Source organism: Burkholderia sp. WP42, from assembly GCF_000745665.1.
GTDB lineage: Bacteria > Pseudomonadota > Gammaproteobacteria > Burkholderiales > Burkholderiaceae > Burkholderia > Burkholderia vietnamiensis.
The window spans coordinates 115,344-173,014 of record NZ_JQJT01000010.1; the positions used below are offsets into that span (position 1 = coordinate 115,344).

General features: G+C 65.6%; 46 protein-coding genes, 1 tRNA gene and 2 riboswitches (1 of these 49 only partly in view). Of the genes, 26 read left to right on the forward strand and 21 right to left on the reverse strand.

What is annotated here, in order from left to right; genetic code table 11:
* The first annotated feature begins 404 nt into the window (after positions 1-404).
* The gene (locus tag EX20_RS05930) at positions 405-758 is read left to right on the forward strand and encodes a hypothetical protein (RefSeq protein ID WP_034192955.1); all 354 of its coding nucleotides are present in this window, start codon (positions 405-407) and stop codon (positions 756-758) included.
* Between the two features lie 130 nt (positions 759-888).
* Positions 889-1,740 carry a hypothetical protein gene (locus tag EX20_RS32755; RefSeq protein WP_231572239.1) on the forward strand — a complete coding sequence of 284 codons (852 nt, stop codon included), beginning with the start codon at positions 889-891 and terminating at the stop codon, positions 1,738-1,740.
* Positions 1,741-2,448: 708 nt separating this feature from the next.
* On the opposite strand, the gene EX20_RS30320 is transcribed toward EX20_RS32755, so the two are convergent.
* From EX20_RS30320 to EX20_RS05950, 3 genes are all read right to left on the reverse strand, one after another.
* A complete protein-coding gene (locus EX20_RS30320) occupies positions 2,449-3,048 on the reverse strand; it encodes a recombinase family protein (RefSeq protein WP_072465431.1) in 600 nt (199 codons plus the stop codon).
* A gap of 248 nt (positions 3,049-3,296) precedes the next feature.
* Positions 3,297-4,097 carry an ImmA/IrrE family metallo-endopeptidase gene (locus EX20_RS29840; protein WP_051974393.1) on the reverse strand — a complete coding sequence of 267 codons (801 nt, stop codon included), beginning with the start codon at positions 4,095-4,097 and terminating at the stop codon, positions 3,297-3,299.
* Positions 4,084-4,422, reverse strand: a complete 339-nt coding sequence (locus EX20_RS05950; protein ID WP_034192958.1) for a helix-turn-helix domain-containing protein — start codon at positions 4,420-4,422, stop codon at positions 4,084-4,086. The genes EX20_RS29840 and EX20_RS05950 overlap by 14 nt, the downstream gene beginning before the upstream one ends.
* 173 nt (positions 4,423-4,595) lie before the next feature.
* On the opposite strand from EX20_RS05950, the gene EX20_RS05955 reads away from it, so the two are divergent.
* The 4 genes from EX20_RS05955 (at position 4,596) to EX20_RS30325 (ending at position 7,715) form a co-directional block, all read left to right on the forward strand.
* Positions 4,596-4,871 (forward strand): multiubiquitin domain-containing protein, encoded by a 276-nt coding sequence (locus EX20_RS05955; protein ID WP_034192959.1) that lies wholly within the window; start codon positions 4,596-4,598, stop codon positions 4,869-4,871.
* Positions 4,846-6,060: a ThiF family adenylyltransferase gene (locus EX20_RS05960; protein WP_034192960.1), complete on the forward strand. Its 1,215-nt coding sequence runs from the start codon at positions 4,846-4,848 to the stop codon at positions 6,058-6,060. The genes EX20_RS05955 and EX20_RS05960 overlap by 26 nt, the downstream gene beginning before the upstream one ends.
* On the forward strand, positions 6,057-6,512 hold the full coding sequence (locus EX20_RS31730) for a ubiquitination-like system serine protease family protein (protein WP_072465432.1): 456 nt from the start codon (positions 6,057-6,059) through the stop codon (positions 6,510-6,512). Before EX20_RS05960 ends, EX20_RS31730 begins: the two co-directional genes overlap by 4 nt.
* 270 nt (positions 6,513-6,782) lie before the next feature.
* The gene (locus tag EX20_RS30325; RefSeq protein ID WP_072465433.1) at positions 6,783-7,715 is read left to right on the forward strand and encodes a replication initiation protein; all 933 of its coding nucleotides are present in this window, start codon (positions 6,783-6,785) and stop codon (positions 7,713-7,715) included.
* A gap of 222 nt (positions 7,716-7,937) precedes the next feature.
* On the opposite strand, the gene EX20_RS05965 is transcribed toward EX20_RS30325, so the two are convergent.
* The 5 genes from EX20_RS05965 to EX20_RS05985 form a co-directional block, all read right to left on the reverse strand.
* Complete coding sequence (locus tag EX20_RS05965) at positions 7,938-10,634, reverse strand: DEAD/DEAH box helicase (protein WP_034192961.1); 2,697 nt, start codon at positions 10,632-10,634, stop codon at positions 7,938-7,940.
* Positions 10,635-10,642: 8 nt separating this feature from the next.
* Positions 10,643-12,178: a site-specific DNA-methyltransferase gene (locus EX20_RS05970; protein ID WP_034192962.1), complete on the reverse strand. Its 1,536-nt coding sequence runs from the start codon at positions 12,176-12,178 to the stop codon at positions 10,643-10,645.
* Between the two features lie 67 nt (positions 12,179-12,245).
* On the reverse strand, positions 12,246-12,842 hold the full coding sequence (locus EX20_RS05975) for a hypothetical protein (RefSeq protein ID WP_231572240.1): 597 nt from the start codon (positions 12,840-12,842) through the stop codon (positions 12,246-12,248).
* 1,258 nt (positions 12,843-14,100) lie between these two features.
* The gene (locus tag EX20_RS05980; protein WP_034192964.1) at positions 14,101-15,129 is read right to left on the reverse strand and encodes a site-specific integrase; all 1,029 of its coding nucleotides are present in this window, start codon (positions 15,127-15,129) and stop codon (positions 14,101-14,103) included.
* 140 nt (positions 15,130-15,269) lie between these two features.
* Positions 15,270-15,345 (reverse strand) — tRNA-Arg (locus tag EX20_RS05985).
* A 258-nt stretch (positions 15,346-15,603) separates the two neighbouring features.
* Here EX20_RS05985 and EX20_RS05990 point away from each other — a divergent pair.
* The 5 genes from EX20_RS05990 (at position 15,604) to rfbG (ending at position 22,027) form a co-directional block, all read left to right on the forward strand.
* Positions 15,604-16,503 (forward strand): c-type cytochrome, encoded by a 900-nt coding sequence (locus EX20_RS05990; protein ID WP_014722208.1) that lies wholly within the window; start codon positions 15,604-15,606, stop codon positions 16,501-16,503.
* A 526-nt stretch (positions 16,504-17,029) separates the two neighbouring features.
* Positions 17,030-18,868 (forward strand): thiamine pyrophosphate-binding protein, encoded by a 1,839-nt coding sequence (locus EX20_RS05995; protein ID WP_226151415.1) that lies wholly within the window; start codon positions 17,030-17,032, stop codon positions 18,866-18,868.
* Positions 18,869-18,926: 58 nt separating this feature from the next.
* Positions 18,927-20,021, forward strand: a complete 1,095-nt coding sequence (locus EX20_RS06000; protein ID WP_034192966.1) for an N-acetylneuraminate synthase family protein — start codon at positions 18,927-18,929, stop codon at positions 20,019-20,021.
* A 162-nt stretch (positions 20,022-20,183) separates the two neighbouring features.
* Positions 20,184-20,954, forward strand: coding sequence for a glucose-1-phosphate cytidylyltransferase (rfbF, locus tag EX20_RS06005; protein WP_034192967.1), 771 nt, complete (start codon positions 20,184-20,186; stop codon positions 20,952-20,954).
* On the forward strand, positions 20,951-22,027 hold the full coding sequence (gene rfbG / locus EX20_RS06010; protein ID WP_034192968.1) for a CDP-glucose 4,6-dehydratase: 1,077 nt from the start codon (positions 20,951-20,953) through the stop codon (positions 22,025-22,027). Before rfbF ends, rfbG begins: the two co-directional genes overlap by 4 nt.
* 12 nt (positions 22,028-22,039) lie before the next feature.
* On the opposite strand, the gene EX20_RS06015 is transcribed toward rfbG, so the two are convergent.
* A complete protein-coding gene (locus EX20_RS06015) occupies positions 22,040-22,978 on the reverse strand; it encodes a class I SAM-dependent methyltransferase (RefSeq protein ID WP_165927444.1) in 939 nt (312 codons plus the stop codon).
* 20 nt (positions 22,979-22,998) lie between these two features.
* Positions 22,999-23,979 (reverse strand): hypothetical protein, encoded by a 981-nt coding sequence (locus EX20_RS32460; protein ID WP_034192969.1) that lies wholly within the window; start codon positions 23,977-23,979, stop codon positions 22,999-23,001.
* A 406-nt stretch (positions 23,980-24,385) separates the two neighbouring features.
* Between EX20_RS32460 and EX20_RS29845 the strand changes: the two genes are divergently transcribed.
* From EX20_RS29845 to EX20_RS06035, 3 genes are all read left to right on the forward strand, one after another.
* Positions 24,386-25,582 (forward strand): FkbM family methyltransferase, encoded by a 1,197-nt coding sequence (locus EX20_RS29845; RefSeq protein WP_051974396.1) that lies wholly within the window; start codon positions 24,386-24,388, stop codon positions 25,580-25,582.
* A 132-nt stretch (positions 25,583-25,714) separates the two neighbouring features.
* Complete coding sequence (rfbH, locus tag EX20_RS06030) at positions 25,715-27,028, forward strand: lipopolysaccharide biosynthesis protein RfbH (protein ID WP_034192970.1); 1,314 nt, start codon at positions 25,715-25,717, stop codon at positions 27,026-27,028.
* Between the two features lie 58 nt (positions 27,029-27,086).
* On the forward strand, positions 27,087-28,082 hold the full coding sequence (locus tag EX20_RS06035; RefSeq protein ID WP_034192971.1) for an NAD-dependent epimerase/dehydratase family protein: 996 nt from the start codon (positions 27,087-27,089) through the stop codon (positions 28,080-28,082).
* Positions 28,083-28,103: 21 nt separating this feature from the next.
* Here the strand turns inward: EX20_RS06035 and EX20_RS06040 are convergent, their stop codons facing one another.
* Positions 28,104-30,191 carry a UvrD-helicase domain-containing protein gene (locus tag EX20_RS06040; protein ID WP_011882856.1) on the reverse strand — a complete coding sequence of 696 codons (2,088 nt, stop codon included), beginning with the start codon at positions 30,189-30,191 and terminating at the stop codon, positions 28,104-28,106.
* Positions 30,192-30,495: 304 nt separating this feature from the next.
* Between EX20_RS06040 and EX20_RS06045 the strand changes: the two genes are divergently transcribed.
* From EX20_RS06045 to EX20_RS06080, 8 genes are all read left to right on the forward strand, one after another.
* On the forward strand, positions 30,496-31,206 hold the full coding sequence (locus tag EX20_RS06045; protein WP_014722207.1) for an SGNH/GDSL hydrolase family protein: 711 nt from the start codon (positions 30,496-30,498) through the stop codon (positions 31,204-31,206).
* Positions 31,207-31,468: 262 nt separating this feature from the next.
* On the forward strand, positions 31,469-32,521 hold the full coding sequence (locus EX20_RS06050; protein ID WP_034192972.1) for an oxidoreductase: 1,053 nt from the start codon (positions 31,469-31,471) through the stop codon (positions 32,519-32,521).
* Positions 32,522-32,747: 226 nt separating this feature from the next.
* Entirely contained in the window at positions 32,748-33,116 is a 369-nt protein-coding gene (locus EX20_RS06055) for a hypothetical protein (RefSeq protein ID WP_011882853.1), read from the forward strand.
* 111 nt (positions 33,117-33,227) lie between these two features.
* A riboswitch (glycine riboswitch) is annotated at positions 33,228-33,330 on the forward strand.
* Positions 33,331-33,363: 33 nt separating this feature from the next.
* Positions 33,364-33,496, forward strand: a riboswitch (glycine riboswitch).
* Positions 33,497-33,581: 85 nt separating this feature from the next.
* Positions 33,582-34,700, forward strand: a complete 1,119-nt coding sequence (gene gcvT / locus EX20_RS06060; protein WP_011882852.1) for a glycine cleavage system aminomethyltransferase GcvT — start codon at positions 33,582-33,584, stop codon at positions 34,698-34,700.
* Positions 34,701-34,823: 123 nt separating this feature from the next.
* Positions 34,824-35,204, forward strand: a complete 381-nt coding sequence (gcvH, locus tag EX20_RS06065) for a glycine cleavage system protein GcvH (RefSeq protein ID WP_011882851.1) — start codon at positions 34,824-34,826, stop codon at positions 35,202-35,204.
* Positions 35,205-35,264: 60 nt separating this feature from the next.
* Positions 35,265-38,192, forward strand: coding sequence for an aminomethyl-transferring glycine dehydrogenase (gene gcvP / locus EX20_RS06070; RefSeq protein ID WP_014722203.1), 2,928 nt, complete (start codon positions 35,265-35,267; stop codon positions 38,190-38,192).
* A gap of 151 nt (positions 38,193-38,343) precedes the next feature.
* Positions 38,344-39,480, forward strand: coding sequence for an alginate lyase family protein (locus EX20_RS06075; RefSeq protein ID WP_011882849.1), 1,137 nt, complete (start codon positions 38,344-38,346; stop codon positions 39,478-39,480).
* Positions 39,481-39,510: 30 nt separating this feature from the next.
* Positions 39,511-40,899 carry an L-serine ammonia-lyase gene (locus tag EX20_RS06080; protein WP_014722202.1) on the forward strand — a complete coding sequence of 463 codons (1,389 nt, stop codon included), beginning with the start codon at positions 39,511-39,513 and terminating at the stop codon, positions 40,897-40,899.
* A 67-nt stretch (positions 40,900-40,966) separates the two neighbouring features.
* On the opposite strand, the gene EX20_RS06085 is transcribed toward EX20_RS06080, so the two are convergent.
* Together EX20_RS06085 and EX20_RS06090 are read right to left on the reverse strand one after the other, a co-directional pair.
* A complete protein-coding gene (locus EX20_RS06085; RefSeq protein WP_034192973.1) occupies positions 40,967-41,368 on the reverse strand; it encodes a type II toxin-antitoxin system VapC family toxin in 402 nt (133 codons plus the stop codon).
* The gene (locus EX20_RS06090; protein ID WP_034192974.1) at positions 41,368-41,610 is read right to left on the reverse strand and encodes an antitoxin; all 243 of its coding nucleotides are present in this window, start codon (positions 41,608-41,610) and stop codon (positions 41,368-41,370) included. The genes EX20_RS06085 and EX20_RS06090 overlap by 1 nt, the downstream gene beginning before the upstream one ends.
* Positions 41,611-41,888: 278 nt before the next feature.
* Here EX20_RS06090 and EX20_RS06095 point away from each other — a divergent pair, with 278 nt between their 5' ends.
* Complete coding sequence (locus EX20_RS06095) at positions 41,889-43,592, forward strand: thiamine pyrophosphate-binding protein (RefSeq protein WP_014722199.1); 1,704 nt, start codon at positions 41,889-41,891, stop codon at positions 43,590-43,592.
* Entirely contained in the window at positions 43,589-44,716 is a 1,128-nt protein-coding gene (locus EX20_RS06100; RefSeq protein ID WP_014722198.1) for a glycosyltransferase family protein, read from the forward strand. Before EX20_RS06095 ends, EX20_RS06100 begins: the two co-directional genes overlap by 4 nt.
* Positions 44,717-44,938: 222 nt before the next feature.
* Here the strand turns inward: EX20_RS06100 and EX20_RS06105 are convergent, their stop codons facing one another.
* The 3 genes from EX20_RS06105 to EX20_RS06115 all read right to left on the reverse strand — a co-directional run bounded on the left by EX20_RS06105 (position 44,939) and on the right by EX20_RS06115 (position 48,687).
* Positions 44,939-45,973: a helix-turn-helix domain-containing protein gene (locus EX20_RS06105; RefSeq protein ID WP_034192975.1), complete on the reverse strand. Its 1,035-nt coding sequence runs from the start codon at positions 45,971-45,973 to the stop codon at positions 44,939-44,941.
* A gap of 205 nt (positions 45,974-46,178) precedes the next feature.
* Complete coding sequence (locus tag EX20_RS06110) at positions 46,179-46,715, reverse strand: hypothetical protein (RefSeq protein WP_034192976.1); 537 nt, start codon at positions 46,713-46,715, stop codon at positions 46,179-46,181.
* Positions 46,716-47,160: 445 nt separating this feature from the next.
* Positions 47,161-48,687 carry an acetaldehyde dehydrogenase ExaC gene (locus tag EX20_RS06115; protein WP_011882841.1) on the reverse strand — a complete coding sequence of 509 codons (1,527 nt, stop codon included), beginning with the start codon at positions 48,685-48,687 and terminating at the stop codon, positions 47,161-47,163.
* Between the two features lie 314 nt (positions 48,688-49,001).
* Between EX20_RS06115 and EX20_RS06120 the strand changes: the two genes are divergently transcribed.
* A complete protein-coding gene (locus EX20_RS06120; protein WP_034192977.1) occupies positions 49,002-49,430 on the forward strand; it encodes a pyridoxamine 5'-phosphate oxidase family protein in 429 nt (142 codons plus the stop codon).
* Positions 49,431-49,470: 40 nt separating this feature from the next.
* On the opposite strand, the gene EX20_RS06125 is transcribed toward EX20_RS06120, so the two are convergent.
* On the reverse strand, positions 49,471-51,075 hold the full coding sequence (locus EX20_RS06125) for an MFS transporter (protein ID WP_011882839.1): 1,605 nt from the start codon (positions 51,073-51,075) through the stop codon (positions 49,471-49,473).
* Positions 51,076-51,221: 146 nt separating this feature from the next.
* Between EX20_RS06125 and EX20_RS06130 the strand changes: the two genes are divergently transcribed.
* Complete coding sequence (locus EX20_RS06130) at positions 51,222-52,106, forward strand: LysR family transcriptional regulator (RefSeq protein WP_014722193.1); 885 nt, start codon at positions 51,222-51,224, stop codon at positions 52,104-52,106.
* A 54-nt stretch (positions 52,107-52,160) separates the two neighbouring features.
* On the opposite strand, the gene eutC is transcribed toward EX20_RS06130, so the two are convergent.
* From eutC to EX20_RS06150, 4 genes are all read right to left on the reverse strand, one after another.
* Positions 52,161-52,952 (reverse strand): ethanolamine ammonia-lyase subunit EutC, encoded by a 792-nt coding sequence (eutC, locus tag EX20_RS06135; RefSeq protein WP_011882837.1) that lies wholly within the window; start codon positions 52,950-52,952, stop codon positions 52,161-52,163.
* A complete protein-coding gene (locus tag EX20_RS06140) occupies positions 52,949-54,346 on the reverse strand; it encodes an ethanolamine ammonia-lyase subunit EutB (RefSeq protein ID WP_034192978.1) in 1,398 nt (465 codons plus the stop codon). Before EX20_RS06140 ends, eutC begins: the two co-directional genes overlap by 4 nt.
* Positions 54,347-54,548: 202 nt before the next feature.
* Positions 54,549-55,961 carry an ethanolamine permease gene (eat, locus tag EX20_RS06145; protein ID WP_011882835.1) on the reverse strand — a complete coding sequence of 471 codons (1,413 nt, stop codon included), beginning with the start codon at positions 55,959-55,961 and terminating at the stop codon, positions 54,549-54,551.
* Positions 55,962-56,261: 300 nt separating this feature from the next.
* Positions 56,262-57,671: the 3' portion of a mechanosensitive ion channel gene (locus EX20_RS06150; protein WP_034192979.1), read on the reverse strand. It continues 54 nt past the right edge of the window; the window shows 1,410 of its 1,464 coding nt (coding positions 55-1,464); its start codon lies beyond the right edge, outside the window; the stop codon is at positions 56,262-56,264.

The window sequence follows — 57,671 nt, forward strand, 5'->3', positions numbered from 1 at the left end:
ATCATTTCACGCTATACGAGAGCGTTTCACTCGCACGAATAATGTAAAAAAAATCTTTCCTGATAATACAAATTATCAGGAAAGAAGGGAATTGAAATGGATGATGGATTGGCAGGTAGCCATCTACCTTTCTACCAAGGTAGATGGCTACCCATCTACTAAGGAAGCCAGGTAAAGCTGACGAATGTAGAGCGTTGAATAAGGTCAATGTAGCCGCAGACAGGTTCCGTGGAGAGGACTAACATCGCCAACCTCGCGTTAGGTTTCACGGCTACAATCGGGAATTCAACGACCCGTAGTGTACTTACACTAACCGTGCGAGCCGGCGTGTAGCAACATGTCATCGCAGCATTGAGATAGGTAGCGTCTGGTCGCGAGACCGCTGCGACACCAAGGAGTGTGGAATGATGAATCGCCCCGTACCCGATGATTTCCCGCGAGAGCCGGCCGTCGGCGCTGTAACCGGGGCGCAACCGAAACTTTTGGTGCGCGAAGTTGACGGCCGCTATCTGACCGGGCTCACGGACGACGAGTTGTGGGTACGCTACGACGCCTGCGAAGACCTGGCCGCCCAGCTGTCCGAATACGCATCGCAAAAGGTTGCGACGTCCGGTCTGACGCCCGACGCGGCGCTGAGTCGGGCGGAGAAAGGGCTGCGATTGAAAGTCGCCGCTGGGGACTGGGACTTCTCACAGCGTGAGGTAGATTGGGTCGTAAAGCGCACGCGGCAGCTGCTTCTCGCCCCGAACCATGACTAGCGGTCTTCGCCCACCTCAAAGTACTAAGCTGCAGGAAAAGTTCCTCGGCCTATGGCGACGCGCGCTTACTCTCTCGAACTTGAATGACCTCAACTCCGGGACTGTCGCAGCCTGGGCACAGCAGGCCGGGTTGAACGTGCTCGAAGTTGCTGAACGCGACGTTGGTTTATTTCGGACCACGCCAGCGGTTGTGCTAACTACTGAGGGAGGGGTGGCCTATTTCCCAAAAATCTCGGCTACGAGCGACTTAGGATGGCTCGCGAACAGGCGAGCATGCGAACGCGTGGCAGCGCTTTGGGAAAAGGTAGAGTGGTTCGCTCCGCTTTGGGTGCCACAAGGCCGAATTAACGAGTTGCTCAAAGACGTCGAACACCGCTCGAAGGAAGAGGCGATAAGGCTTTTCGACTACCACACGTCCACTATCTACGCTCTTTCATTCCAGGCGGTTTGTATTGCGCAGCTGATTCCAAAGTCACGAAGTCTTGCGGACTTCGCTCCCGTTGCTCGAGAAGCGTACCTAGCCTTTTACGCAGGTTACAGGGCTTCGAGCATCGCGGCGCTTATGCCTGTTATGGAGGGGGCACTCAGGCGAATTTCGGAAGACTCAGGAAAGTTGCCTGTTCCCGACCAGATTGACCGCATTATTGACCGAGCATGCGCTCTGGCTAGCCGCTTGCATTTCAATGGCAACTGGGTGCCTCGCGAATATCGTACTAGCGAGTATCTGTACGGGCAGGACGAGCGGGTATTTGTGTTCGAAACATTTCGCCAGTGGCTGAAGGGTACATTTTTCAGACAGACTGGAGAGTATGACGGCATCACGTGGTTGAATCGTCATCTGTTCGCGCACGGCACCTCCACGGACTGGCAAAACAGCGCAAATTTCTGCCGGCTCGTTGTCGCGCTTGCCACGCTTGGTGTCATCGAATCATGGCACGATGAATCCAACGCCCATACTGTTTCCGGAGATGACCGAGGATAGCCGTCTACTTTGGCAGCAGGCTCAACTGCAAGCGCAGGCCCAAATGATTATAAAGTCTGTAGAGCAGAAGAACTATCAAGCTCATGGCCGACTTGTTCCACCTATGCCAACGGACGATGGCGTTACTTTGCGAAAGGCCCATCTGACACACGAGTGCATGAGCGACTTGGTCCGCCCACTGAGGGATGCTGGCTGGAGTATCGATGTAGGTGAGCCAGATGCGCGCGCCCTTTATATGAGGGTTGCCGCGAGAAGCGAGGACGAATTGTTGCGTGTGGCGCTGCTTTATAGCTGTGCGACTGACAACAAACTCTATCGAGAGCTTGAGCAAGAGTCCGATGTAATCCTCTACCTCGGGCCGCCCTACCAACAGAGCGCATATGCTTACGGCATTAATATCCATGTGGGGCCGGTTACTGCTTGGCAGCCACCTCCCCCTCGCAATCGGAAGAGAACACTTTAGTGTCAAATGTCGGCACAAAATTGATGCTTGCCCTACGTTGGTTCCGGTTGGCCTGATTGGTTTCGTTGCGAAGCGTAAATGAAAACACCGTACGTCCCTCATCTCTTTGGCGCCGATGCTTTCGCTAAGGTGGCTGGCGGTTCGGACTGGGCCACGGCCGGCGTCGCCTCATCCATTGCCTAGCCCCAAGACGAAGTCTGGGTTTAGTACGACGGCGTCGAGTACCTATCGACCAAGCCACCAATCTACCTATCTACCAACGTAGATGCCGAACCGGGACCGACCTTCGACCGGTTGGCTGCCCACACGTTATAGAGCGTCGAACGCGACACGTTGAAATGGCGCGCAATCTCGGCAATCGACATGACGCGACCGGACATCATCGCCAGTACAGCCTGCCGCTGTTTTGCATCGAGCACCTCAGGCCGCCCACCTTTTCTACCTCTGGCACGCGCAGCTTCGAGACCGGCCAACGTGCGTTCCCGGATAAGTTCGCGCTCGAACTCTGCAAGCGCCGCGAAGAAATGAAATACGAGCTTGCCTGCCGGGCCCGAGGTATCGATAGACTCTTTCAGCGACCGGAATTTGACGCCCCGACCTTCGAGGTCGTTGACGATGCGCGTCAGGTCGTGGAGGTTGCGTCCCAGTCGGTCCAGTCGCCACACGACGAGCGTGTCACCGTTTCGCAGCGCCTTCAGGCAATGCTGAAGCTCTGGCCGGTCGGCAGACTTGCCGCTCGCCTTGTCTTCGTAGATGCTGACCGCGCCAGCAGCGTTGAGCGCATCGCGCTGCAAGTCAAGGGTCTGCTCGAACGTGCTGACGCGCGCATATCCAATAATTGACATCGATACCCCGTTTGTAGACGTAGATTGTTGAAGCGGTTGTTGTGCATCTACAGTCGTATAACGCGGCCTCGGCACCATGTTCGCCGGTACGTCGAAAAATCCGTCGTTTCCTGGACTAGCTGGGGCTGTGTTGATAGCGCCTCATTGCGCGTGGAAAGGCAGCGCAGACACTGATAGTTGCCTCGGCGCAGGCGCGGCTCGCTGGCCTATCTCCGCGGCGTCGGGAACAGCGGGCAAACCGCGTTAGGTTACTCGGGCTCGTAGGTTAGCAGCGTTACCTTGTGCCCATGGTCCTGCACCAAAGTCTGCTCGTACATTGTCTCGGGCTGACGAACGCCACCTTTCGCCTCCGCGAGCCACCAATGGGCTTCAATTTCGTGCCATTCCTCTGGGTCGCTAATGGAGTTACGGCTGGGGCTCTGAGCAGGTAACCGGTCACCCTTTCGGACACTCAGCCATTCCGTAAAGTACTCGCTGCGAATCGAGTAGCGCACGATGTTGTCCTTGGAGAAGACAACTGCGCAGGCATAGTCATTGAGTTCGACCACTCGGCGAGCAGTCATCTCAAAACTGGTTGCGAAATCGTCCCGCAGCTTGAGCATGTGGGCGAGCTCAGGCTCCTTGAGTTGGCGGAGTATGCGCCTGACCAACGGTTCGGGCGCCAGTAATTCCGCGGCAAATTGATTCGCTTGGATTTCCCAATCCTTTTTGCTGCGCGAACTAATGTCCTCTGCTGTGCACTGAAAGGAGGCCTGTCGATGCCATGGAAGCAAAAAATGCCCAAGCTCGTGGCCGATTGTGAATCGCTGGCGCGGGCGAGGGCTGAGTGAGCTGAAAAAAATGGCTCCCTCAGATTTGGTCGCGTTGGTCAGAAGCGCGCCTTCGAACCCGACGCTGTCGAATGCCTCAATCTTCGAGATTCCAGCCAAGCGCGCCAGTTCCTCAATAGGCACCGGGATTGGCAACTGCGGATTCTGTCTAAGGATTTCCGCGACAAGTTGCTCAGGCCGGACGAGGTCGGCAAGTTCAATCAGGTCAAGCTGGACCATCTACCGGCGCCTTTTTGTTTTTGAAAAGCTGCAGTGTTTGCTTCAACACAGCCTGCTCATCTTCCGATAGAGACTTGAAGTCGCGGAAAAATTGTTGCGCCTCGACATCCTCGAGAGAGGATTCACCGTTCGTGCCCGCTAGATACGACACCGGCACAGAGAAATGCTCAGCAAGCTTGCGAAGTAGCTCCAGGGAAGGGTTACCACTGCTTCCCTTCTCCATTTGCCATATGTGCGTCTTAGAGACGCCCGCCGCATTGGCAACGTCCTGCAATGATTCACCCTTGCGCAGGCGCAGCTCTGCCAGTTTGGCACCGAGGGACATGTGTGCTCCTTACTAGCGGATTACTTCTCAGGGTCCATATTCTACGCCAAGAACGATGCGTATCACAATAGTTGACGAAACCGCACCGTCAACTTAATATGACGGTGCGTTCGCGGTGAGCGCGCCCGAGAGCGTCCCGCCCGTCGGGCACTTTCCCAAAAGGGCAATAAGCTATGAACTCTGAGCACTCCGCACCACAATCAGCCGGCGAATCCGGCAAGGAAAAGACGTACAGCATCGTCATCAACGGTCAGCAAGAGACCGTTTCCGACCATCACCTGACGTATGAGCAGGTGGTCCGCCTCGCCTTCCCGGCAGGGCCGTTCGACATCCTCTACTCCGTCAGCTATGCGAACCCGCACGGCCATGACGGCACGCTGGCGCCGGGCCAGAAAACGGTGGTTAAAGACGGGATGAGCTTCAATGTCATCAAAACCAATCGCTCCTGATTCGGGCCTGCAGCAGCTTGTCGACGCCGGCTACGAGGTCGAAGTGCGCCAGCAGCATTTGTTGGTGCACCGCGTGCCCTATGTAACAGCCGACAGGCAAGTTAAGCTGGGCACGATGGTATGCCTCTATCTTCAAAGCGGTGGCAGTGTGCTGCCGCCCAATACAGGCGGCGACACACACCAGGTGTGGTGGGCGGGCGAGTACCCCTGCTTCGCTGATGGCTCGCCAATGTCGCAGCTTGAAAACGAGCACACTCGCCAAGAGCTCTTTCCCGGCTGCACCATTGACCACCGATTCTCCAACAAGCCCTTTGGCGTCGACGCCTATCCAGACCACTACCAAAAGGTCACGCACTACGCGAACCTGATTCAGGCTCAGGCGCGCGTGTTGGAGCCTTTGGCCACTGCGCAGACGGGTCGCCTCACCATCGCAGAGGATGGAACATCGGTTTTCCGGTACGCGGATACTGCTTCGGCCAGGGCGGAAATCATGACGACGTCCGCGCGTCTGGCACTGGGAAAGGTAGCTATCGTAGGCTTGGGCGGCACGGGGTCCTACGTGCTTGACCAGCTCGCCAAGACGCCCATCTACGAGATTCATCTATTCGATGGCGACCTCTACCTGCAGCACAACGCCTTTCGGTCGCCCGGCGCCGCTACCGCGGAGGAAATCGACGCAAAGCAGCCGAAGACGCAATACTTCCAGGCCAAATATGACGCCATGCACCGGGGTGTGAAAAGCCATCCGTACTATCTGGACGCGTCGAACATCAGCGAGCTCCAAGGTTTCAACTTCGTGTTCGTTTGCGTGGACAAGGGCGACGCGCGCAAACTCATCTTCAACTACCTCCTGGCGCAGGGCATCGCCTTCATTGATGTTGGGATGAATTTGCAACTGGTGAAGCAGTCCATGAAATTGCTGGGTAGCTGCCGGGTGACCATCGCAACTCCTGAGAAGCGCGACCACCTTGAGCAGTGCGTTCCGATGGACGATGGCGACGAGGATGTCCTATATCGGCAGAACATTCAGGTGGCGGATATGAACGCCCTGAACGCTCAGCTCGCAGTCATGCGGTGGAAACAGTACTGCGGTTTTTATCAGGCAGATTTCGACGCACACAACATGCTCTTCTCCGTGAACATGACCTCGCTCGCAAGGCAAGTCACCACCGCCGAGACGCAGCCATGAAGGTGGACGCCGTCGAACCGCGATACGTAGAGTTTGTCCCGAAGGTGCTCGAGCCAGGGGTCTTGTATATCAGTGAAAAGTACAAGACCGCATCGCATCTTTGTGCTTGTGGGTGCGGGGAGAAAGTGGTGACGCCTCTCTCGCCTGTGGAATGGCAATTGCGAAATGACGGTGGGTTCGTGAGCCTTCACCCGTCCATAGGCAACTGGAACTACGCGTGCCGGTCGCACTACTGGATTCGTCGTAATCGCATCGCCTGGTCCGGGGGCATGACCCAGCAGCAGATTGCGCGTGTTCAGGCACGCGACCGTGCGGACAAGGCCCGATATGTTGCAGCCCTCAATAGGGAGAAGGATGAAGCCGCGCGGACAGAAAACGTAACAATTAAGACGTCGAGTTCGCTTATCCAGCGGCTGTGGACGGCATTGCAACGCTGGTGGAGAGGTAACTGACGCGTTTCCTCCTACGTTGCCACTTCGTATCTCAGTCGCTTGATGGACGAGCATGGTCGAGGCGCGCCTATACTCAACGAGCACCAAATGAAGCGCCCCGGCTGGAACCGGGGCGCGGTGCACACAAGGCGCGTCGTTACACAATGCTCAATTGAGTATAGACGCGGAAATCATCATCCCGCCGCGCTCAGCATGCGGAGGACAAATTTCGTAGCAGCATGAGGGCATAAGTAGTTAGCTGCTGGTGTGGCACACCCGTAATGGTGTGTCTTGTCCTCGTCTGCCCTCCAAAACCTGATAGAAGAATATGCACCCCACAGACCGTGGTGCGGCATCGAAAAAAACGCAGCAAAAGTCCGGCCACTTTCGACAGCGCTGACTCTGCCGTACATGCAAATGAGCAACCCAGCGCTCGCATGCTGGCTCATCTTTGACATCGACCGTCCCGGCGCTACCACCGCGTGGACCGACGCTGATTTGCCGCCGCCGACCTACGTTGCGACCAATCCTGAAAACGGACATGCTCATTTGGGCTACGCGCTTGCCGCGCCGGTGTGCGTGACCGACGCAGCCAGAAAACACCCCCAGCGCTATCTAGCTGCGATTGAGCACGCTTACATGACGCGCTTGCGGGCCGACGCAGCGTTCAATGGACCTCTCGCGAAAAATCCGTTAAGCGACCGCTGGAAGCTCTGGGAGCCAGCGAACTGCCCGATGTATGAGCTTGGCCTGCTGGCCGATTACGTTGACTTGCCGGCGTCGCTGCCACGCCGTCCGAAGCCCGAAGGCTACAGCCGTAACTGCGACCTGTTCGAGGTGCTACTGGCGTGGGCTGTCCGGGCCATTCGAGGTTACTGGGGACCGGGCGGCGAAAACCGGTGGCGTGAGGTATGTATCCAGCAGGCGCTGGCCCTCAATACGTTCCCGGTGCCGCTAGGCGTGAGCGAAGTGATGGGTATCGGCCGCAGCATCAGTCGGTGGACATGGAGGAATACGACGCCCGCAGGGTTTCGAGCCGTTCAGGCGGAACGGGGCCGGCGCGGTGGCGTTGCCTCCGGCGCAGTACGCCGTGCAGCGACGGAAGAACAGCGTTCCGCCGCTATTGTTCTGGCGCAGCAAGGACTGTCGAATCGCGCCATAGCCGCGCAGCTTGGCGTGTCTCATCCAACAATCGCAGCCTGGTTGCGCTCGGGCTCCGAGTGACGCGCCGGGTGGTAAGTGAAGCCATATCAGGTAGCAGCGCCAATGAGCGCGTATCTGCTGGGCATAGCACGACGGCGGACCGGGCTAAGCCGTGTCGGCATTTGGCTTGGCCCTTCCTTCCGGTATGCGGAGAACGATGACCTCGTGAAATCATTGATGAGTGTCAGGCATAACTCCCCTCACATCAGGACACCATGGAGAGTGATGTGATGCTTGCGGCCGCTAACCCGCGAGCTTGTCCGCAAGCTGCTTGAACACGTCGCGGCCGGCATCATCCTTCTCCTCGGCGAAGAGGAACAGGCAACGGCCGTCACTGGATGCTTCCCAGCGATGCCCGACCTGCTTCTTCTCCTTGGAGTCGTCGTTCGTCTTGTACGGTTCGCCTTTGTACTCGACAACGAGGATGCGACCGTCGACGAGCTCCGCAACGAAGTCCGGATAGAAATAGTCGGTCGCTGTGGGCAGCCAGAAAGAGAACTGCGGCTGACGTTCGATATTGCGGACCCAGTACTTCACCTTCGGATGCGCATCGATGACCTGTGCACAGCGGAACTCTTCGGCAATCTGCCCGGCGTTCGTCTTCTCCCGAAGGTCATGAATGACCGGGTAGAAGTGCTTGCTGAATTCGTAGCTGCCTTGATAAAGGTTCTTGGCCGGATACTTGCCAGGGTCAAAGGTGAAGCTGTACCGGGTAATGTCCTCCAGACTGGGCACCGTCATTTCGAATAGGCGTCCCTGGAATCCTTTCTTTACAGCCTGCCGACGCAGTCGTCCGACCTCGCTCTTGATGGCATCTGCCAGTTGGAAGCGCGCCCGGACCAGGGCGGTCAGGCTAAAGCCCTTGGCGTGGATGAGATGGGTAATCATCTTGACCAGATACGCTTGCAGGTCGAGCTGTGAGACGTCCGGCTGCCGGACCTGCACATCGAGCCATCGCACCAAATCGTGCTCGCTCACATGGCTCGTAACCTCGTTGAGCTTCAACTGCTGGGCGTCGATATGCTTGTAGCTAACCTTCGCACCGTTGACGTCAATCTCGAAGGAGTTGACCAGCTCGTGGATGGCAAAGTTTTCCAACTGGATGGGCGTGTCCAGCAGGCTCCAGTCCCCGAGTTGCGCCAGCGTGTCTTTCTCGACCACTTCGAGATAGCCGTCCAGCTCCAGGCATAGCTGAGGAATGGGAGCGAAGCTCAAGCCCAACTGGGCGGGTGCCTTCATCGCCTGCCGCATGGCGCGATGGTCAGCAAACTGCTGTGCCACCTTTTCTTTGACCTTGGGCGGCAGGGGCGCGGTCACGAAGGTTTCTGCCTGCTTTAACGTCTCGCTGTCTACGTTGCCCTTGAGCACCAGCGTTGCACCCTGCGACGTAGGATGTACCTGAACCGCGGCCTTCAATTCTTCCGGCCAGTTCTTGGTATCGGGCAGCGTGGGCAGCTCGATATGACAATCCGGCAGCGCTATGCCCCCTGCCACGACATTGCCAGGGGCGCCGCCGGAACCGCCAGTCAGCGGGAGTGACTGCTGAGGCACGATGATGCTGGCCGTATCCAGTCGCTCGAACCCCATGTTTTGAACCAGGCGGTCTCGAAGGTTGCTGGCAGCTTCCGCAAAGTTGGTCGCCACAATATGGGCGTATGCCTTGTTTAGGGGTGCCTGGTTCCGGTCCTTCGCATAGGGCATACGCAGGACTCGGCCTAGCAACTGCTCAACGTCCTTGGCGGAGTTGACCGACTGCAGGCTGGCCAGCACGTATGCGAAGGAGCAGTCCCATCCTTCCTTCAACGCCTCCACGGTGATGACATATCGCACCGGGCACGCGGGGTCGAACAGATTTACGCCGTCCAGCTCTTTCTGCGAGCCCGTGGCGATGGCAATCTGCTCGGCGGGAATGTGTTCCTGTTCGATGAGGTGCTGCTTGACCACATCCACCGTGGCTTCACCGCCCTTGGGCATGGCTTGTATCAGGGCAATCGGACGGACGTAGTCCGATTCTTTCTGCGCGACGATGTCCAACCGGTCCCGCGTCAAAATTGCATCGCGCAGACATTCGCGCCAGCCTTCCGGGTGCTCGGCCAGGACGATGGGCAGCTTAATCATCTGCTCGGCGCGCAGCTCCTGGGCGGAGACGTGGTACAGCACGTTGTTGCCCGCGACTGGCGTCGCGGTCAGTTCGACTACGCAACTGGGGTTCAGGCGCCCCAAGGTCTTGAAGAAGCGGTCGGTTCGGTTGTTATGGGCCTCGTCGACGATGACAACCGGCCGATGCAGATTGAGCCAGTTTGCGACCGACCACTTTACCCGGCCGATGTCCTTCTCAGTCAGGAACGGCTGGTTTTCCAGGTCCGCGGCGGTGACCTTCTCCAGCCCCGCAGCCACAGCCGGAGGCAAGTCCCGGAAATGCTCCTGCAGTTCCTCGAAGAATGCGTAGACGTTGCGTTTGCTCGTATCCGTCACGTTCAGGGCCTGGATGGTCGCCACGATAATGATGCAGGCCCTTCCGACATCGCCAGTGCCAACGGTCTGCAGGTTCTCCAGTTCTGCGACCCTGAGATTCTCACCCACGTAATGCGCGAGAGCCTGCCGGTACGGATGCTGGACATTGGACAGAGCTTCGAGCGTCTGGGTTCGAATCGTATCGGATGGCGTTAGCCACAGGGCAACCGGAAAATCACTATCCATGAGAGCCCGGCCGACGGGTACGACGGCATGCGCGGCCATGAGGGTTTTGCCACCCCCGGTGGGAACGCGGAGGCACGCACATGGAATCCCCGGGAACAGGTCGTGGTAAGGCACGCCGGTCACACTCTGAGCGGCCATGGCCTCCTGCCACGCCTCAGTGGTGGCAACAGAGCGGCTACGCTTTACGAAATCGACCAGCGCATCGAGCGCATCTTCCTGGTATTTTTTCAGCTTCAACATGGTCGGGTTCAGCGCATGGAGATGTCGTAAGGAATCTGCCGGAACGTGATTTCTTCGGCAGCCAGGCGAGCCGGACCGACTCGTGAGGTTTCACCGTACACGACAATCGGCATCGGAGATGGGCAGAGTGTCCTGATATGGGCGAGGACGGCACTATTCAGCACATTGCCGCCGGCGGGCCGTCGGTCGCCCAGGATGCCGTTGTACAGCAGAAAATAGGCTTTGCCGTCATGCACTCCTAAGAGCGGGCTATCGAATGGCTGCTCTCCAGCGGTACCTGTTTCCAGATGCCAGATGTAGGCGGCTAGCGTGCTGAACTTCACGTTTGCATTGAGCCGACCATGCTCATCGAAAGCGCTTTCGCCCAAGGTGTAGAACGCGAATCCACCGCCACCTTTCCACCGTACGGATTCGCTGATGCCACCCTGCTCACCGCCAATGACTTTTTCCAAGCGAGGGATGCAATGAGTCCTAGCGTGCTCGCCCATTTCAATGCCGATATACCGGCGCCCCATCTTGTGCGCGACGGCTGCGGTCGTACCGGAGCCGAGGAATGAGTCGAGGACCAAATCCCCCGGATTGCTGGCAATGTGCAAAATCCTCGACATCAGCCGCTCCGGTTTTGGCGTACCGAAACTGAAGTCGGCGCCGAACAAGACGTTGCTTTCCTTTTTCGCTTCGTCGGTGTGCCCGACCTCTTCGTGCGGCCACCAAGTCCAAGGAACAAGCCCCTCGACCTCAGAAAGAAAGCGGATGACGCTGGGCTGCGCATTACCGTCTTTGCCCCAGTAAATTCGACCTTGGTCAAGCAGCTTCTGGAATTCCGGCTCAATCATTGACCAGCAACGTCCTTCGGGCGGCTTATGCTCCCGCCCGTTGGGTGCAGTGATGGTATACATCTGGTTAGGTCGAAATCCCTGTGCCGTCATAGGCAAACCCCGCCAGCGCTTTGCCGGGTCGGTCTCCTTCGGATTGTCAGGGTTACGGTATATTTTTGCTTGGGCCTCATCGAGCGGAATACGATTGCGCGATTCCTTAAACTTCTCTGGCGATTTAGCATAGACCACGAGGTAGTCATGGACATCGCCAATCGCCTCCCGGTTCTCACGGGAGTAACGTTTCTGCCAAACGTTCGACGCAATGAAGTTCTTTCGTCCAAAAACCTCATCCATCAACACCTTCAGGTAGTGCGCTTCGCTGTCGTCAATCGTCACCCAGATGCTGCCATCCTCTGCCAGCAAATCCCTGAGCAGCATGAGGCGCGGGTACATCATGGACAACCACTGGCTGTGCTCAAGTCGGTCGTCGTAGTGCTCGAAGGCGCTCTGTGTGTTGTAGGGCGGGTCAATGAAGATGCACTTGACCCGACCAGCGTAAAACGGCAGTAGAGCCTTCAGGGCCAGCAAATTGTCGCCCTGAATGATGAGGTTGTCGCCGGCAACCGACGTATCCCCGTAGATGGCTTCGCGCTTGAGCAGATGGTAGGGCACCTCGCGAGCGGTGTCCTTCGCTTGATTCTTATTTACCCAGTCGAGAAACGGCATGAGGCTGGCAGTTGGAAGAGATACAGGTTCGCTATTGTATCTTTCCGGCGGCCGAGCCTCTCTCCTATCAGCGACTAGCGGGCAGCATCAGACGTTCTCCGTGGCAGACCTTCTGCACGAAGAAAAGCTGCGGCAGTTCCCCCGGATAGCCCCGTCTCTGGGCTTCCTGGAAGAGCGACCACGACTGGGCGCGCACGCCGTGAAATCCCGGTTGCCGACTGATGCGCCCCAGTGTCTCGGCCAGCGCAGCGTAGTGCCGCTGGCTGGCCTGAAAAACCACAAGCGCATGCAGTTCCGCCATCTCGTCCTTCGTCCGCCGCCAGGTCCAGGCGGCCCGCCCACGCGCCGGATGGCGGACCAGCTCGTATCCCAGCCACGTCAGTCGCGGTGAATCGTCAACCATGTGCAGGGCCTCGCCATCCAAACCGCTGCCATCGGTCGCCAGCAACAGCCACTCGACGCGGTCGGCCATGTCCGGCCAGTACATCACGAGCACAGCATTGGCGACTCCCTTGCTTTTCCGCGTGAGCCGCTGTGCCGGCGTGCAGCCGATGCCGTATCGAGCATGGAATTTCTGCGCAAGCGCTTCTGCCTTCGCGACCCGCACGGAGCCACTGATAAACCGATGGTATCCGCGAGGGACGACGTCGAGCACGCGCGACATCGCGGCAGTCTTGCTGTGGGCAATAGGTGTGGATGCTGGCATGGTAGTCAATACGAAACCCGATGCTTCGTATAGCGCGAACCTTGCTGGCGCAATGTGATTCGGCGATGCGCGATGAAACATATTGATGTTCCGTGCAACGCACGGAAGGAATCAGCTATACGAAACCAGGAAACCCATGTTTGCAAGGACAGCACCTCGGCGAAAGCCGCGGCTGCTCGCACGCATGGCGACCTGCCCGCTGTGCCGTCGGACACCGTCCGAGCACATCGGGCAGGCCGCCAACTGCAAACATACACGCCCGAAAGGGCACGCCGGGGCGCCACTCCGGCAGGTTTCAGGCCGCCAAACCTGAAGCCGAGCAAACGCTGTAGCCGCATGCCTCTAATAGGGCTGGTGCGGCTGCGATGGGCGCTGGAGGGTGTAACTCCCTCCTTCGACCCAATCACGCCGGCATATCGTCGGCGAGACGTTGGGCGACACGGAAACGGCGTCGGGCAGGAAATGGCCTGGCGACCTGTTACCTGGTGAAAGCCGGTGCAAGACCGGCTCGGGGGGCGTACCGCAAGGGCGCAACCCGTACCGCACACGTAGGCTGATGAGCGTGCAGCGATGCACGAGGGCCGCAAGGGGAAACCTGGCGCGGCTGGCACCTCGGGAAACCGGGGGCTTCTGGATAGCTCAAGCGTGTAACGGCACCCCCTGATGGGTGCTGTGCGGAGCAGCGCGAAGCCATAGGCGTGAAGCCGTGGTTCGTAGTCGATGAAGCATGACCTGAGTACTTGAGCCGCTATGGAACATCGGGCTGGGGAAACCTGCGGGAAGCCGGAAGGCTAGGGTCAATGCGGAGACAGTGGCGTCATGCTGCGCAGTAGCTGGTAACTAACGTGGGAGCCTCTCTCCGTACCGTGCCGGGTGGCACCGCGCGGGTCGATGGCAGAGAGGGGGAGACTGACTGAGTAGGGCTTGACCGTTGGTGCGATACGACCGAAGCACCTCGGGAGCCATTCAAATGGCGGCACGGCTGGCACCGTGCTCCGAAAGGTTGGAGCGTTTGCGAAGTGTATGGTTGGGCTTGGCGGCCCGTTGCAGTGATGTGCCGTCTCTCCCGCTTGGCAGCGGGAGAGACGAACTCTGGCCTTGGCCGGTCAGATAGCGAGAACAGACTTTATTCGTTGGGAATTTTTAACTCCAAGACCGGGCGTCATGCTCGACGCCCGGTCTCCTATCCAGGTCTCGGAATACGCCACTGGCGGCTTTAACCGGCGACCGCGATGTCCCCGTCACGGTTCGCCTTGGCGGCTGGCTTTCGCACCGCATGCACCAGCTCTTCGTCGGTCGGGTTGTAATACCTCATGGCCATCTGCAGGGTCCTCCATCCGAGAACCTTGGCCAGCGTCGCGGTCTCCATCCGCGGTGCCAGTTGCGACGCGGCTTCGTGCCGCAGGTCGTGAGGGCGCAATCCATCAATGCCAGCGCGCTCGCAGGCCAGCTTGAATGCCTTTCGCAATCCACGAGCGTCGTAGAAAGTCGTCAAACGCCCGGATGCCTGTGGGGAAAGCTCGCGAAGGGCCGCTTCTGCGCGCTCCGACAGCGGCACTGTCCGCGCATCACCGTTTTTTGTCTTGTCGAGCCGAATGATGTGTCTCTCGAGGTCAATCTGTTCCCAGCGCAGATTGACCATCTCGCCGGAGCGCATCCCGGTTTCAATCGCGAGGATGATGCAGAGGCGCAATGCTGGCGTGCGGCTACTGCTGGCCGCTTCCAGCAGCCGGACTTCTTCGTCGCCTTCAAGGCGCCGCTCGCGATGTTGGCCCTTGGCGGGCCATTTGACACCGGCAAGCGGATTTCCGACCGGAATTTCCCACACCTCCCTCGCAGTGGTGAAAACCGCGGAAATGACGACCAACTCACGCCGGACCGTTTCGGAACAACAGGTCTCCAACCTTTCGTCACGATACTTGGCAAAGTCAGTCTTGCGCAGCGTGGAGAGGGGCCGCGCTGCAAGAGCGTGTTTTTTCAGCGCGCGGATACGGACCAACTCCGCTTCCCAGCCACGCTTGTGGGGCGTTTCGTCCCGCTCGTAGCGCTCGAGCAGGTCGCCGAAGGTCGTGCGCTCGAGTGCGGACCGGTCAACAAAATTGCCGTTGGTCATCTCAGCCTCAACGGTAGTCGACCAGTCAAGGGCTGCCTTATGGGACTCGAACGTCTTGGTCTGGGTGGGGTAGCCCTTGCGACGGACCTGGGCCTGGAATTGATACGGACCGCGTTTGATGATGGATGCCATCTCTGTTCCTTGAACATTGGGAACAGGGTATAGCTCGTCAGACCGCTGATATTTGCAGCAGCACTGCAGCAAAAATGCAGCAAGAAATCTGGAAACACCGCGAATCGCGGCTTGAGCTTGACGTAAGCCCTTGATTTTATTGGCGCGCCCGGTAGGAATTGAACCTACAACCCCTGCCTTCGGAGGGCAGTACTCTATCCATTGAGCTACGGGCGCATATGACAGTGACGACGGTGAAACGACCCCGATAAACCAGTCGCCACCGTTGGCAAGACGGCAAGGATACCCGGTTTCCCATGACGCGTCCACCTCGCGCCCGAATCCCCGTCCGGCCAGCTTCCCGTGCGGGTAAACACGCGCCGCCGCGCCGCTCGCCGTGATGTAAACGTTCCGTCTATAATCGTCCGTGCTTCATTGGACTGCCATTTTGCCGTTGCACCGCGCACAATTCCTAATCACGGAGACGAGGCAAGCATGAGCGAAGCACCCCACGAATCTCCCGTCAAAACTCCTGGGCAGCTGATTGCCGTTGTCATCGCGTCATTCGCCATTCCGATCGCCCTGATCGTCCTGTTCGCCAGCTATGCCAACCACGCGTTCCGTTCCGGCGCGGGCACCGACGCGCTCTCCGACCAGCAGGTCGCCGCACGCATCGCGCCGATCGCGCAGGTCGAGGTGAAGGACGCCAACGCGCCTCGCACCTACAAGACAGGCGAGGAAGTCTACAAAGCCGTGTGCGTGACCTGTCACGGCACCGGCGCGGCCGGCGCGCCGAAGTTCGGCAACAAGGACGACTGGGCGCCGCGCATCGCGCAGGGCTACGACACGCTGCTGAAGACCGCGCTGTCGGGCAAGGGCGCAATGCCACCGCGCGGCGGCACGAACCCCGACGACGTCAGCGATTATGAAATCGCCCGCGCGATCGTCTACATGACCAACAACGCAGGAGCGAACTTCGCCGAACCCGCCGCGCCGGCCGCCAACGCTACACCGGCCGCGGGCGGCGCATCGGGTGCAGCAGGCGCATCGGGCGCCGACGCATCGAACGCACAGGCCGCCGCGGCAATGGCCGCGATCGCCGCGATTCCGAAGGCCGGCGACACGCCCGCGGCCGCGCCGACCAGCGCCGACGCCGCGTCGGCCGGCAAGGCGCTGTACACGCAGGTATGCCAGGCCTGTCACGCAGCGGGCGTGCTCGGCGCACCGAAATTCGGCAGCAAGGAGGACTGGGCGCCGCGCCTGAAGGACTCGATGGACACCGTCTACAACTTCGCGCTGCACGGCAAGGGGGCGATGCCGCCGAAGGGTGGCTCGAACGCGTCCGACGCCGACGTGAAGGCGGCCGTCGACTACATGGTCAACGCGGCGAAGTAACAACGCGCCGACGAGCATCGCTTCGGCGTCCGCGTCCGATGCGCTCCAGCCCCGCCCCCTGACCTTCAGGGGGCGGGGCATTTCATTGGAAAACCCGACGCGCGAACGCGCTCGAACCATAGCTCAATGTCCGCAACTGGACACCGCGCGCGAGCCGGTGTGTCCCGTGTGTCGCGTCCGGGTACAGCACGCCGCATCGCTCTTCATGACGCGGCAGCCCCCTCACGTGCGTACCTGTTGCTCCCCATCCTCGCGAACAGGCTTCGACTTCGACGCCTATTAGGCCGCTCCGACGCCGCATCGCCCGCTTCTTCCCCCGACTCGCCCGCCCGTCCTCCCACCGCCGGGCAGAACCACACAGCCGCCGCGTTACCGGCCTATTGCCGAAATAAGCCGTGTTTTGCGGCTCTGCTCGCGGCATAAAAGAAAACGCCCCCATCGGATACTCGGAAGCATGGACAGATGCGCGCCGTCGGCGGCGGACGCTTCACGCGCAGCACATCGTGTCTCGTTCCGGAGTGGGTGCATGAGAAAGATGAGAGTAGCGGAGTATCTTGCGGCGTTTCTGGCAAGCCAGGGGGCTCGCCACGTGTTCACGGTCACCGGCGGCGGCGCCATGTTCCTCAACGATGCACTGGCACACACCGACGGGCTTACGCCGGTCTATTGCCATCACGAGCAGGCCTGCGCAATGGCGGCAGAGGGCTACGCGCGCATCGCAAACACGCCGGGCATCCTCAACGTCACGACGGGCCCCGGCGGTATCAACGCCCTGAACGGCGTATTCGGCGCGTTCACCGACTCGATCCCGCTCATCGTCCTGTCCGGACAGGTGAAGCGCGACACGCACCTCGTGACCACGCCCGTTCCGGGGCTGCGCCAACTCGGCGATCAGGAGGCGGACATCGTAGCGATGGCGCGTCCCGTCTGCAAAGACGCCGTCACCCTCACCGATCCGCTGCAGGCCCGCGCCGTGATCGAACGAGCGTGGGCGCTGTGCCAGCACGGCCGGCCCGGCCCCGTCTGGATCGACATCCCGATCGATGTGCAGTCCGCACAGATCGACGCGGACGCGCTCGAACCCTGGGATCAACGCCTGCCGACGCTGCCCGGCGTGCTCGACGGCGATGCGCTCGATACGGCGGTCGAGCAACTGCTCGCCCGCATCGCGCAATCCCGGCGGCCGCTGTTTCTGCTCGGTACGGGCGCCCGCCTGTCGGGACAGCACGACAACCTCGTGCGCATCGCGGAATGCCTCGGCGTACCGCTTGCGACCGGATGGACCCACGATACCGTCCCGTCCGATCATCCGCTGTTCGCGGGCCGCCCCGGCACCATCGGCACGCGGCAGGGCAACTTCGTGCTGCAAGCCGCCGATCTGGTCGTCGTGTTCGGCAGCCGGCTGAACATCCGGCAAACGGGATACAACTTCACGAGCTTCGCGAAAAACGCGCACATCGTGCAGATCGACGTCGATGAAGCGGAGACCCGCAAGCCGACCCTGCGCCCGCACGAAGCGATCGTCGCCGATCTTCGCGACCTGACGCCTCGACTCCTGCGCGCGGCGCCGCAGCGCGCGACACCGTCGCGGTTCGACGAATGGCGCGCCTGGATCGACCGGACCAAGGCGCGCTACCCGGCGCTGGAGGCCCGACCGCGCCCGTGGAACGGCAAGATCAACCCCTATCTGTTCGTTCAGGCGCTGTTCGAGTTGTCGCGCCCGGGCGACGTGGTCGCGACGGGCAACGCATCGGCCTGCATCATCCCGTTCCAGATCGCGCCGGTCGCGCGCGGCGTCCGGCTGTTCTCGAACTCCGGCAGCGCGTCGATGGGCTACGACCTGCCCGCCGCGATCGGCGCCGCGTTCGCGGCGCCGCAAGGCGGACGCATCTGGGCCATCGCGGGCGACGGCAGCGTGCAGATGAACATCCAGGAGCTGCAGACGATCGCGCACTATCGGTTGCCGATCAAGGTGATCGTGCTGAACAACGCCGGCTATCTGTCGATCCGCTCATCCCAGGCCAACTTCTTCAAGCGCCTGTCGGGCGAAGGCCCGAACAGCGGCGTGACGCTGCCCAATTTCGCAGCGGTCGGCGCAGCGTACGGTCTGCCGTCGGTCCGGCTCGATCAACAGCATTTCCACGATGCGCTGCGCGCGGCGATCGAAGCCCCCGGCCCCGGCCTCATCGAGGTCATGCTCGATCCCGAACAGGGGTTCGAGCCGCGCGTCAGCTCACGCCAGTTGCCCGACGGAACCATCCGCAGCCCCGAACTCGAGGACATGTTCCCGTTCCTTCAGCCCGAAGAGCTCGCGGCCGCGATGCCTGGCGCCGCTCCGTCCGAATCGCCGAGCGCACAGCATTGACGTCGACGGTCGACCCATCGGCAACCGTATTCCCTGATCGAGTCATCCCGGAGTTTTCATGAACTACAAGCAAGAATCCGAGCGCCTGTTCGACGGACTGTTCGTCCTCGAGCTGGCCAACAACCATTGGGGCAATGTCGACCGCGGCCTCCGGATCATCACCGACTTCTCGCGAATCGTGCGCTTCAACAACGTGAAGGCTTCGATCAAGCTGCAGTTCCGCGACGTCGACCGGTTCGTGCATCGGGATTTCCGCGAGCGCTCGGACATCCGCTACATCAAGAAGACGCTCGATACGCAGATGAGCATCGACGACTACAAGACGATGACGGACGCGGTACGCGCCTCGGGATGCATTCCGATGGCCACGCCGTTCGACGAGGAGTCGGTCAGGCTGTGCGCGCGGCTCGGCGTCGAGATCATCAAGATCGCCAGCTCCGACCTGAACGACTGGGTACTGATCGAGGAAATCGCGAAGACGCGCAAGCCGGTCATCGTGTCGACCGGCGGATCGTCGCTCAAGGACGTCGACGACCTGGCGAAGTTCTTCCGCAATCGGCACATCCCGCTCGCCATCAATCATTGCGTCTCGATCTATCCGTCGGAGGACCAGGAGCTCGAAATCAATCAGATCGACTTCCTGCGCGACCGCTATCCGGATCATGTCATCGGCTTCTCGACCCACGAAAAGACCGACTGGACGAGCTCCGTCATGATCGCGTACGCGAAAGGCGCGCGAACCTTCGAGCGCCATATCGACATCGACGCCGACGGCATCCCGGTGTCGCCGTACTGCACGCTGCCCGACCAGGCCGACATCTGGTTCAAGGCGTACCGGAAGGCAGTGGAAATGTGCGGCGCGCCGGGCACGGCCAAGCGCATCCCGCCGCAAAAGGAGATCGCGTATCTCGACGGCCTGGTGCGCGGCGTCTATGCGAAGCGCGATCTCGAGGCCGGCGCCGAGCTGCGCGCAGACGACTACTACCTCGCCATCCCGCTGCAAAAGGGGCAAATGAGCTGTCGGGAGCTGATGAACGGCGAGCGGTTGCTGGAGCCGGTGACCGCGCATGCGCCGATCAAGGTGACGCAGATCGACAGCCCCTACGCTCAGAACGCCGCATTGCGAGAAGCGATCGAGCAGCGCGGGCTGTGAGCGACGGCGGCGCGCCGCGATGGCTCGACTTCGCGATATCGCGCGCGCGCGCCGTCGAATCGCCCGAAATGCACTCGCATCTCGCCTCTTTCCGGCCGACGGTCCATTCGCCATTTTGGTTAGCATGAAATCGTCGACTACATCAATATCCTCGGGTGGTGCATGAAAGCGGTCATTCTTGCCGGCGGGCTGGGAACGCGGCTGATGGAAGAAACGGTGGTCAAGCCGAAGCCGCTGGTGGAGATCGGCGGCAAGCCGATGCTCTGGCACATCATGAAGCTCTACGCCGCGCACGGCATCACGGACTTCATCGTGTGCGGCGGATACAAGAGCTATCTGATCAAGGAGTATTTCGCGAACTACATGCTGCACAACGCGGACGTCACGTTCGACATCGCGGCCGGCGCCATGGACATCCACCATCATCGCGTCGAGCCGTGGCGCGTCACCATCGTCGATACGGGCGAGCGGACGATGACGGGCGGGCGGCTCAAGCGCATCCGCTCATATCTCGGACAAGAAGACTTCTGCATGACGTACGGAGATGGCGTCGGCGACATCGACATCACGCAGCTGATCCGCCATCACCGCGATCACGGGCGCCATGCAACCGTCACCGCCGCCCAGCCGGTCGGCCGGTTCGGCGCGATGAGCGTCGACGGCGACCGCGTCGTCTCGTTCAAGGAAAAACCGCTCGCCGATGGCAGCTGGGTCAATGCTGGCTTCTTCGTGCTCAAGCCCAGCGCGCTCGACTACATCGACGGCGACGTGATGTGGGAGACGGGCCCGATCGAACGCCTTGCCGGCGAAGATCAGCTGCGCGCGCATTTCCATACGGGCTTCTGGCATCCGATGGACACGTTGCGCGACAAGACGGCGCTCGACGAGATGTGGAACAGCGGCAACGCGCCGTGGAAGTGCTGGACAGCATGAGCACGCCGTCCTTCTGGCATGGTCGCCGCGTTTTCGTGACGGGCCACACGGGCTTCAAAGGCGCATGGCTCACGATGTGGCTGAGCAGCCTCGGCGCGCGCGTGACCGGTTACGCGCTGCCGCCGCCGACCACGCCGAGCCTTTACGCGCTGGCCGAAACCGGCCGCCTGCTCGACGCCGAAACGATCGCCGACATCAACGACGCGAAGCAGCTCGCGCAATCGCTGCAATCCGCCGCACCGGAAGTCGTGTTCCACCTCGCGGCGCAGCCTTTGGTGCGCGACAGCTACTCGATGCCCGTCGAAACCTTCGCGACCAACGTGATGGGCACCGCCCATCTGCTGGAAGCGGTCCGCGGTGCGCCATCCGTGCGCGCGGTCATCGTCGTCACGACGGACAAATGCTATGAGAACCGCGAATGGGTGTGGGGCTATCGCGAAACGGACCCGCTGGGCGGTCACGATCCGTACAGCGCGAGCAAGGCCGCCGCGGAGATCCTGACTGCCGCGTGGCGCGCGTCGTTCTTCCGCCCGGGCCCATCGATCGTGACCGCGCGAGCCGGCAACGTGATCGGCGGCGGCGATTTCGCACGCGACCGCCTGCTGCCCGATTTCGTCCGCGCGATCGAGCGCGGTGACGCTCTCGAGATCCGTAATCCGCACGCCGTGCGCCCGTGGCAGTTCGTTCTCGACCCGCTGCAAGGCTACATCGAGCTGGCCGAGCGCGCGTACGGCGCAGAAGCCGGGCTCGATAGCGCATGGAATTTCGGCCCGGACGAGTCCAGCACGTGCACGGTCGGCGAGGTGATCCGCGGTTTCGCCGACGTGTGCGCGCCATGGGCGCCGGCCCGCATTTCGTTCGGCGCAAGCGCGCCGCAACCGCACGAGGCTACGGTGCTGAAGCTGGATACCTCCAAGGCGCGTTCGCAGCTCGTGTGGCGGCCGCGCCTCGGCCTGCGCGAAACGCTGGAGTGGACCGCCGACTGGTATCGAAGCTATCTGTCGGGCGGCGATCTGCGCGCATTGACGCAGACGCAGCTCGACCGTTACATCGCGCGCAGCGCCGAGCGCTGAGCGCCGGGCTCGCTACGCCGCGAGCCTGCACGCGACCTGGAACACCCAGGATTCGCTGCCGCCGTCCTCGACACGCAGACGCCGCAGCACCAGCGTCGACAGGCCGCACTGTTCCAGCAATTTCCTGAGCGACTGCTCGGAATAGAAATTGATGTGCTCGTGCCAGTGGCGCTTCTTCAGATGCGGCTCGGGCAACGCCTCCCGCATCAGCGGTTCGAGCGGAACCTCGACATACAGCACCGAGCCCGCGTCCATCGTGCGCGTGATGTCGGCGAGCACGTCGGCCGGATACGGCACGTGCTCGAGCACGTTGCTGCAGACGACCAGCCCATACTTCTTCGCGAATGCCTCGGCCTTTCCGACCACGGTCGCGCCGTCGATTACCGGCTTCGCGCTAATGTCATAGATGTCGAAAATGTCGCATCGTCCCTTGAACGGCGTATTCCTGCCCGTGTCGCCGCCCCAGTCGAGCAGGCTCAGCGGAAACGCGACGAACGGCGCGAGGAATTGCTCGCACTGTTCGATGTACGAGCTTCCCGCGTTCAGTGCGTCGTTTCTCGACGTATAGCCCGGCTCGTATTGCTCTCGCAACGCGTTGTAGGCCGGCCCGCGATAGTCGTGATACAGATTGCCCAGTTCGTCGTCGGAAAAGCGAATGTCGAGAAACAGGAACCCGCACGCGGTGCAGTGCAGGGATTTGCACACCGAGTAAGCCATCCCGTTCCGAATGGTGCGCAAGCCCCAGCTCTCGTCGATCTCGACCGGATACCAGCCGAACGCGCGATGCGCGACGAACGGCATCAGGATCGCCGGAGACGACTGGATTGCGTCGCTGCCGCAGCACACGCAGCGTGTCGCGATGCGCGGCCTGCTCGCGAGCGGCGGCACGGTGCCTGCCTGCTCGCGGGCGGCCGCCGGACCGTCGCCGCATCCCGTTGTCGGGTCGCTCATGTCGACCGGCCGGGACGCCGTCATGCCGTTGCACCGAGTGCCGCTGCCTGCGCAAGCGGCTGCGCATTCGCGGCAAAGTGACGATCCACCTTCTCGATCATCTCGGCCGCGCCTGCGTCCCATCCGTCGATGTACCCGCGCAAGTTCTCGAAGTACTGCGCGCGAGCTTCTTCGAAGCGGGCATAGAAATCTTCGCCGGCCTCGATGCCCGCGTAGAGCCGCGGAAACTTGCCGGGCTCGGCGCCGTCGATCTCCTCGTCGCGCCACGGCCCGTTGTCCATGAAGGCGGGAATCGCGCCGCAAGCCAGTGCTTCGACATTCAGGTTGCTGCACGCGTCGGCCGTATAGAAGAAGCGGCAGTTGCGCAGCATGATCGCGAGCTGCTCCTTCGAGGCTGGCCATTCCCGCGTAATCAGGACGGTCCCCGGCACGACCTCCGGCGCTCCGTACAGCGCGCCCTTGCCGATGTAGGTGATGTCCATCTGACGATGCTCGGCCGGGTATGTGCCATTGCTGTGAAACAGCGGGTTCACATCTCCGAAGTAGCTGACGTGATGCGGATTGGGATGCATCACCTTCGAATGCGTGAGGATGAAATCGCGCTCGCCGACATTGACCGGTCTCGCCGGGTTGTCCTTGTTCAGGAAGTAGCGGATCACGTTGCGCGCATTCAGCGCGTTGTTCACCATGACCTCCGGGTAGACGACGTAGCACTCGTCGATCCGGCGCTGCGAGAAGTCCTTCAGCATCTTGAGATCGAAGGTGCGCACGGCACGCAGCACCTCGTCGACGATCTGGCGTTCGGCGTCGTTCTTCGGTTCATACGTGTCGTAGTCGATTCCCAGTATCGATTCACGGCCGTCGACGAACTGATACGTGCATACATAGGCCGACCGCCCTGCTTTTTCGATCGCCTGGGCGAGTCGCGCAAGCGCCAGCACGCCATTCGACTTGAAGGTCAGATACAGCGGTGCACAAATGATGAAGTCTGCATTGCCCATGGAAATACCCGGCCGTTCGTTGGAGTCGTGAAATCGCGGGTGCGTCGCATCCGCTCGCATACGCAGTCAAGACTAGCGCATTGCCGCTCGGTCGAAACCTCGAACAGCGGCGGTATCCGGCTGCAATTCGCATGCGGGTTCGCATGCACGGCGCACCGCGCGAATTACGGGTAAAAAACCGCGCTGTTTCCCGCTTAGAGCGGGTCCGTTCGACCAGACAATCGCTCCATCGGTCACGCGAAGCATCCGCGACAACGCAATCCATGCTGCGGGCGGCACTTCGGCACATCGGCCATTTCCACTCCTGCCACTCGCCATGCCAATACCGCAACTCCCCACCGCACTTCCCGCGACGGCGTATTCCCGCGCCGCGTTCGATCCCGCCATCGCCGAACGCGGCACCGGCATGGATCTGGATTTCGGCGCAGCGGGCGCTCCCGAGCCTGGCGACTGGACCGAATTCGTGCGGCAATACAACGCGTTGCCCGATGAGCCGTTGCCGTCGGCTGCCTACGTGTGGGGCGCCGGCGCGTTCGGGCTCGAACTCGTGCGACGGCTCACCGAGGCCGGCACACGTGTTCTGGCCGTCGTCGATCGCAATCCCGCCCTCCATGCGCACGGCGTTGCCGGCCTGCCGTGCCTGTCGCCCGAGGAGCTGTTGTCGCGCACGCCTGCGGCGGTCGCACTGGGCATCCACAACGGCTCCACCGACCTCGCGACACTCGTCACACGACTGCGATCGAGCGGATTCGATGTATGGCTGCCGCAACGATTGTGGCGGGCGGCGGCCCGCGTTGGCCGGAACTGGCCGGCCGCATTCTGGCTGGATGGGTCTTTCTACGGCCAGCAGGATCCGCGCGAGGCGCTCGACGAAGCCCGCGCCGTGCTGGAGTGCTTCGCCGACGAAGCCAGTGCACGCGTTTTCTGGGGCGAACTCTGCGCGCGCGCACTCGACAAGGTGTCGCTTCGCGCTGCCCCCGAAGCGCGGCAATATGCGCCCGCGAGCCTGCCGTCGTGGCCGCAGCCGGTTCGACTGATCGACGCCGGCGCGTATGACGGCGACACCCTGCGAGCGTTCGCGCAATGCGGCTTGAGCATCGAGAAAAGCCTGTGCTTCGAACCGGATCAGGCCAATTTCGCGGCATTGCAGGCCGCGCGCACCAGCGCGCGCGACATGATGTGCTGGCCGCTCGGTCTTTCCGATCGGACCAAATTGCTGCGCTTCCACGCGGGCAACGGCACCGCGAGCCGCACCGGCCACGACGGGGATGCGATCATCCAGTGTGTGTCGCTCGACGAAACGGCGCCGGATTTCCCCGCCACGCTGCTCAAGATGGACATCGAAGGGGCCGAGCTCGACGCGCTGCGCGGCGCCGAAGGATTGATCGCACGCACCGGTTGCGCGATGGCGATCTCCGCGTATCACACGCCCGACCACCTGTGGAAAGTCCCGCTGCTGATGCACCGCCTGGCCCCGCAGCACCCGATGGTGCTGCGCGCACACGCGTACGGCGGTTTCGAGACGGTTGCGTACGCGTTGCCGCCCGAAGCAGCAGACCATCTGCGCACGGTACCGTCTGCAATCCCGCAGGCAGCGGCATAACCGCCGTCGGGTGAACTGCGGTGCCCGGCATCGCGTCTCGGCGCCACGCGCGCATCGTCCGGCGGCCGGCCGAGCGCTCCGGTCCGTAAGACACGGCCGACCACGCAACCCTAACGGTCAGACAAGGATCATATGAATCAGCAAGCGTTACGTCGCGAAATCCTCGCACTGGTCGAACAGTACGCGCAGCTCAGCTGCGCGCCTGCGCCGTTCATACCGGGCGATACGGCGATTCCGCCGTCGGGCAAGGTGATCGGCGCCGCCGAACTGAAGAACATGGTGGAAGCGTCGCTCGACGGCTGGCTGACGACCGGCCGCTTCAATCGCCAGTTCGAGGCGGCGCTCGCTCAGGTACTGGGCGTCAAGCATGTGTTGACGGTCAACTCGGGGTCGTCGGCCAACCTGGTCGCCTTCTCGGCGCTCACGTCGCCTCGCCTCGGCGATCGCGCGATCCGCCCGGGCGACGAAGTGATCGGCGTCGCCGCCGGCTTTCCGACCACGGTCAATCCGATTCTGCAGTTCGGGGCCGTACCGGTGTTCGTCGATGTCGACATTCCGACCTACAACGTCGACCCTGCACTGATCGAAGCCGCGATCACGCCGCGCACGCGCGCGATCATGCTGGCACATACGCTCGGCAACCCGTTCAACCTGGAAGTGGTGACGGCGCTGTGCCGCAAACACGGCTTGTGGCTCATCGAAGACTGCTGCGACGCACTGGGGGCAACCTACCAGGGGCGCAAGGTCGGCACGTTCGGCGACATCGGCACGCTGAGTTTCTACCCCGCGCACCACATCACGATGGGCGAGGGCGGCGCGGTGTTCACCAACAACGATGAACTGCGGCGCATCGCCGAATCGTTTCGCGACTGGGGCCGCGACTGCTATTGCGAGCCGGGACGCGACAACACCTGCAACAAGCGATTCTGCTGGAAACTCGGCGATCTGCCCGAAGGTTACGATCACAAGTACACGTATTCGCACCTCGGCTACAACCTCAAGATCACCGACATGCAGGCCGCCTGCGCGCTCGCGCAGCTCGACCGCCTCGACGATTTCATCGCGCGGCGACGTAGCAATTTCGCGTTCCTGCGCACGCGCCTCGAAACCTGCAGCGAATTCCTGATCCTGCCGGAAGCCACGCCCGACAGCGCTCCGTCGTGGTTCGGCTTTCCCATCACGCTGCGCGACAACGCACCGGTGAGCCGTCGCGACCTGCTCGGCTATCTCGAGCAAAAGAAGATCGGTACCCGACTGCTGTTCGCCGGCAATCTGACGAGGCAACCGTACATGGCCGGGCGGAACTATCGCGTCGCATCGACGCTGAACCGCTCGGACAAGGTCATGAACGACACGTTCTGGATCGGCGTCTACCCCGGCTTGAGCGAATCGATGCTCGACTACGCCGCGACGGCGATCGAGCAATATCTCGGCGTCGCGTTTTGAAGACGGCGCGCGAATCTCGCGCCGCACGTTGCTTTGCTCATAGGAGGCGGCGCCGGTCGTGAACATTTTCTTCTCCGGCGGCACCGGCTTCTTCGGCAAAGCCGTGTTGCGATACCTGACGGCGCTCGACGGCCGCGCACGCGAAGCGCTCGTGTCGCAGATGACCGTATTGAGCCGCGACCCCGATCGATTTCTCGGTCAGCATCCCGAGTTCGCCGCGTTGCCGTGGCTCACCTTTCATCGAGGCGATATCGAGGCGCCCGAGAGCCTGCCGCGCGACGGAGACTTCACGCACGTCCTCCATGCAGCCGCGGATTCGACGAACGTCGGCCATCTCGATCCGTGGCGACGGCATGAGCAGATCACGCTCGGCACGAAGAACATGCTGCAGTTCGCAGCCGATCGCGGGATCCGCCGCTTCCTGTTGACCAGCTCCGGCGGCGTGTACGGTTCCCAGCCAGCGGACCTCGACACCATTCCCGAGACCTATCACGGGATGCCCGACCCGCTGCACGCCGCCAACGCCTACGGCGTCGCCAAGCGGCAGGCGGAACATCTGTGCGCGCTCTATGCCGACCGCTACGGCATCGAGCCGGTCGTCGCGCGTTGCTTCGCGTTCGTCGGCGAGGATCTGCCGCTCGACGTCCATTTCGCGATCGGAAACTTCATCCGCGATGCGCTGTTTCGCGACGAGATCGTCATCAACGGCGACGGCAGCCCGGTTCGCTCGTACATGGACCAGGCCGAACTGGCACGCTGGCTGCTGGCGATATTGCGAAACGGAATGGCCGGCCGCGCGTACAACGTCGGCGGCCACGAGCCCGTCACGCTGCTCGAGGCGGCGCGACTCGTCAGCAGCGTGCTCGGCAACGACAAGCCGGTGCGCGTCCTTCACCGGGCCGGCGGCGACAATCCGATCCGCAATCGCTATCTGCCGGATCTGTCGCGCGCCGAAAGCGAGCTCCGGCTGGTCAACGAAATCGATCTGGCAGACGCGCTGCGCCGCGCCGGCCACGGCATTCGCAGTCGCATCGGTGCCGGCCGCGCATACTGACGCGCGGCGCGACGCCCCGCGTCACTTCTGCAACAACGCCTTCAAACTCGCGAGCCGGTCCTTCGGCGTCATCGGCGCTTCCTCCGGCGTCGGCGGCGGCGCTTCGTCGAGCCCCATCTCGGGGATGAAGCGCGACGGCTCGCACACCACCGTCTCCCGCGCCCGCTTGCGCTTCTTGCACCAGTTCAGATGCAGGCTGCGCTGCGCGCGCGTGATCGCGACGTACATCAGCCGGCGCTCCTCCTCGATCCGTTCGCTGTCGACCGGGCCGTCGTCGTCGCTGCCGCCGCGGTGCGGCATGATCCCTTCCTCGACGCCGACCAGGAACACGTGCGGATACTCGAGCCCCTTCGACGCATGCACCGTCGACAGACGCACCGCGTCCGGGTCCTCGTCCTTGCCTTCGAGCATCGACATCAGCGCGACCGTCTGAATCAGGCCGAGCAGATTCTTGCCGGTGTCCGCCAGCCCGTCCGCGTTGTGGAAGCCCTCGGCCTCGCCGTCCACGGCTTCGGTCTCCGGCTTGGTGCCCTTGCGCTTCAGCCATTCGAGGAATTCGAGCACGTTCTGCCATTTCGACTGCGCCTGCCGCTCGTCGAACGCGTCGTACAGGTACGCCTCGTAGTGAATGGCGTCCATCATGTCGTCGAGCACGACGCTCGCCGGCTCCTTGTCCGCACGCTCGGTCAGGCGCTGGATGAAGTCGCAAAACATCCGCAGCGGCTCGACCTGGCGCGCCGACAGCCGCGCCTCGATCCCGCCCATGTACACGGCCTCGAACAGCGACACCTTCGCCTGCCCCGCGAACGAGCCGAGCGCCTCCAGCGTCGTGTTGCCGATCCCGCGGCGCGGCGTCGTGACCGCGCGGATGAACGCGGGATCGTCGTCGGCGTTCGCGATCAGCCGCAGATACGCGCACAGGTCCTTGATCTCCGCCTTGTCGAAGAACGACTGCCCGCCCGACAGCACGTACGGAATCCGCTCGCGCCGCAGCACCTGCTCGAAGATCCGCGCCTGGAAGTTGCCGCGATACAGGATCGCGTAGTCGCGAAACTGCGCGCGCCGCTCGAACTTGTGCGCGGACAGCCGGAACACGACCGATTCGGCCTCGTGCTCCTCGTCGTTGCACGGCGTGACGGTGATCGAATCGCCCATCCCGTGCTCGGACCACAGCTTCTTCTCGAACAGCTTCGGGTTGTTCGCGATCACGTTGTTCGCGGCGGTCAGGATCCGCACCGTCGACCGGTAGTTCTGCTCGAGCTTGATCACGTGCAGCTTCGGGAAATCCTTGCCGAGCTGCGCGAGGTTCTCGAGCGTCGCGCCGCGCCAGCCGTAGATCGCCTGATCGTCGTCGCCGACCGCCGTGAACGCGGCGCGCGGGCCGGCCAGCAGCTTCAGCAGCTCGTACTGGCACGCGTTGGTGTCCTGGTATTCGTCGATCAGCAGGTAGCGCAGCTTGTTCTGCCAGCGGTCGCGCACCTGCTCGTTGTTCGCGAACAGCTCGGCCGGCAGGCGGATCAGGTCGTCGAAATCGACGGCCTGGTACGCGTGCAGCGTCGCGACGTAGTTGCGGTAGACGAGCGCGGCCTGGTGTTCGTCCTCGTTGGCCGCGATGGTCATCGCCTCCTCGGGCATGATCAGGCCGTTCTTCCACAGCGAGATGGTGCTCTGGATCTTGCGGATCAGCCCCTTGTCGGTGGTGCCGATCTGCTCCTGGATCATGCCGAAACAGTCGTCCGAATCCATGATCGAGAACTGCGGCTTCAGGCCCACGTGCTCGGCTTCCTGACGCAGGATCTGCACGCCGAGCGAGTGGAACGTACACACGGTGAGCTGATTGACGGGCACCTTGCGGCCTTCCTTGCCGGGCGTGGTGAGCGTCTTGCCCTCCAGCAGCTTCGACACGCGCTCGCGCATCTCGGCGGCCGCCTTGTTCGTGAAGGTGACGGCCGCGATGTGGCGCGGCTCGAAGCCTTTCGCTTCGATCAGGTGCGCGATCTTCTGCGTGATCACGCGGGTCTTGCCGCTGCCCGCGCCGGCGAGCACGAGGCAGGGACCGTCGAGGTAGCGCACCGCTTCGTTCTGAGCGGGGTTGAGGCCTGCGGACATGATGGCGGATGATGTTGCGGTTGACGGCGGAACGCCGGGAGGATGCCGCGCGCGCGACGGCTGGAATGCAGGCTCACGCACGGGCAGGACGCGCATGTTAACACGTCGGCGGCCCGCTTTTCGGGAGGCCCGCCGCATGGGGCAGAGCGGGCGGGACGCTCGTTTTCGCGGGTCGGCCGAACGGCTAATCCGGCCCTCTCGTCGCCATTTCGCCGGTCCGATCGGCCACAATGGCTGCACGTCCGGCGCGCTGCTCGGCCCCGCGCCGGGCCGCCCCGCCCCGCCACTTCACCGGATCGACTCCATGGGATACCCGCTTGCCACCGCCGCCCTCGGCCCGCTGCTGTTCCTGCAAGGCCGTCACGTACGCCGCGTCACGCCGCGGCTGCCCGAGGCAGCCGGCCCGCGCGACGGCGTGACCGGCGACGGCCCGCCGCTGCGCGTGCTGGTGGTCGGCGATTCGGCTGCCGCGGGCGTCGGCGTCGCGTCGCAATGCGACGCGCTGTCCGGGCAACTGGCGCGGCGGCTCGCCGCCACGCATCGGGTCCACTGGAAACTGCTCGCACGCACGGGGCTGACCACGCGCGAGCTGATCGACTGGCTCGCGACCGAGCCGGCCGGGCGATTCGACGTCGCGGTGACGTCGCTCGGCGTCAACGACGTGACGGCCGGCGTGCCGCCGGCCCGCTGGCGCGCGCAGCAGGCCGAGCTCGTGCAGCTGCTCGCCACGCGCTTTCAGGTCGCGCACGTGATCCTGTCGGCCGTGCCGCCGATGGAGCGCTTCCCCGCACTGCCTCAGCCGCTCGCGTGGTATCTGGGGCGGCGCGCGAAACGGCTCAACGCGGCGCTGGCCGAATGGGCGGCGCCGCGGCCGAACTGCACGTTCCTGCGCGTCGCGCTGTCGTTCGAGCGCGACCAGATGGCCGCCGACGGCTTCCATCCGGGCGCGGCGGCCTGCGAGGCTTGGGCCGCGCAGGTCGCCGACGCGGTGGCGCGGCAGCGAGCTGCTGCGTGACGGCGCGCGATAGCGGGCGGCCGGTTGCGGCACCGCATCCGCAACAGTGCCGCCCACAAAGGCACGGCGAATGCCTGCCGCGCCGACGCGGTTGCCGCTTGCCGCTTGCCGCTTGCCGTCTGCCGTCTGCCGTCTGCCGTCTGCCGATGGGCATTCTGCCGACCCCGTCGATGCGGGTCGCCGCGCCATGCCAAAATAGCCGGTCGTCCCCGCGCCAACCCGGCGCGCCATCCTTTCGTTTCGTACGCAGCCAGGAATTGCCATGTCGTCATTGCTCAGGATTGGTTTGATGGGTTTCGGTTTCGCCGGCGCGACGTTCCACGCGCCGGTGATCGCCACGAGCGGCCGCACCGAGGTCACCGCGATCGCAACGGGGCAACCCGATCGCGCGCGCGCCGCATATCCGGCCGCGCGCATCGTCCCCGACCTCGAAACGCTGCTGCGGCTGGACGTCATCGACTGCGTGGTGATCGCCACGCCGAACGACACGCACTTCACGCTCGCGCGCCAGGTGCTCGAAGCCGGCCGCCACGTGGTCGTCGACAAGCCGGTCACGCTGACCGCCGACGAAGCGCTCGCGCTCGCCCGGCTCGCCAACGCGCGCAGCCGCCTGTTCGCGCCGTTCCACAACCGCCGCTGGGACGGCGACTTCCTCACCGTGCGCCGGATCGTCGAATCGGGCGAGCTCGGCCGCCTCACCTACTTCACGTCGCACTTCGACCGTTTCCGCCCGACCCCGCGCACTCGCTGGCGCGAGGAGCCGGCCCGCGGCGGCGGCCTGCTGCTCGACCTCGGCCCGCATCTGATCGATCAGGCGCTCGCATTGTTCGGCCTGCCCGAGACGGTCAGCGCGACGGTCAAGACGCGCCGCGACAACGGCACGGCGCCCGACTTCGTACACCTGATGCTCGGCTACCCGGACAAGGACGTCGCGCTGCACGCGAGCGCGCTGTCGGCGATCGAGCCCGCGCGCTTCACGCTGCACGGCACGCGCGGCAGCTACCAGAAGTTCGGGCTCGACACGCAGGAAGACCAGCTGAAGGCCCGCCTCACGCCCGACGACGTCGAATTCGGCGGCGGCAACCCGCCCGGCGTGCTGCGCACGCTCGAAGGCGAGGTCGAGGTCGAGCGGCCGGTGCCGACGCTCGACGGCCAGTACGCGGAGTTCTACCGGGCGCTCGCCGCGGCCGTCCACGACGGCGCGCCGTTCCCCGTCACGCCGCAGGACGCCGTCGACGTGATGACCATCATCGAGCTTGCCGCGCAGAGCGAACACGAAGGCCGCCGCGTACCGTTCGTACGGCGCGTCGTCTGAAAGGCGGTCGGCGCGGGCCCTTGCCGCGCCGGCCGTCGCGGCAAGCTCGATCCGCGGTCCGGCCGCACCGTGCCGCGCGCCCGCGCGGCGGCCGCTCGCGCCGCATCACGGAACAACCCCGCCGAACAAACCGTTACAAATGGTGCGGGAACGAAAGTCAGCGCTGCCCCGGTCTGACGCGTTTCTCAAAAAGTCGATCCGACACCAAACCGTCAGGAGAATTGTGATGCAACGGTTGATTCGCGCAGCGGCATGCTGCGTTCTGGTTTCCGCACTCGCGGCCTGTGTCGTGCAGCCGCAGCGATCGGTCCGGCAGGTTCCGCCGCCGCCGCCGCGCCCGAACCCGCAGGTCGTCGCCAACGAGCGCATGCAGGAAGTGCAGGGCCGGATCGACAATCTGCACCGCCGCATCGACGCGCGCGTGAACGGCGGCTACTATCCACCGCCGTACGGCGCGCAGCTGCACCATCGCCTCGACGTGATCCGCCAGGAGGCGAGCGACATGTCGACGCAGCACAGTGGCGGCCTGTCGGGCGACGAGCAGCGCGTGCTGAACCAGGAACTCGACACGGCCGCACGCGCGATCGGCGAGTGACGCCGGGCGCGCGCGGGCGCCGGCGAGCACGTCGGCGCCCGCGCCGCGCTTGTCGCGAAGCGACATTCTTTTGCTCAAATTGACAACGCCGACCCGCTCGCGTACAGTCGCCCGCACGCGTCGGGAGAGCGCGTGACCGCATAGTCGATACGCCGGTCGCGCCGCCGAAGGGGCACACCCGCAAACTCTCAGGCAAAAGGACCGACCGCGTCGGGGAATCCCGTTCCGCGCATTGCGCGGGCCGCCTTCCCCGCACTCTGGAGAGCGGCAGTAGCCCGCTGCGCACATGCTGCGCGGGCAGGCTGCCCACCGAAGGGGCGCGCGTTTGCCGGCTTGGTCCGCAGCGCAATCTCTCAGGTATCGAGGACAGAGGGGCATGTACCGGATCGCTCGCAGGCCACACGGCCGCGAAGGTCCGCACATGGCCGTTCTGACCCGCGCGCAAGCGCCTTGCCTGAGGCCTCGATGACTGCCCTGAATCACACCCCGCTCAACGCCGCGCACCGCGCGCTCAATGCCCGCATGGTCGACTTCGGCGGCTGGGACATGCCCGTCAACTACGGCTCGCAGATCGAAGAGCACGAAGCCGTGCGCACCGACGCCGGCATGTTCGACGTGTCGCACATGTGCGTCGTCGATTTCACCGGCAGCCGCGTGCGCGCGTTCTTCGAGCATGCGCTCGCGAACAACGTCGGCAAGCTCAAGACGCCCGGCAAGGCGCTCTACTCGTGCCTGCTCAATCCGCAAGGCGGCGTCATCGACGATCTGATCGTCTATTACTTCACCGAAGACTTCTTCCGCGTGGTGGTCAACGCCGGCACGGCCGAGAAGGACATCGCGTGGTTCAACCAGCTCAACGAACAAGGCGGATACGGCCTGACGATCGCGCCGCGCCGCGATTTCGCGATCGTGGCCGTCCAGGGCCCGAACGCCCGTGAAAAAGTCTGGGCCACCGTGCCCGCCGCGCGCGCCGCAACGAGCGAGCTCAAGCCGTTCAACGCCGCGCAGGTCGCCGGCACGCCGTTCGGCGATCTCACCGTCGCGCGCACCGGCTACACCGGCGAAGACGGCTTCGAAGTGATCGTCCCCGCCGTGCACGTCGTCGCGCTCTGGAACGCGCTGCAGCAAAACGGCGTGCGCCCGTGCGGGCTCGGCGCGCGCGACACGCTGCGCCTCGAGGCCGGCATGAACCTGTACGGCCAGGACATGGACGAAACCGTGTCCCCGCTCGACGCCGGCCTCGCATGGACGGTCGATCTCTCCGCCCCGCGCGAATTCGTCGGCCGCCCCGCGCTCGAGCGCGACGGCACGCGCGCCGCGTTCGTCGGCCTGATCCTGCAGAAGGAAAACGGCAAGGCGGGCGGCGTGCTGCGCGCGCACCAGAAAGTCGTCACGCCGCACGGCGAAGGCGAGATCACGAGCGGCACGTTCTCGCCGTCGATGCAGGAGTCGATCGCGTTCGCGCGCGTGCCGGCCGCCGTCCAGCTCGGCGACATCGTCCATGTGCAGATTCGAGACAAGCAACTTCCCGCGCGCGTGGTAAAACTGCCGTTCGTGCGCAACGGCAAGGTCCTCGCTGCGTAACGACCGGGAAGCGGCCACGGCCGCCGCCCGGCAAAGCCGGGAATGGCGCCCGGCGCAACCCCATCCGGCGCACCCCGACGGCGCGCCAGCATAACGAACACATCTTTTATCCAGGAGCATCCGATGAGCAACGTCCCGGCCGATCTGAAGTACACCGACGAACACGAGTGGGTCCGCACCGAGGCAGACGGCACGCTGACGGTCGGCATCACCGATCACGCGCAGAGCACGCTCGGCGACATCGTCTTCCTCGAGCTGCCGCAAGTCGGCAAGTCGGTGAATGCGGGCGACGCGGTGGGCGTCGTCGAATCGGTGAAGGCGGCATCCGACATCTACTCGCCGGTGTCCGGCGAAGTCGTCGCGATCAACGAAGAAGCGACCGATTCGCCGGAAGGCGTGAACGGCGACGCATACGGCGTGTGGCTGTTCAAGCTGAAGCTCGCCGACGGCGCATCGACCGACAAGCTGATCGACGCCGCCGCCTACAGCAAGCTGATCGACTAATTCCCCTACCCGAACCGCGCGCGGCCGGCCAGCCGGCGCGCGCGGGACCAGAGTCACGCCATGAAGCACGAACACCCGGACCGCCTGATGAACCGCACGCCCCTCTCGCTCGCCGCGCTCGAAACGCACGACGCGTTCGCAGAACGCCACATCGGCCCCGATGCCGCCAGCCAGCAGGCCATGCTCGACACGCTCGGCTTCGCGTCGCGCGCCGCCCTGATCGACGCCGTGATCCCCGCGTCGATCCGCCGCGCCGAAGCGCTGCCGCTCGGCCCGTTCGCGCAGCCGAAGAGCGAGGCCGAAGCGCTCGCCGCGCTGCGCGCGCTCGCGGACAAGAACCAGGTGTTCCGCTCGTACATCGGCCAGGGCTATTACGACTCGCACACGCCGGCCGTGATCCTGCGTAACGTGCTCGAAAACCCGGCGTGGTACACGGCGTACACGCCGTACCAGCCCGAAATTTCCCAGGGCCGCCTCGAGGCGCTCCTGAACTTCCAGCAGATGGTCGTCGATCTGACCGGCCTCGCGATCTCGAACGCGTCGCTGCTCGACGAAGCAACGGCCGCCGCCGAAGCGATGACGCTGCTGCAACGCACCGGCAAGCCGAAGTCGAACGTGTTCTACGTGGCCGACGACGTGCTGCCGCAAACCCTCGAAGTAGTCCGCACGCGCGCGCTGCCGATCGGCATCGAAGTGAAGACCGGCCCGGCCGCCGAGGCTGCGCAGGCCGGCGCGTTCGGCGTGCTGCTCCAGTATCCGGGCGTGAACGGCGACGTGCGCGACTACCGCGCGCTCACCGACGCGATCCACGCGGCGGGCGGCCATGTCGTCGTCGCGGCCGACCTGCTCGCGCTGACCGTGCTGACGCCGCCCGGCGAATGGGGCGCGGACGTCGCGGTCGGCAACACGCAGCGCTTCGGCGTGCCGATGGGCTTCGGCGGCCCGCACGCCGCCTACATGGCCGTGCGCGACGAATTCAAGCGCCAGATGCCGGGCCGTCTCGTCGGCGTGACCGTCGACGCGCAGGGCAAGCCCGCGCTGCGCCTCGCGCTGCAGACGCGCGAACAGCACATCCGCCGCGAGAAGGCCACGTCGAACGTGTGTACCGCGCAGGCGCTGCTCGCGATCATGGCGAGCATGTACGCGGTCTATCACGGCCCGCACGGCCTGAAGACGATCGCGCTGCGCGTGAACCGCATCGCCGCATTGCTCGCCGCGGGCGTCAAGCAGCTCGGCTTCACGACCGTCAACGACACCTTCTTCGACACGCTGACGATCGACGCCGGCGCACGCACCGCGCAGCTCCACGCCTTCGCGAACGCGAAGCGCATCAACCTGCGCCGCGTCAGCGACACGCAAGTCGGCGTGTCGGTCGACGAAACGACGACCCGCGACGACCTCGCCGATCTGCTGGCCGTGTTCGCGCAGGCCGCGGGCTGCACCGCGCCGGACGTCGACGCGCTGGACGCGGGCCTGCCCGGCGTCGCCGCGCTGCCGGCCGGCCTCGAGCGCACGAGCGCGTACCTGACGCACCACGTGTTCAACCGCCACCATTCCGAAACCGAGATGCTGCGCTACCTGCGCAGCCTGTCGGACAAGGACCTCGCGCTCGACCGCTCGATGATTCCGCTCGGCTCGTGCACGATGAAGCTGAACGCGACGTCGGAAATGCTGCCGGTCACGTGGCCCGAGTTCGGCCGCATCCATCCGTTCGCGCCGTCCGAGCAGACGGCCGGCTACCGCGAGATGATCGACCAGCTCGAGCAGATGCTCGTCGCTGCCACCGGCTACGCGGCCGTGTCGCTGCAGCCGAACGCCGGCTCGCAGGGCGAATACGCGGGGCTGCTGGTGATCCACGCGTACCACGCGTCGCGCGGCGAAGCGCATCGCGACGTCTGCCTGATCCCGGCGTCCGCGCACGGCACCAACCCGGCGTCCGCGCACATGGCCGGCATGAAGGTCGTGGTCGTCGCGTGCGACGCGCAGGGCAACGTCGACATCGCCGACCTGAAAGCGAAGGCCGAACAGCACGCGAACGACCTCGCGGCGATCATGATCACGTATCCGTCGACGCACGGCGTGTTCGAGCAGAACGTGCGCGAGATCTGCGAGATCGTCCATGCGCACGGCGGCCAGGTGTACGTCGACGGCGCGAACATGAACGCGATGGTCGGCCTCACCGCGCCGGGCCAGTTCGGCGGCGACGTGTCGCACCTGAACCTGCACAAGACCTTCTGCATCCCGCACGGCGGCGGCGGCCCGGGCGTCGGCCCGGTCGCGGTCGGCCCGCACCTCGCGAAGTTCCTGCCGAACCAGCGTTCGACCGGCTACGCGCGCGGCGAAGAGGGGATCGGCGCGGTGTCGGCCGCGCCGTACGGCTCCGCGTCGATCCTGCCGATCTCGTGGATGTACATCGCGATGATGGGCGCGAAGAACCTGACCGCCGCCACCGAGACGGCGATCCTCAACGCGAACTACATCGCGAAGCGCCTCGCGCCGCACTACCCGGTGCTGTATTCGGGCCCGGGCGGACTCGTCGCGCACGAGTGCATTCTCGACCTGCGGCCGATCAAGGAAACCAGCGGCATCACCGTCGACGACGTCGCGAAGCGCCTGATGGACTACGGCTTCCACGCGCCGACGATGAGCTTCCCGGTGCCCGGCACGCTGATGGTCGAGCCGACCGAATCGGAATCGCAGGAAGAACTCGACCGCTTCATCGCCGCGATGATCGCGATCCGCGAGGAAATCCGCGCCGTCGAGGAAGGCCGCGCCGACCGCGAGGACAACCCGCTGCGTCACGCGCCGCATACAGCAGCCGTCGTCACCGCGAACGAGTGGCCGCATGCGTACTCGCGCGAGCAGGCCGCGTATCCGGTCGCATCGCTCGTCACGAACAAGTACTGGCCGCCGGTCGGCCGCGCGGACAACGCATACGGCGACCGCAACCTGTTCTGCTCGTGCGTGCCGATGTCGGAATACGCATAACGCGCGGCGACACCGGCCTCCGATCGTGACCGGACCGCACGCAACCGCTGGTTGCGTGCGGTTTTTGCGTTGTCGGCCGGGCCGTCCGGTGCGCGCTGGACCGCCGATCGGGCTAACATCACACGCGATCCAGCCAATCAAGGAGTTCCGCATGGTGCGTCCGATGTTTCCGGGCCATGGTGCAACGCAGGACCGGCCGGCCACGTGCCGTTCGTTGCCGTTGCTCGTCGCGTCGCTGTCGCTCGTCGTTGCCGGCCTCGGTACGGCCGGCAGCGCGCGCGCGGCCATGAATTTCTGCGCGGCGCCCGCGTTGCAGGCGAGCGAGACGACGCAGGCCGAGCCGGGCGTGCAGGCGCTGATCCGCAGCGTCGACGCGCGCATCGGCGAACAGCCGAAGGCGATGCCGCGCGTGCATACCGAAGGCACGCTGCCGCATGAAGGCATCTACGACCAGAGCAACGACGCGCTGAAGGACATGGAGCTGATGCGCGACGCCGCGCTCGCGTGGCGGGTGACCAATGCGCCGCGCTACCTGCAGCTGGTCGACCGCTTCCTGTCCGCGTGGGTGTCGACCTACGAGCCGAGCTTCAATCCGATCGACGAGACGCGCTTCGACAGCCTGATCATCGCGTACGACATGACCGCCAGCGCGCTGCCGGTGAAGACCCGCAACGCGACCGCGGCGTTCATCGCGAAGCTCGGCGCGGGCTACGTCGCGCAGATCGACGCGCAGAAGCGTCCGCTCACCGGCACCTGGCGCAACAACTGGCAGAGCCACCGGATCAAGCTGATCGCGCTGTCGGCCTTCACGCTCGGCGACCGCCGGATGATGAACGCCGCGCAGCGGCTGTTCGTCGAACACCTCGCCGACAACATCGGCGCGGACGGCAAGACCTGGGACTTCGACGAGCGCGATGCGCTGCACTACACGGTGTACGACCTGCAGCCGCTGGTGACGGCCGCGCTCGCCGCACGCCGCTTCAACCGTAACTGGCTGCGCGAGCGCGGCACGAATGGCGCGACGCTCGCGGCCGCGCTCGACTGGCTCGTGCCGTATGCGCGCGGCGAGAAGACGCACGACGAATTCGTGCATTCGGCGGTGCCATTCGACGCGAAGCGCCGCGAAGCCGGGCTACCGGGCTACACGGGGCAGTGGGACCCGAAAAACGCCACCGAACTCTTTCATCTGGCCGCGCGGCTCGACGGGCGCTATGCCCGCGTCGCGCGGCAGCTCTCCGTCATGCCGCCCGCATGGCTGGCCGCGTGCCTGCCGCTGCAGGCGCGCTAGCACTACTTTCAACGCAAGGCAGGAATCGAAATGGCAGTCAGCGTGTTTGACCTCTTCAAGATCGGCATCGGCCCGTCCAGCTCGCATACGGTCGGCCCGATGCGCGCGGCGCTGATGTTCGTGCAGGGCCTGGAGCGCGACGGGCTGCTCGATGCGACCGCCCACGTGAAGGTCGAGCTGTACGGCTCGCTGGGTGCGACCGGCAAGGGCCACGGCACCGACCGCGGCGTGATGCTCGGGCTGCTCGGCGACGCGCCCGACACCGTCGATCCGGACACCATCGACGCGCGGCTCGAACAGATCCGCACGTCGAAGCAGCTCGCGCTGCTCGGCAGGCATCCGGTGCCGTTCGTGCTGAAGGAGCACATCGCGTTCTACCGGCAGGCGCTGCCGGAGCATCCGAACGGGATGAAACTGCGCGCCGCCGACGCGGCGGGCGCGGTGCTCGCCGAGCGCACCTATCTGTCGGTCGGCGGCGGCTTCGTCGTGACGGCCGGCGCGCCGAACACGAAGGTGCTGAGCGCGGCCGAGCAGATGACGCATCCGTTTCGCACCGGCGCCGAGCTGCTCGCGCTGGCCGAGTCGACCGGCAAGTCGATCGCGCAGCTGATGTGGGAAAACGAGCGCGCGTGGCACACCGAGGAACAGACGCGCGACGGCCTGCTGAAGATCTGGGCGGTGATGCAGTCGTGCGTATCGCGCGGCTGCGGGATCGGCAACCCGAACGCCGACGGCAACCTGCCCGGCCCGTTCCAGGTCAAGCGCCGCGCGCCGCAGCTGTATCGCGCGTTGACCGGCAACCCCGAGCGCGCGCTGCAGGACCCGCTGTCGATGGTCGACTGGATCAACCTGTATGCGATCGCGGTCAACGAGGAGAACGCGGCCGGCGGCCGCGTCGTGACCGCGCCGACCAACGGCGCGGCCGGCATCATTCCCGCGGTGCTGCATTACTACACGCGCTTCACGCCGGGCGCGAACGAACAGGGCGTGATCGACTTCCTGCTGACGGCCGCGGCGATCGGCATCCTGTACAAGCTCAACGCGTCGATTTCCGGCGCGGAAGTGGGCTGTCAGGGCGAAGTGGGCGTCGCGTGCTCGATGGCGGCCGGCGCGCTCGCCGCCGTGCTCGGCGGCACGCCGCGCCAGGTCGAGAACGCGGCCGAGATCGGGATGGAGCACAACCTCGGCCTCACCTGCGACCCGGTCGGCGGGATGGTGCAGATCCCGTGCATCGAGCGCAACGCGATGGCGTCGGTGAAGGCCGTCAACGCGGCGCGCATGGCGCTGCGCGGCGACGGCTCGCACTACGTGTCGCTCGATTCGGTGATCAAGACGATGCGCGAGACGGGCGCCGACATGAAGACGAAGTACAAGGAAACGTCGCGCGGCGGGCTCGCCGTGAACATCGTCGAGTGCTGATGCGCGGCACGGCGGCAAGGCGGCGCGAATCGCCGTCGCGCCTTGCCGCCGCACGCGCCGCCCGGCGCTAATCGTTCAGCCAGTTCTCCAGCCGCAATCCCGGATAGCTCGTGAAATCGCGCTCGTCATTCGTCACCAGCACGACATCGAGCGACACCGCATGAGCGGCGATCAGTTTGTCGAGATGATCCTTCTTCCATGCGCGCGTTGCGTCACGCACGGGCCCATATGCTTGCGCGGCCGCGGCGTCGAACGGCGCGACGGGAATATCCTCGATCAGCGCCGCAAGATGGCGGCGCTCACGCGCGGGCGCCGCGCAAGCGGTGACGCCGTACTCCAGCTCGGCACACGTGATCGCCGACATCACGACGTCGCCCGTGTAGCACTGCGCAAATCGCTTCGCCACTTGCTCGGGCTGGCTCTTCATCAAGTAGATGCACATGTTGGTGTCGAGCATGTAGCGCGGCATCACAACCCCTCGCGTTCGGCCTGCTCGTGGTCGCCACGCCCTTCCGCCATGAAATCGGGCGCGAACTTCGCGAACTTCTTGAGCACCTGCGTCAACGGCCGTCGCGCCGGCCGGATGCGGATCTCGTCGCCGATGCACTCGATCTCGATCTCGAGCTCGATATCGCTGCGCTCATAAGCGAGATCCGCAGGAATTCGCACGGCCTGCGAATTGCCGTTCCGAAATACCCTCGTGGTATGCATGTCGACCTCTCGTCGGATGTACTGAGGATGTACATCATATGACGCCATGCGTGATGTAAATCCCTGTGTGTACATAAGCTCCCTCCATCGTCCGGCCCGATATTCACAGCGCCCACTTTCCACCGGCGCACGCGCCCGCACAAGCCGGCCGTCCGGCCAGTCGAAAGCGGCGCGAACGCCCGGCCGTGCTCCGGTGAACGCCCCTCGTTCCGCCCCTTTTCACCGGGCGGGCAACCGGCGTAAGCTGTACGTCCCGCTACCCAGGGAGACGGCAGCCCATGTCGCATTCCAAGGATCTCGAGCCGAGCACCACCACGGGCGCGCGACTGCTCGTCGATGCGTTGCTCGCCAATCACGTCGAACGCGTGTTCTGCGTGCCGGGCGAGAGCTTCCTCGCCGTGCTCGATGCGCTCGCGGACGACACCGCGCGCATCCAGACGGTCGTCTGCCGGCACGAGGCGGCGGCGGCCAACATGGCCGAGGCGGTCGGCAAGCTGACGAGCCGGCCCGGCATCGCGTTCGTCACGCGCGGGCCGGGAGCGACCCACGCGTCGATCGGCGTGCATACGGCGTTCCAGGATTCGACGCCGATGATCCTGTTCGTCGGCCAGTGCGCGCGCGAACACCTCGATCGCGAAGCGTTCCAGGAAATCGACTATCGCCGCATGTTCGGCCAGATGGCGAAGTGGGTCGCGCAGATCGATGACCCGCGCCGCATTCCCGAATATCTGAGCCACGCGTTCCATGTCGCGACCTCGGGCCGCCCAGGGCCCGTCGTGCTCGCGCTGCCGGAAGACGTGTTGTCCGAAGCATGTGCGCCGCAACCGGCCGTGCCGGCCGCGAAACGCATCGCGGCGTCGCCGTCGGCCGCGCAGCTCGACGAATTGCGCGAACGGCTCGCGCGCGCCGAGCGGCCGTTCGTGATCGTCGGCGGCAGCGGCTGGACACCGGACGCCTGCGCGAACCTGCGAACCTTCGTCGAGCGCTGGCAGTTGCCCGTCGCGTGCGCGTTCCGCTTCCAGGACACGTTCGACAACGCGCATCCGAACTACGCGGGCGACGTCGGTCTCGGCATCAATCCCGCGCTCGGCCGGCGCATTCGCGACGCCGACCTGCTCCTCGTACTCGGCCCGCGGCTCGGCGAAGCGACGACGGCCGGCTACACGCTGCTCGACATCCCGAAGACGCACCAGACGCTGATTCACGTCCACCAGGGCGCCGACGAGCTCGGCCGCGTGTATGCGCCCGATCTGCCGATCGTGGCGGGGATGCCCGAGATCGCCGCGCCGCTCGCCGCGCTGGAGCCGCCGCCGCAACGGCCGTGGGCCGGCACGGTCGCCGATGCGCACCGCGCGTACCGCGAATGGCATGCGCCGCTGCCGATGCCCGGCGACGTCCAGCTCGGCGACGTGATGGTGCAGTTGCGCGAGCGTCTGCCGCACGATGCGATCCTGACCAACGGCGCCGGCAATTACGCGATCTGGCTGCATCGCCACTTCGCGTACCGGCATTTTCGGTCGCAGCTCGCGCCCACCAGCGGCGCAATGGGTTATGGACTGCCGGCCGCGCTCGCCGCGAAGTCGCTTTATCCGACGCGCGCGGTCGTCGCGCTCGCCGGCGACGGCTGCTTCATGATGGCCGGCAACGAGCTCGCGACCGCGATGCAGTACGGGCTGAACATCGTCGTGATCGTCGTCAACAACGGCCATTTCGGCACGATCCGCATGCATCAGGAGCGCAACTATCCGGGACGCGTGCACGGCACGGGCCTGACGAACCCCGATTTCGCCGCATATGCGCGCGCGTTCGGCGCGCATGGCGAGACGGTCGCGCACACCGCCGAGTTCGGGCCGGCATTGGAGCGCGCGCTCGGCTGCGGACTGCCGGCGCTGATCGAGATCCGCATCCCGCAGGACGCCAGCACGCCGGCCGCGACGCTCGAGCAGATCCGCGAGCAGGGCCGTCGCGCGCGCGGCGCATGACCGCGACACCGCTTGCGGCGGGCGCCGGCGCGGGCGTCGGCGTCGCACTGTCGCGCGACGCTGCGCTCGCCTACCCCGGCACGCTGCTCGCGCGCGACGGCACGCTGGTCGCACCGTACGATCTCGAGCACGGCAGCGAATGGGCGGCCGAGTACCTGCCGGCCGCACCTGCGCTGGGCCTGCTGCATGCGGCCCAGCGGCCGTTCCGGCTCGACTACGCGCGTACGGCCGACGTGCACGTGATCAACGGGATGGGCGTCGCGCTCGGCGATTCGGTGATCGGGCTGAGCGCGCTCGCGGCGTTGCGCGCGCGCCATCCGCAGCTGCGCTTCACGGTGTACCGGCCGGCCCGCGCGCCGCGCTACGTCGACGCGCTGTATGCGCTCGCAGCCGACGTCGTCGCCGTGCCGCGCACGCTGCCTTGCGCAGCCGATGCTCTGCCCGCGCACACGCGCTGCATCGATCTCGGCAATCACCTGTACTGGCCGGCGTTCGCGCGCGAGCCGATGATCGACTTCTTCCTCGCCGCGCTCGGCGCGGATCCGGCCACGGTGCCGGCCGCCGACAAGCGCAACCGCTGGCTCGCGAAGCTGCCGCTGCCTGCGCTGCCGCCCGCATGGCGGCGGCCCTACGTGCTGTTCTGTCCGACCGCGAGCACCGCGGTACGCAGCGTGCCGCCGGCGCTGCGTGCCGCGTTCGTCGACATGCTCGCGCAGCGTTACCGGATGCCGGTGGCCGGGTTCGGGCCGGTCGCGCATCCCGCATACGTCGACGTGAGCCGCGACGCGGCCGACACCGCGCACTTCATCGCGTGGATCGCCGGTGCGAGCATGCTGTTCGCGCCCGACACGGCCGCACTGCATATCGCGGACGGCTTCGACGTGCCGACGCTCGGCTGTTTCACGACGATCGCCCCCGAACTGCGCGTGCGCGACTATCCGCACTGCGTGCCGGTGGCGGTGAACGTGCCGGCCGAATTGCACGGACTGCACCGCAGCGAGTGGCCGGACGATCTCGCGGCGGTCGAGGCCGCCTACCGGGCGATCGACTGGACGGCGCTGTCTTGGCCGAGTGCGCGGGACGTGGTGGTCGCGGGGGCGGCTGGGAGTACGGCGGGGAGTTAGGGTCGAAGTGCGGCTGGAGGTACGGCTGGAGGTACGGCTGGAAGGTACGGCTGGAGGTACGGCTGGAGGTACGGCTGGAGGTACGGCTGGAGGTACGGCTGGAGGTACGGCTGGAAGGTACGGCTGGAGGTACGGCGGGAACGACAGCCCCAGAGCGCGCACGCTACGAGCGCGGCGGTCACGCCGACGCCCAAGCGCGCCGCCGCATCCCGCGTCGCCCGGTCAACCGGCCGTCACCATTGCGGCACGATCGCGCAGCGTCTCCGACGGGCGCTTGCCGAACATCCGCCGGTAGTCGGTCGCGAACTGGCTCAGGTGCCAGAAGCCCCACGCGGCCGCGACGTCCTGCACCGAACCGGCCGCGCGCCCGCACAGGTCGCGCCGCGCGCCGTTGAGCCGCAGCGTGCGCAGATAGGTGGCGGGCGCCATCCCGAGCACATCCTGGAAGCAATACTGCAGCGTGCGCCGGCTCACGTGCAGCTGCTCGCACAGCTCCGGCACGCCGACGGGACGAGTACGGTGAGCGAGCACGTACTCGCGCGCCTGCTCGACGATCCAGCGCCGCGTCGACGGCGCACTGCCGACGCCATCGTCGGCCGGCTGCGCGCACGCGTCGAACAGCGCGGCCAGCACGCCGGCCTGCAGGTCGTCGCGCTGCGCATCGGCCAGCGGCCCGCCTGCGGCAGCCGCACCGTCGAGCCGCTGGCCGAGCAGTGCACACAGCCGCGCGAGCCGCGCGTCGCCGACCTGGATCACGCGCTGCGCGAACAGCCGCTCGTCGAGCGCGCGGTGTTCGACTTCCTCCGCGTAACGGCGCAGCACGTCGCCGCGCACGACCACGCCGTAGATCGAAAACTGCGCGGGCGTCAGCAATTCGAATTCGACGTTGCCCGGCCGAAACGCGAGCGCACCGGGCCCGATGCGGCACGCGTCGACCCGCGCGTTGCCATCGTTCGCGAGCGGGATGCCGAACCAGTATGCGTCGCCGCGCACCTCGCAGGCCTGGCGCAGCAGATGGCTGGTCGACTCGCGAAAGAGCTTCATCGTGTCGAGCGGCAGCTCGGTCAGCGTGCCGACGAAGCGGCCGGCCGCGAGCTGGTCGTAGGTTTGCCGCCAGCCGATCAGGTTGCGCGCCTGTTCGTCGGCGTCGTGCGCGACGCTGACGACCGCCTGGCCGGCGAGCGCGTCGTCGCCCTGCGCGCTGCAGCGCGTGTTCTCGGCCGTCGGCTCGGCCGCGCACTCCACTCGTCGTTCCATCGTGTTCTCCTCTGCTGCCCAGGCGCGCGTGCGTCACGCAAGTCCCGTGCCGAACCGCGCGATCGGGCGAGAAGCCCGTCATTGCGCGGCGCACGGCCGGCGCGCGGCTGGCGCGCGCAACACGGGCGCACCCGTAGGCGGCGCGCCGCGCACCGGGCGGGTGCGCGATGCGCGGCGGCGGCCATCGATGCCCCTCGGCGGCCGGCTACGTGCCCGGCCGCAAGCGCACGACGCGCGTGCCGCAATTGCCGTACGCCTGCTGGATCGCCAGCTCGACGATCGGGCTGCCGGCGGCCCAAGGCGCCGCGTCGGCGCCGCCGAGGTCGGTGCGCAACGTCGCGCGGCCGTTGATCCGGTAACGGATGCCGCGCACCAAATCGATGAACAGCAGCCCGATGCCGACCGCCTCGTCCGCGCGCATGGCAATCCGGTTGCCGTCGTCATGGAGCGGCAGCACGAAGCGCAGCGTTTTCGTGTCGACCACGCGCACGACGGGCAGCAGATCGCCGTTCGCGTCGCGCTGGCTCTGCACGATATCGCAGGTCGCCGCGCCGTCGGACGTCGCGCCGACGAACATGAACGGCTGCGTCTCGACGAACTGGCGCACGCCGATGCTCAGGCGCGTCGTGACGACCTCGCTCATCCGTTCGGCATCGTCGGCCACGCCGAAGCGTTGATGTGCATCGAGTTCGCCCGCGTGGAACACAGGGTGATGTGGAAAGGAACGCGGCGGTTCGGCCATGCGGGCTCCGGTAGGCGCGTCGTTATGCGGTACGGGCCGCTCGCGCTCGGGCGCTCGGCGGCGTCGTTGCCGTCGCGCTCGGACGCTGCGGCGATATGCGGCCGACGTCGCGTATCGAACGCGAACCCCGAACCGCGAGAAGCGGAACAATCAGCAGACGATGAAGCACCGGACACGACGGCCGGCGGCGCATGCAGCGTGCGCCACGGCGGCTTGCTGGCCGCAGACTGCACGGCCGGCCAGCGCCGCACGGCCCTTGCGCGCCGCGCGACGTCGCGTGCGGCGTGGTCCAGCCCCGGCACCTCACCGCTGCCGCGGCGATCGGAACAACCCGAACGCCTCGACCGGTACCCGGACCAGCAGACACCGCCGCACGGCGCTCACATGCCGCACGACACCACGTGCGGCACGGTCCCGCCCCGGCGCTTCACCCCTGCCCCAGCGATCAGAAGAACCCGAGCGCCTCGGCCTGGTAGCTGACCAGCAGGCACTTCGTCTGCTGATAGTTGGACAGCGCCATCTTGTGCGTCTCGCGACCGATGCCCGACTGCTTGTAGCCGCCGAACGCCGCATGCGCGGGATACAGGTGATAGCAGTTGGTCCACACGCGGCCGGCCTCGATCTCGCGGCCCATCCGGTATGCACGCGTGCCGTTGCGCGTCCACACGCCCGCGCCGAGCCCGAAGAACGTGTCGTTCGCGAGTTCGATCGCTTCCTGCTCGTCCTTGAACGTCATCACCGACGCGACCGGCCCGAAGATCTCTTCCTGGAACACGCGCATCTTGTTGTTGCCGAGCAGCATCGTCGGCTTCACGTAGTAGCCCGCGCCGAGATCGGCTGCCGGCGCCGTGCGTTCGCCGCCCGTCAGGCATTGCGCGCCTTCGCCGCGGCCGATGTCGATGTACGACAGGATCTTGTCGAGCTGCTGCTGCGACGCCTGCGCGCCGATCATCGTCTGCAGGTCGAGCGGATGGCCGGCCTTGATGCGCTCGACACGCGCGACCGCCTTCTCGATGAAGCGCTCGTAGATCGATTCCTGGATCAGGATCCGCGACGGGCACGTGCACACTTCGCCCTGGTTCAGCGCGAACATCGCGAGGCCTTCGAGCGTCTTGTCGAGGAACGCGTCGTCCTGGTCGAGCACGTCGGCGAAGAAGATGTTCGGGCTCTTGCCGCCCAGTTCGACGGTCGACGGAATCAGGCTCTCGGCGGCGGCGCGCAGGATGTGCTTGCCGACCGGCGTCGAACCGGTGAACGCGATCTTCGCGATGCGCTTGCTGGTCGCGAGCGCCTCACCGGCTTCCTTGCCGAAGCCGTTGACGATGTTGATCGTGCCGGCCGGGAACAGGTCGCCGATCAGCTCCATCAGCACCAGCACCGATGCAGGCGTCTGCTCGGCGGGCTTCATCACCACGCAGCAGCCGGCCGCGAGTGCCGGCGCGAGCTTCCAGGCGGCCATCAGCAGCGGGAAGTTCCACGGGATGATCTGGCCGACCACGCCGAGCGGCTCGTGGAAGTGGTATGCGACGGTGTTGTCGTCGATCTCGGAAATGCCGCCTTCCTGCGCGCGGATGCAGCCGGCGAAGTAGCGGAAGTGGTCGACCGCGAGCGGCAGGTCGGCGGCCATCGTCTCACGCAGCGGCTTGCCGTTGTCGATCGTCTCGGCCACGGCCAGCAGCTTCAGGTTCTTCTCCATCCGGTCGGCGGCGGCGAGCAGCAGGTTCGCACGCTCGGTGACGGACGTCTTGGCCCACTTGCGGCGCGCGGCGTGTGCGGCATCGAGTGCGGCCTCGATGTCCTCCGCGCCCGAGCGCGGCACGCGGCAGAACGGCTTGCCGTTGATCGGCGACACGTTCTCGAAATAGTCGCCCTTCACCGGCGGAACCCACTTGCCGCCGATGTAGTTGTCGTACTGCTGACGATACGGATATTCGACGTCGAGGCCCAGTTGTTTCAGGTCAAACGGGTTCATACATGTCTCCTGTTCATCGTGCTTGTGTGAATGCAGCGCCGGTTGGATCGCGCTGCACGGATTACGCAACATGCGTGCCAAAGCGGGCCGACAAGCAAACCGGAGCGATGCGTGCGGCCGTCCGCCGCGCGCAGTCGTTGCACGCATCGCGCGAGTGTGTCGATTCTGAACAATGCGATGGCACAGCCGCGGCGCGGGTGTTCGGATTTTCCACAGCGCAGCCGCGCCGCCGCATCGGTGTGTAACAGTCGGCGCGTGGCATGTGGCTTGCGTACGGCTCGGTGTTTCGTACGCCCAGACGCGACCACCGAACCATGACCGATGCGGCCCCTCTCAGCGACGATGCCGTCGCCTTCATCCAGGAACAGGCGTTCCTGATCGTCGCGACCGCGAACGCGGCCGGCGACGCCGATTGCTCGTATCGCGGCCGTCAGCCGCGCGCCGACGGCTCGTTCGCGCCGCTGGTCCATGTGGCCGATCGCAGGACGCTGGTGCTGCCCGACTTCGCGGGCAACAACCTGTTCAACACGATCGGCAACCAGCTCGTGAACCCGTCGATCGCGTTGCTGTTCGTCGATTTCGTGCGGCAGACGACGTGGCTCGTGCAGGGGCGCGCGACCGTCGACGAAGATGCCGGAAGCCACGCGCAGCTGTGGCCCGATGCGCGGCGCTACGTGGTCGTCGCGGTGGAGCGCGCGCAGGCACGCGCGGATGCGCGGCTGCCACCGCTGGTGCTGGCGTGACGCGGCGTGGGGCGGGCGTCGTGTCTTCGGATCGGTAGGACTACGCGGCGTTGCGCGCCGCACGCCGCGCCGCCGCATCGCCACGCGCGCGGCTGCCGTCGTCGGCGCCCGTCGTCGCATCCGGCGCCGGCCGCGCGCCGAGAAACGCGAACACCACACCCGCGCACAGCACCGTCACCACCGCGAGCGCGAGCAGCAACCGGTCGAACGCGTGCAAATAACTCGCCAACAGCGTCGCGCGATCGACGCCCGGCAACACGGCCGCCGCGCCGGCGAGATCGCCGGTCGCGAGCCGCGCGGCCGCGCGCAGCGCCGCATCGGATGCGCCGGACGCGCCGCCCGCCGGCACGCGCCGCAGATCGGCGTGCGCAAGCGTCGCCAGCACCGCGCCGGCGATCGCGAGCGCGATGCCCTCGCCCGCCACGCGCGTCGTGCTGAAGATCCCCGTCGCCATCCCCGCGCGCTCCTTCGGCACGACGCTGACCGACAGCCCGTCCATCAACCCCCACGGCATCCCCGCGCCGATGCCGATCGCGAGCATCGGCCCAATCGCGGCCGGCCCGGCGCCGCCGCGCAGCGCCACATCGAGCCACACCAGGCCGGCCGCCGCGAGCAGCAGACCGAGCCCCGAGATCACGCCGGCCGACAGCCAGCGCGTGAGCGTCGCCGCGACCAGCGGCACGATGAGCATCGGCGCGGAGATCGCGAGCATCAGCCAGCCTGCGTCGATTTCGCTGAAGCCGTCGATGCCGATGAAGCGCAGCGGCAGCACGACCAGCAGCACGATGTAGCAGCAGCAGGTCGACACCGGCAGCACCTGCACGCCGACGAAGCGCGGAATCCGGAACAGCGACAGGTCGAGCATCGGCCGCGCGACGCGCGTCTCGATCGCGACGAACGCGCACGCGCCGAGCGCCGCGCCGGCCAGCAGCACGACGACGAGCGGGTCCGTCCAGCCGCGCGCGGGCGCCTCGATCACGCCGAACGTGAACAGCGTCAGCGCGCCGGTGAACGCGACGGTGCCGGGCCAGTCGAGCCCCGTCGCATGCGGATCGCGCGACTCGTGCATGCGCGGCAGCCCGAGCGCCAGCGACAGGACGCCCGCCGCCGCGCCGGTGACGAAGATCGCGCGCCAGCCGTGATGCGCGATCAGCCAGCCCGCGAGCACCGGCCCGAACGCGAGGCCGACGCCGAACGTGGTGCCGAGCAGGCTGAACGCGCGCGTGCGGGCCGCGCCGTCGAACTCCTGCGCGAGCGCGGCCGTGCCGCCCGCGAGCGCCGCGGCCGCCGCGAGCCCCTGCGCGGCGCGCAGCAGGTCGATCGCGAGCATCGACGGCGCGAACGCGAGCGCGACCGACATCAGCGTGAAGCCGCCGACGCCGATCGCGAACACGCGCTTGCGGCCGAACTGGTCGGCCAGCGCGCCCGCCGCCATCAGGCAGCTGCCGAACGCGAGCATGAACGCGTTGGTGATCCAGTTCATCGCGACGGGGCCACCATGCAGGTCGCGGCCGATCGCCGGCGTCGCGACCGCGCCGCCCGAAAACGACAGCGGCAACGCGACGGCCGCCATGCACACGGCCGCCAGCACCCACGCGCGCCGGTGTGCCGCGCCGGTCGAACCGGCTGAAAACGGGTGATCCATCATCGCTCCTCGAAATGACCGCGCGGATGCGCGTCGATAGCGATCGAAGATAAATCGGATTGAATCTGCGAAAAACCGTGCAATGCTCCGCATATATCGGAATAGAATTCCGCAATTCACGATCAACCGCAGCTCGCTCGACCTCGATGGAAAACCTCAATGGCATCGCCGCGTTCGTCCGCGCCGCCGAAGCGCTGAGCTTCGTCGCGGCCGGCCGCGCGCTGGGCATTTCGGCGTCGGCCGTCGGCAAGACGATCGCGCGGCTCGAGCAGTCGCTCGGCGTACGCCTGTTCAACCGCACGACGCGGCGCGTCACGCTGACCGACGAAGGGCGCCATTTCTACGAGCGCTGCCAGCGCATCCTGGAAGATCTTCGCGACGCGGAAGCGACCGTCACGGCGTCCGCGCAGCGCCCGCGCGGCAGGCTGCGCGTGAGCCTGCCCGTGATCGGCTACCGGTTCCTGCTGCCGGTGCTGCCGGCGTTCCGCGAGCGTTATCCGGAAGTGGAGCTCGACCTGGATTTCAACGACCGGATGGTCGACGTCGTCGAAGGCGGCTTCGACGCGGTGATCCGCAGCGGCCCGCTGTCGGATTCGAGCCTGATGTCGCGGCGGCTCGGCCCGTTCGCGTTCGTGCTGTGCGCCACGCCCGCGTATCTCGCGCGGGCCGGCACGCCGCGCGTACCGCACGATCTCGACACGCACGATTGCGTGCGCTACTGCTTTCCGACCACCGGCAAGCTACAGGACTGGGCGCTGGCGGCCGACGACGGCACACCGCTGAAGCTGCGCACCGCGATGACCTGCAACAACATGGAAGCGCTGCGCGGCGCGGTGATGGCCGGCCTCGGCATCGGCTACATGCCCGACTTCCTCGCGCGCGACGCGCTCGACGCCGGCACGCTCGTCACCGTGCTCGACGACTACCGGATCGCACCGGGACAGTTCTCGATCGTGTGGCCGTCGAGCCGGCAGCTGTCGCCGAAGCTGCGCGTGTTCGTCGACTTCCTGTGCGAGCGGCTGTTCAGGTAGCCGAACCGCGCGCCCGCATCGGCCGCCGCGCCGCGCGCCATCGACGGCTCACCGTCACGCGGCGCCGATCCGCTCGGCCTGTTGCGGCGGCAACAGCGCGTCGCTGTCGTCCTTGAGCCCGACCCCCGTGAGCCGCAGCCGGCGCGCCTCGGTCATCAGGTAGTGCAGCTTGTGCGCCGCCGCCGCATGCGGCAGGCCTTCGGGCCGCACGTTCGAGATGCAGTTGCGCTGCGCGTCGTGGCAGCCGACCTTCGGCGCCCACGTCAGGTACACGCCGAGGCTGTCCGGCGAGCTGAGCCCCGGCCGCTCGCCGATCAGCATCGCGACGGCCCGCGCGCGCAGCAGCTCGCCGATCTCGTCGCCGAGCGCGACGCGCGCCTGCGTCGCCACCACCACCGGGCCGAGCCGCCAGCCGTCCGCGTGCAGCCGCGGGCACACGGCCTGCAGCAGCGGCAGCGCCTGCTTCGCGGCCGCGAACGCGGACAGCCCGTCGCCGACCACGAACACCACATCGGGCGCATCGTCGAGCATCGCACCGTAGCCGGCCAGCAGCGCGCGTCCGTCGTCCGACAGCTTGCGGCCGAGATCGGGACGGCGCAGGTAATGCTGGCGATCGACTGCGGCGCTCTGCACGCCGAGCGTCGCGAAGCCGGCCGTGTCGAGCTCGCGACGCAGCGCCTCAGAATCGAGCGGCTGATGCACGGCGTCGCGCGCCTGCGCATGCGACAGGTTGAACGCGAGCAGCGGCGCGGTCGGCAGGCTGCTGCCCGCGCGGCCGAGCGCGATTCGCGCGTTCGTGAACGCCTTCAGCTGCGCCCACGGATTCTTCTCGACGGCGTCGCTCATGCGGAAATCCCCATCCAGTCGTTCGCGCCCGCGAGCAGCGGCACGCGTGCGTTCGCCGCGCGCAGCGCGCCGTGCGCGTCGGCGATCTCCATCGTCTCGAGCCACTCCTCGAACTCCGGCGCGCGGCGCAGGCCGAGCACCTCGCGCACGTACAACTGATCGTGAAACGACGTGCTCTGGTAGTTCAGCATCACGTCGTCCGCGCCGGGAATCCCCATGATGAAGTTGATGCCGGCCGCGCCGAGCAGCGTCAGCAGCGTGTCCATGTCGTCCTGGTCGGCTTCCGCGTGGTTCGTGTAGCAGATGTCGCAGCCCATCGGCACGCCGAGCAGCTTGCCGCAGAAGTGATCCTCGAGGCCCGCGCGGATGATCTGCTTGCCGTCGTACAGGTATTCCGGGCCGATGAAGCCGACCACCGTGTTCACCAGGAACGGATCGAACTTGCGCGCGACCGCATACGCGCGCACTTCGCAGGTCTGCTGGTCGACGCCGAAATGCGCGTTCGCCGACAGCGCGCTGCCCTGGCCCGTCTCGAAGTACATCACGTTGTTGCCGACGGTGCCGCGCGCGAGCGACAACGCGGCGGCGCGCGCCTCGCCGAGCAGCGCGAGCGAGATCCCGAAGCTCGCGTTCGCCTTCTCGGTGCCCGCGATCGACTGGAACACGAGGTCGACCGGCGCGCCCTTGTCGATCGCCGCGATCGTGTTGGTCACGTGCGTGAGCACGCAAGACTGCGTCGGCACGCCGTAGCGCTCGCGGAAGCCGTCGATCATCGCGAGCAGCTTGACGATCGCCGCGAGGCTGTCGGTTGCGGGGTTGATGCCGATCATCGCGTCGCCGCAGCCGTACATCAGCCCGTCGAGCATCGACGCGGCGATGCCCTTCACGTCGTCGGTCGGATGATTCGGCTGCAGCCGCACCGACATCCGGCCGGGCAGCCCGACCGTGTTGCGAAAGCGCGTGACGACGCGGCGCTTTCTCGCCGCCGCGATCAGATCCTGATTGCGCATCAGCTTCGACACGGCCGCGACCATCTCCGGCGTGAGCCCCGCTGCGATGCGTTCGAGCGCGGCGCCGTCGGCCGCCGGCGACAGCAGCCAGTTGCGGAAATCGCCGACGGTCAGATGCGAGATTTCCGCGAAGGCCTGCGCGTCGTGATCGTCGACGATCAGGCGCGTGACTTCGTCCTGTTCGTACGGGATCACCGCCTCGTTCAGGAACGCCTTCAGCGGCACGCTCGCGAGCGCGATCTTCGCGGCCACGCGCTCTTCCTCGCTCGCCGCCGCGACGCCGGCGAGCTGGTCGCCCGAGCGCAGCGGGCTCGCCTTCGCGAGCAGCGTTTTCAGGTCCGCGAACCGGTACGTGCGCGGGCCGATCGTCTCCGTATAGGACATCGTTCGAATCTCCTTGCCAGTGCTTGCGCTGCCTGCCGGGTTTGCCGGGCTCGCCGTGCGTGCACCGCCTGCACGGCTTGCCTTGCTGCCCTGCTTTCCCTGCCTTCCTTCCCACCTCTTCCGCCTGCCGAACGCCGACGGCGCGCCCGTTCCATCGGGCGCGCCGCAGGCCGTCATGCGCCGCCGTTCGGGCGTGCCAACGTCATTCCTCGAGCAGCACGTCGGCCGGCGCGCTCGCGCGCTGCGACCGGGTCGCGATGAAGTAAGCGTAGCCGACCGCCAGGAACGCGATGAACACCATCGCCACCAGCCCGTTGAAGTAGACCATGGTTCCGAGGCACACGAGGGCCGCCACGATCGCGAACGCCGGGAACAACGGGTACATCGGCGCACGGAACGGCCGCGCCATGTTCGGCTGCGAGCGGCGCAGCTTGAACAGCGCCGCCATGCTGACGATATACATCACGATCGCGCCGAACACCGACATCGTCACGATGTTCGCGGTGAGCGTCTGGCCGCCGAACTGGATCAGCTCGTCGCTGTAGATCGCGGCGATCCCGACCACGCCGCCCGCGAGGATCGCGCGATGCGGGGTCTTGAAGCGCGGATGCACCTTGCCGAGCCATTCGGGCAGATAGCCTTCGCGGGCCAGCGCGAAGATCTGGCGCGAATAGCCGAGAATGATCCCGTGGAACGACGCGACCAGCCCGAACAGCCCGAGCCACACCAGCATGTGCATCCAGCCGCTGTTCGCGCCGACGATGTACTTCATCGCCTGCGGCAGCGGATCGTTGATGTTCGCGAGCTTGGTCCAGTCGCCCGCGCCGCCGGCGAACACCATCACGCCGATCGCGAGGACCACGAGCGTCAGGATGCCGGCCACGTAGGCGATCGGGATCGAGCGCTTCGGGTTCTTCGCTTCCTCGGCGGCCATCGCGACACCTTCGATCGCGAGGAAGAACCAGATCGCGAACGGAATCGCCGCGAACATGCCGTGGAACGCGCCCATGCTGAAGTGATCGGCGCCGGCCCAGCCGCCCTTCATGAAGTTGCTCCACGCGAAGCCCGGCGACACGACGCCCATGAACACCAGCAGCTCGAAGATCGCGAACAGCGTGACGACCAGCTCGAACGTCGCGGCGATCTGCACGCCGACGATGTTCAGCGCCATGAACACCAGATACGCGCCCATCGCCGCGTGCTTCGGCTCGAGCCCCGGAAACTGCACGTGCAGGTATGCGCCGATCGCCAGCGCGATGGCGGGCGGCGCGAACACGAATTCGACGAGCGTCGCGGCGCCGGCGAGATAGCCGCCGGTCGGGCCGAACGCGCGGCGCGCATACGCGAACGGGCCGCCCGCGTGCGGGATCGACGTGGTCAGCTCGGTGAAGCTGAAGATGAAGGTGGTGTACATCGCCGCGACGAACAGCGCGGTGATGACGAAGCCCAGCGTGCCGGCGCTCGCCCAGCCGTAGCTCCAGCCGAAGTACTCGCCGGAGATCACGAGGCCGACCGCGATGCCCCACAGTTGCCAGGTGCCGAGCGTTTGCTGCAGCGCGGGCTGGCCGGACGACTTGACGCCGGCTGCGGGCCGGCCATTCGACTCTGCTTTCATCGGATTCTCCTGAAGGGCGCCGGCCTGCCTGCCCGCGCGACTGAGAATCGATGCTAGAGAGTCATAAAACGACGTGTTATCGAAATTCGGCAAAGATGGCGGCTGACGTTTCGCTGACGGAAACGCCGGGCGCGTGGTGCGGGCCGTCATGCAGGCGCGCTGGGCGCGCGCGGAGCGCGCCGGAGCGGGGTGTGGTGGCTCGGGCGGTGTGGACGCCTTGCGCGGTGGGGGTGGCTCGCGCGGCGTTGGTAGTCCGCGCGGCGTGGGTGACTCACGCGGCGCGGACGCCCCGGGGCGGCGTTACTGACCGCCGCCGCGCTGGTTGAACCAGCGGTCGAGCAGCTTGCCGGCCGCTTCGCGGCCGCCGAGACCGAACGACAGCGCGACCGCCACCGCGATCGCGCCGAGCACGAGCCCGAACGCGAGCTGCACGATCTCGTTGGCGATGCCCATCGCGCGCAGCCCCATCGCGAACACGAGGCCGAGGATCGCGAACTGCGCGATCCGTGCGAACAATACGCTGTGCTCACGGTCGGCCTGCTCGATCACGCGCCGTGCAAGCCCGGCGAGCCACACGCCGATCACGAGGATCACGCCGCCCATCAGCACGTGACCACCGAATTCGATGAACAGCGTGACGACGTCGCGCACCTGCGTGAAGCCGAGCCGGTTGGCCGCCTCGACCGCCGCGAACAGCATCGCGAAGAACACGATCAGCCGTGCGACGAGCACCGACGGCTGCAGCATCCCGGAGAACACGCGCTCGACGCCGAGCACGGCCGGCAGCCCGTCGGCGCCGGCGGCTTCCAGCAGCTTCTGCGTGAGCGACGCGACGAAGCGCGCGAAATAGAACGTTACCACCACGATCACGATCGCCGCGACGATGTCGGGCACCGCGCCGAGGAACTGGTTCAGCATGTTGGTCGCGGGGATCGAGATCGCCTCGATCTTCAGCGCATCGAGCGCGGAGATCAGCGTCGGCACGAACACGAACACGTAGACGATCGTGCCGATCAGGCTCGACACGCGCACCGGCGTCGGGCTGTCGAGGCGCGCGGTGAGGCGGTCGGCGCCGGCCGCGACCAGCAGGTTCGTCACGAGGCCGCGCAGCACGCGCGCGACGATCCAGCCGACGAAGCCGATTATCGCCGCCGCGAACAGGTTCGGCACGATCGCGAGCAGCTTGTCGACCATTCCCTGCACCGGCGCCAGCAGGCCGGACAACGCGAACGACCCGAGAATCGCGGGCAGGAACATCAGGATGACGAGCCAGAACAGCACGTCGCCGAGATAGCCGCTCATCGGCTGCATGCCCGCGCTTTCGGCCAGCGCGGTGTCGACCTTGCTCGCCTTCAGCGCGCGGTTCGCGAGGCTGCGCAGCAGCGACGCGATGAGCCACGCGATCAGCGTCAGCGCCGCGCCGCCGATCAGGTTCGGCAGGTAGTCGACGATGTGCGTGACGAGCAGCGAGAACGGATTGGACACCGCGTACAGATTGAGCACGTTGAAGATGCCGACCGCGGTGACGAGCAGCACGAGCCAGAACAGCCCGGCGGCGATGATCCGCTCGACGCACGCGCCCTGACCGGTGCTTTCGCTGATCCGCCGGTCGACGTTCAGCGCGTTCAGCAGCCGGAGCGCGCCGGCCCGCACGGCCACGGCGATCAGCCAGCCGATCAGCAACAGGCCGATCGCGCCGGCTATCTTGGG

Excerpts from the sequence above, each read along its gene's own strand:
- EX20_RS06085 (WP_034192973.1), bottom strand. The coding sequence starts at position 41,368 with ATGCCGCGCTACATGCTCGACACCAACATGTGCATCTACTTGATGAAG.
- EX20_RS06050 (WP_034192972.1), top strand. The coding sequence starts at position 31,469 with ATGTCGTCATTGCTCAGGATTGGTTTGATGGGTTTCGGTTTCGCCGGC.
- EX20_RS06090 (WP_034192974.1), bottom strand. The coding sequence starts at position 41,610 with ATGCATACCACGAGGGTATTTCGGAACGGCAATTCGCAGGCCGTGCGA.
- EX20_RS06140 (WP_034192978.1), bottom strand. The coding sequence starts at position 54,346 with ATGTCCTATACGGAGACGATCGGCCCGCGCACGTACCGGTTCGCGGAC.
- gcvP (WP_014722203.1), top strand. The coding sequence starts at position 35,265 with ATGAAGCACGAACACCCGGACCGCCTGATGAACCGCACGCCCCTCTCG.
- EX20_RS05950 (WP_034192958.1), bottom strand. The coding sequence starts at position 4,422 with ATGTCCCTCGGTGCCAAACTGGCAGAGCTGCGCCTGCGCAAGGGTGAA.
- rfbH (WP_034192970.1), top strand. The coding sequence starts at position 25,715 with ATGAATCAGCAAGCGTTACGTCGCGAAATCCTCGCACTGGTCGAACAG.
- EX20_RS06105 (WP_034192975.1), bottom strand. The coding sequence starts at position 45,973 with ATGGAACGACGAGTGGAGTGCGCGGCCGAGCCGACGGCCGAGAACACG.
- EX20_RS06125 (WP_011882839.1), bottom strand. The coding sequence starts at position 51,075 with ATGGATCACCCGTTTTCAGCCGGTTCGACCGGCGCGGCACACCGGCGC.
- EX20_RS05975 (WP_231572240.1), bottom strand. The coding sequence starts at position 12,842 with ATGTCGCGCGTGCTCGACGTCGTCCCTCGCGGATACCATCGGTTTATC.
- EX20_RS06055 (WP_011882853.1), top strand. The coding sequence starts at position 32,748 with ATGCAACGGTTGATTCGCGCAGCGGCATGCTGCGTTCTGGTTTCCGCA.
- EX20_RS29840 (WP_051974393.1), bottom strand. The coding sequence starts at position 4,097 with ATGGTCCAGCTTGACCTGATTGAACTTGCCGACCTCGTCCGGCCTGAG.
- EX20_RS05955 (WP_034192959.1), top strand. The coding sequence starts at position 4,596 with ATGAACTCTGAGCACTCCGCACCACAATCAGCCGGCGAATCCGGCAAG.
- eutC (WP_011882837.1), bottom strand. The coding sequence starts at position 52,952 with ATGAGCGACGCCGTCGAGAAGAATCCGTGGGCGCAGCTGAAGGCGTTC.
- EX20_RS06120 (WP_034192977.1), top strand. The coding sequence starts at position 49,002 with ATGACCGATGCGGCCCCTCTCAGCGACGATGCCGTCGCCTTCATCCAG.
- EX20_RS05930 (WP_034192955.1), top strand. The coding sequence starts at position 405 with ATGATGAATCGCCCCGTACCCGATGATTTCCCGCGAGAGCCGGCCGTC.
- EX20_RS05995 (WP_226151415.1), top strand. The coding sequence starts at position 17,030 with ATGAGAAAGATGAGAGTAGCGGAGTATCTTGCGGCGTTTCTGGCAAGC.
- EX20_RS31730 (WP_072465432.1), top strand. The coding sequence starts at position 6,057 with ATGAAGGTGGACGCCGTCGAACCGCGATACGTAGAGTTTGTCCCGAAG.
- EX20_RS06130 (WP_014722193.1), top strand. The coding sequence starts at position 51,222 with ATGGAAAACCTCAATGGCATCGCCGCGTTCGTCCGCGCCGCCGAAGCG.
- EX20_RS05990 (WP_014722208.1), top strand. The coding sequence starts at position 15,604 with ATGAGCGAAGCACCCCACGAATCTCCCGTCAAAACTCCTGGGCAGCTG.
- EX20_RS05960 (WP_034192960.1), top strand. The coding sequence starts at position 4,846 with ATGTCATCAAAACCAATCGCTCCTGATTCGGGCCTGCAGCAGCTTGTC.
- EX20_RS06015 (WP_165927444.1), bottom strand. The coding sequence starts at position 22,978 with ATGAGCGACCCGACAACGGGATGCGGCGACGGTCCGGCGGCCGCCCGC.
- gcvT (WP_011882852.1), top strand. The coding sequence starts at position 33,582 with ATGACTGCCCTGAATCACACCCCGCTCAACGCCGCGCACCGCGCGCTC.
- rfbG (WP_034192968.1), top strand. The coding sequence starts at position 20,951 with ATGAGCACGCCGTCCTTCTGGCATGGTCGCCGCGTTTTCGTGACGGGC.
- eat (WP_011882835.1), bottom strand. The coding sequence starts at position 55,961 with ATGAAAGCAGAGTCGAATGGCCGGCCCGCAGCCGGCGTCAAGTCGTCC.
- EX20_RS32460 (WP_034192969.1), bottom strand. The coding sequence starts at position 23,979 with ATGGGCAATGCAGACTTCATCATTTGTGCACCGCTGTATCTGACCTTC.
- EX20_RS30320 (WP_072465431.1), bottom strand. The coding sequence starts at position 3,048 with ATGTCAATTATTGGATATGCGCGCGTCAGCACGTTCGAGCAGACCCTT.
- EX20_RS06040 (WP_011882856.1), bottom strand. The coding sequence starts at position 30,191 with ATGTCCGCAGGCCTCAACCCCGCTCAGAACGAAGCGGTGCGCTACCTC.
- rfbF (WP_034192967.1), top strand. The coding sequence starts at position 20,184 with ATGAAAGCGGTCATTCTTGCCGGCGGGCTGGGAACGCGGCTGATGGAA.
- EX20_RS05980 (WP_034192964.1), bottom strand. The coding sequence starts at position 15,129 with ATGGCATCCATCATCAAACGCGGTCCGTATCAATTCCAGGCCCAGGTC.
- EX20_RS05970 (WP_034192962.1), bottom strand. The coding sequence starts at position 12,178 with ATGCCGTTTCTCGACTGGGTAAATAAGAATCAAGCGAAGGACACCGCT.
- gcvH (WP_011882851.1), top strand. The coding sequence starts at position 34,824 with ATGAGCAACGTCCCGGCCGATCTGAAGTACACCGACGAACACGAGTGG.
- EX20_RS06080 (WP_014722202.1), top strand. The coding sequence starts at position 39,511 with ATGGCAGTCAGCGTGTTTGACCTCTTCAAGATCGGCATCGGCCCGTCC.
- EX20_RS06115 (WP_011882841.1), bottom strand. The coding sequence starts at position 48,687 with ATGAACCCGTTTGACCTGAAACAACTGGGCCTCGACGTCGAATATCCG.
- EX20_RS06045 (WP_014722207.1), top strand. The coding sequence starts at position 30,496 with ATGGGATACCCGCTTGCCACCGCCGCCCTCGGCCCGCTGCTGTTCCTG.
- EX20_RS06110 (WP_034192976.1), bottom strand. The coding sequence starts at position 46,715 with ATGGCCGAACCGCCGCGTTCCTTTCCACATCACCCTGTGTTCCACGCG.
- EX20_RS06000 (WP_034192966.1), top strand. The coding sequence starts at position 18,927 with ATGAACTACAAGCAAGAATCCGAGCGCCTGTTCGACGGACTGTTCGTC.
- EX20_RS06075 (WP_011882849.1), top strand. The coding sequence starts at position 38,344 with ATGGTGCGTCCGATGTTTCCGGGCCATGGTGCAACGCAGGACCGGCCG.
- EX20_RS06100 (WP_014722198.1), top strand. The coding sequence starts at position 43,589 with ATGACCGCGACACCGCTTGCGGCGGGCGCCGGCGCGGGCGTCGGCGTC.
- EX20_RS06095 (WP_014722199.1), top strand. The coding sequence starts at position 41,889 with ATGTCGCATTCCAAGGATCTCGAGCCGAGCACCACCACGGGCGCGCGA.
- EX20_RS29845 (WP_051974396.1), top strand. The coding sequence starts at position 24,386 with ATGGATCTGGATTTCGGCGCAGCGGGCGCTCCCGAGCCTGGCGACTGG.
- EX20_RS05965 (WP_034192961.1), bottom strand. The coding sequence starts at position 10,634 with ATGTTGAAGCTGAAAAAATACCAGGAAGATGCGCTCGATGCGCTGGTC.